The 48,241-nt window shown below is 39.3% G+C and carries 54 protein-coding genes and 4 tRNA genes (1 of these 58 cut by a window edge); 41 read left to right on the forward strand and 17 right to left on the reverse strand.

Features of this window, described 5'->3' with window-relative positions; translation table 11 throughout:
- The 15 genes from rpsN to AC1M9D_RS04065 all read left to right on the forward strand — a co-directional run.
- Positions 1-209, forward strand: the 3' portion of a protein-coding gene (gene rpsN, locus AC1M9D_RS03995; protein ID WP_067731180.1) for a 30S ribosomal protein S14. 97 nt of this gene lie to the left of the window's left edge; the window shows 209 of its 306 coding nt (coding positions 98-306); its start codon lies off the left edge, out of view; its stop codon occupies positions 207-209.
- 12 nt (positions 210-221) lie between these two features.
- A complete protein-coding gene (rpsH, locus tag AC1M9D_RS04000; RefSeq protein ID WP_035265132.1) occupies positions 222-617 on the forward strand; it encodes a 30S ribosomal protein S8 in 396 nt (131 codons plus the stop codon).
- 13 nt (positions 618-630) lie between these two features.
- Positions 631-1,164 carry a 50S ribosomal protein L6 gene (gene rplF, locus AC1M9D_RS04005; protein WP_035265135.1) on the forward strand — a complete coding sequence of 178 codons (534 nt, stop codon included), beginning with the start codon at positions 631-633 and terminating at the stop codon, positions 1,162-1,164.
- 14 nt (positions 1,165-1,178) lie between these two features.
- Entirely contained in the window at positions 1,179-1,529 is a 351-nt protein-coding gene (gene rplR / locus AC1M9D_RS04010) for a 50S ribosomal protein L18 (RefSeq protein WP_035265138.1), read from the forward strand.
- Between the two features lie 2 nt (positions 1,530-1,531).
- Positions 1,532-2,029 carry a 30S ribosomal protein S5 gene (rpsE, locus tag AC1M9D_RS04015; protein WP_035265141.1) on the forward strand — a complete coding sequence of 166 codons (498 nt, stop codon included), beginning with the start codon at positions 1,532-1,534 and terminating at the stop codon, positions 2,027-2,029.
- Positions 2,030-2,035: 6 nt separating this feature from the next.
- The gene (rpmD, locus tag AC1M9D_RS04020) at positions 2,036-2,212 is read left to right on the forward strand and encodes a 50S ribosomal protein L30 (RefSeq protein WP_004786899.1); all 177 of its coding nucleotides are present in this window, start codon (positions 2,036-2,038) and stop codon (positions 2,210-2,212) included.
- 3 nt (positions 2,213-2,215) lie between these two features.
- Positions 2,216-2,656 carry a 50S ribosomal protein L15 gene (gene rplO, locus AC1M9D_RS04025; protein WP_179999269.1) on the forward strand — a complete coding sequence of 147 codons (441 nt, stop codon included), beginning with the start codon at positions 2,216-2,218 and terminating at the stop codon, positions 2,654-2,656.
- A 45-nt stretch (positions 2,657-2,701) separates the two neighbouring features.
- Positions 2,702-4,021, forward strand: coding sequence for a preprotein translocase subunit SecY (secY, locus tag AC1M9D_RS04030; RefSeq protein WP_171076742.1), 1,320 nt, complete (start codon positions 2,702-2,704; stop codon positions 4,019-4,021).
- A 20-nt stretch (positions 4,022-4,041) separates the two neighbouring features.
- Complete coding sequence (rpmJ, locus tag AC1M9D_RS04035) at positions 4,042-4,158, forward strand: 50S ribosomal protein L36 (RefSeq protein WP_000867907.1); 117 nt, start codon at positions 4,042-4,044, stop codon at positions 4,156-4,158.
- A gap of 106 nt (positions 4,159-4,264) precedes the next feature.
- Positions 4,265-4,621, forward strand: coding sequence for a 30S ribosomal protein S13 (gene rpsM, locus AC1M9D_RS04040; protein WP_035265156.1), 357 nt, complete (start codon positions 4,265-4,267; stop codon positions 4,619-4,621).
- 19 nt (positions 4,622-4,640) lie between these two features.
- Entirely contained in the window at positions 4,641-5,027 is a 387-nt protein-coding gene (gene rpsK / locus AC1M9D_RS04045) for a 30S ribosomal protein S11 (RefSeq protein ID WP_001040166.1), read from the forward strand.
- Positions 5,028-5,039: 12 nt separating this feature from the next.
- The gene (gene rpsD / locus AC1M9D_RS04050; protein ID WP_035265160.1) at positions 5,040-5,666 is read left to right on the forward strand and encodes a 30S ribosomal protein S4; all 627 of its coding nucleotides are present in this window, start codon (positions 5,040-5,042) and stop codon (positions 5,664-5,666) included.
- 17 nt (positions 5,667-5,683) lie between these two features.
- Complete coding sequence (locus AC1M9D_RS04055) at positions 5,684-6,691, forward strand: DNA-directed RNA polymerase subunit alpha (protein WP_035265161.1); 1,008 nt, start codon at positions 5,684-5,686, stop codon at positions 6,689-6,691.
- Between the two features lie 18 nt (positions 6,692-6,709).
- Entirely contained in the window at positions 6,710-7,075 is a 366-nt protein-coding gene (gene rplQ, locus AC1M9D_RS04060) for a 50S ribosomal protein L17 (RefSeq protein ID WP_034587447.1), read from the forward strand.
- Positions 7,076-7,254: 179 nt separating this feature from the next.
- A complete protein-coding gene (locus AC1M9D_RS04065; protein ID WP_481594922.1) occupies positions 7,255-8,754 on the forward strand; it encodes a flavin-containing monooxygenase in 1,500 nt (499 codons plus the stop codon).
- A 48-nt stretch (positions 8,755-8,802) separates the two neighbouring features.
- Here the strand turns inward: AC1M9D_RS04065 and AC1M9D_RS04070 are convergent, their stop codons facing one another.
- Positions 8,803-9,975: an acyl-CoA dehydrogenase family protein gene (locus AC1M9D_RS04070; protein ID WP_035265167.1), complete on the reverse strand. Its 1,173-nt coding sequence runs from the start codon at positions 9,973-9,975 to the stop codon at positions 8,803-8,805.
- Positions 9,976-10,154: 179 nt separating this feature from the next.
- Here AC1M9D_RS04070 and AC1M9D_RS04075 point away from each other — a divergent pair, with 179 nt between their 5' ends.
- The 5 genes from AC1M9D_RS04075 to AC1M9D_RS04095 all read left to right on the forward strand — a co-directional run bounded on the left by AC1M9D_RS04075 (position 10,155) and on the right by AC1M9D_RS04095 (position 15,602).
- A complete protein-coding gene (locus AC1M9D_RS04075; protein WP_481611555.1) occupies positions 10,155-10,415 on the forward strand; it encodes an FAD assembly factor SdhE in 261 nt (86 codons plus the stop codon).
- A gap of 205 nt (positions 10,416-10,620) precedes the next feature.
- Positions 10,621-10,791: a hypothetical protein gene (locus AC1M9D_RS04080; protein WP_481611556.1), complete on the forward strand. Its 171-nt coding sequence runs from the start codon at positions 10,621-10,623 to the stop codon at positions 10,789-10,791.
- A 537-nt stretch (positions 10,792-11,328) separates the two neighbouring features.
- Positions 11,329-12,372: a hypothetical protein gene (locus AC1M9D_RS04085; RefSeq protein WP_035265182.1), complete on the forward strand. Its 1,044-nt coding sequence runs from the start codon at positions 11,329-11,331 to the stop codon at positions 12,370-12,372.
- 84 nt (positions 12,373-12,456) lie between these two features.
- Positions 12,457-13,044 (forward strand): rhombosortase, encoded by a 588-nt coding sequence (gene rrtA, locus AC1M9D_RS04090; RefSeq protein WP_481589428.1) that lies wholly within the window; start codon positions 12,457-12,459, stop codon positions 13,042-13,044.
- 1,172 nt (positions 13,045-14,216) lie between these two features.
- On the forward strand, positions 14,217-15,602 hold the full coding sequence (locus tag AC1M9D_RS04095) for a TRAP transporter large permease subunit (protein ID WP_373683318.1): 1,386 nt from the start codon (positions 14,217-14,219) through the stop codon (positions 15,600-15,602).
- Between the two features lie 92 nt (positions 15,603-15,694).
- Here the strand turns inward: AC1M9D_RS04095 and AC1M9D_RS04100 are convergent, their stop codons facing one another.
- The 3 genes from AC1M9D_RS04100 to rnr form a co-directional block, all read right to left on the reverse strand.
- The gene (locus tag AC1M9D_RS04100; RefSeq protein WP_481586819.1) at positions 15,695-15,904 is read right to left on the reverse strand and encodes a YheV family putative zinc ribbon protein; all 210 of its coding nucleotides are present in this window, start codon (positions 15,902-15,904) and stop codon (positions 15,695-15,697) included.
- Between the two features lie 40 nt (positions 15,905-15,944).
- Positions 15,945-17,984, reverse strand: a complete 2,040-nt coding sequence (locus tag AC1M9D_RS04105; protein ID WP_481611557.1) for a M3 family metallopeptidase — start codon at positions 17,982-17,984, stop codon at positions 15,945-15,947.
- Positions 17,985-18,154: 170 nt separating this feature from the next.
- Positions 18,155-20,593 (reverse strand): ribonuclease R, encoded by a 2,439-nt coding sequence (rnr, locus tag AC1M9D_RS04110; RefSeq protein WP_481611567.1) that lies wholly within the window; start codon positions 20,591-20,593, stop codon positions 18,155-18,157.
- Positions 20,594-20,855: 262 nt separating this feature from the next.
- Between rnr and AC1M9D_RS04115 the strand changes: the two genes are divergently transcribed.
- The 4 genes from AC1M9D_RS04115 to AC1M9D_RS04130 all read left to right on the forward strand — a co-directional run bounded on the left by AC1M9D_RS04115 (position 20,856) and on the right by AC1M9D_RS04130 (position 21,596).
- Positions 20,856-20,946 (forward strand) — tRNA-Ser (locus tag AC1M9D_RS04115).
- A 16-nt stretch (positions 20,947-20,962) separates the two neighbouring features.
- Positions 20,963-21,039 (forward strand) — tRNA-Arg (locus AC1M9D_RS04120).
- 43 nt (positions 21,040-21,082) lie between these two features.
- Positions 21,083-21,159, forward strand: a tRNA-Arg gene (locus tag AC1M9D_RS04125).
- Between the two features lie 360 nt (positions 21,160-21,519).
- Positions 21,520-21,596 (forward strand) — tRNA-Arg (locus AC1M9D_RS04130).
- Positions 21,597-21,670: 74 nt separating this feature from the next.
- Here the strand turns inward: AC1M9D_RS04130 and AC1M9D_RS04135 are convergent.
- Complete coding sequence (locus AC1M9D_RS04135; RefSeq protein ID WP_481611558.1) at positions 21,671-22,978, reverse strand: SRPBCC family protein; 1,308 nt, start codon at positions 22,976-22,978, stop codon at positions 21,671-21,673.
- 171 nt (positions 22,979-23,149) lie between these two features.
- Here AC1M9D_RS04135 and AC1M9D_RS04140 point away from each other — a divergent pair, with 171 nt between their 5' ends.
- Positions 23,150-23,653 carry a YcxB family protein gene (locus AC1M9D_RS04140; RefSeq protein ID WP_035265193.1) on the forward strand — a complete coding sequence of 168 codons (504 nt, stop codon included), beginning with the start codon at positions 23,150-23,152 and terminating at the stop codon, positions 23,651-23,653.
- 45 nt (positions 23,654-23,698) lie between these two features.
- Complete coding sequence (locus AC1M9D_RS04145) at positions 23,699-24,337, forward strand: fumarylacetoacetate hydrolase family protein (protein WP_481611559.1); 639 nt, start codon at positions 23,699-23,701, stop codon at positions 24,335-24,337.
- Between the two features lie 51 nt (positions 24,338-24,388).
- On the opposite strand, the gene AC1M9D_RS04150 is transcribed toward AC1M9D_RS04145, so the two are convergent.
- Positions 24,389-25,192, reverse strand: coding sequence for an AraC family transcriptional regulator (locus AC1M9D_RS04150; protein WP_481611560.1), 804 nt, complete (start codon positions 25,190-25,192; stop codon positions 24,389-24,391).
- Positions 25,193-25,294: 102 nt separating this feature from the next.
- Here AC1M9D_RS04150 and AC1M9D_RS04155 point away from each other — a divergent pair, with 102 nt between their 5' ends.
- Together AC1M9D_RS04155 and yddG are read left to right on the forward strand one after the other, a co-directional pair.
- Complete coding sequence (locus AC1M9D_RS04155; protein WP_481593791.1) at positions 25,295-26,236, forward strand: DMT family transporter; 942 nt, start codon at positions 25,295-25,297, stop codon at positions 26,234-26,236.
- Positions 26,233-27,120 (forward strand): aromatic amino acid DMT transporter YddG, encoded by an 888-nt coding sequence (gene yddG / locus AC1M9D_RS04160; RefSeq protein WP_481611561.1) that lies wholly within the window; start codon positions 26,233-26,235, stop codon positions 27,118-27,120. The genes AC1M9D_RS04155 and yddG overlap by 4 nt, the downstream gene beginning before the upstream one ends.
- Positions 27,121-27,157: 37 nt before the next feature.
- On the opposite strand, the gene AC1M9D_RS04165 is transcribed toward yddG, so the two are convergent.
- A complete protein-coding gene (locus AC1M9D_RS04165; RefSeq protein ID WP_481586800.1) occupies positions 27,158-28,402 on the reverse strand; it encodes a YihY family inner membrane protein in 1,245 nt (414 codons plus the stop codon).
- Between the two features lie 114 nt (positions 28,403-28,516).
- Here AC1M9D_RS04165 and wrbA point away from each other — a divergent pair, with 114 nt between their 5' ends.
- Positions 28,517-29,113 (forward strand): NAD(P)H:quinone oxidoreductase, encoded by a 597-nt coding sequence (gene wrbA, locus AC1M9D_RS04170; RefSeq protein ID WP_481610323.1) that lies wholly within the window; start codon positions 28,517-28,519, stop codon positions 29,111-29,113.
- Between the two features lie 50 nt (positions 29,114-29,163).
- Here the strand turns inward: wrbA and AC1M9D_RS04175 are convergent, their stop codons facing one another.
- Positions 29,164-29,538: a hypothetical protein gene (locus AC1M9D_RS04175; protein ID WP_035265212.1), complete on the reverse strand. Its 375-nt coding sequence runs from the start codon at positions 29,536-29,538 to the stop codon at positions 29,164-29,166.
- 271 nt (positions 29,539-29,809) lie between these two features.
- Here AC1M9D_RS04175 and AC1M9D_RS04180 point away from each other — a divergent pair, with 271 nt between their 5' ends.
- The 4 genes from AC1M9D_RS04180 to AC1M9D_RS04195 all read left to right on the forward strand — a co-directional run bounded on the left by AC1M9D_RS04180 (position 29,810) and on the right by AC1M9D_RS04195 (position 32,805).
- Positions 29,810-30,790: an aliphatic sulfonate ABC transporter substrate-binding protein gene (locus tag AC1M9D_RS04180; RefSeq protein WP_481611562.1), complete on the forward strand. Its 981-nt coding sequence runs from the start codon at positions 29,810-29,812 to the stop codon at positions 30,788-30,790.
- A gap of 115 nt (positions 30,791-30,905) precedes the next feature.
- A complete protein-coding gene (locus AC1M9D_RS04185) occupies positions 30,906-31,040 on the forward strand; it encodes a hypothetical protein (RefSeq protein WP_481593788.1) in 135 nt (44 codons plus the stop codon).
- Complete coding sequence (locus AC1M9D_RS04190) at positions 31,037-31,954, forward strand: isopenicillin N synthase family dioxygenase (protein ID WP_481611563.1); 918 nt, start codon at positions 31,037-31,039, stop codon at positions 31,952-31,954. Before AC1M9D_RS04185 ends, AC1M9D_RS04190 begins: the two co-directional genes overlap by 4 nt.
- Positions 31,951-32,805, forward strand: a complete 855-nt coding sequence (locus AC1M9D_RS04195; protein WP_481611564.1) for a MetQ/NlpA family ABC transporter substrate-binding protein — start codon at positions 31,951-31,953, stop codon at positions 32,803-32,805. The genes AC1M9D_RS04190 and AC1M9D_RS04195 overlap by 4 nt, the downstream gene beginning before the upstream one ends.
- Positions 32,806-32,843: 38 nt before the next feature.
- Here the strand turns inward: AC1M9D_RS04195 and AC1M9D_RS04200 are convergent, their stop codons facing one another.
- From AC1M9D_RS04200 to miaB, 7 genes are all read right to left on the reverse strand, one after another.
- A complete protein-coding gene (locus AC1M9D_RS04200) occupies positions 32,844-33,419 on the reverse strand; it encodes a xanthine phosphoribosyltransferase (protein ID WP_035265221.1) in 576 nt (191 codons plus the stop codon).
- 82 nt (positions 33,420-33,501) lie between these two features.
- Positions 33,502-34,215 (reverse strand): DUF3108 domain-containing protein, encoded by a 714-nt coding sequence (locus AC1M9D_RS04205; RefSeq protein ID WP_035265223.1) that lies wholly within the window; start codon positions 34,213-34,215, stop codon positions 33,502-33,504.
- Positions 34,216-34,359: 144 nt separating this feature from the next.
- The gene (locus tag AC1M9D_RS04210; RefSeq protein ID WP_179999309.1) at positions 34,360-35,040 is read right to left on the reverse strand and encodes a hypothetical protein; all 681 of its coding nucleotides are present in this window, start codon (positions 35,038-35,040) and stop codon (positions 34,360-34,362) included.
- A 258-nt stretch (positions 35,041-35,298) separates the two neighbouring features.
- Positions 35,299-35,592: an antibiotic biosynthesis monooxygenase family protein gene (locus tag AC1M9D_RS04215; RefSeq protein ID WP_481593785.1), complete on the reverse strand. Its 294-nt coding sequence runs from the start codon at positions 35,590-35,592 to the stop codon at positions 35,299-35,301.
- Positions 35,593-35,666: 74 nt separating this feature from the next.
- Positions 35,667-36,155: an rRNA maturation RNase YbeY gene (ybeY, locus tag AC1M9D_RS04220; RefSeq protein ID WP_179999313.1), complete on the reverse strand. Its 489-nt coding sequence runs from the start codon at positions 36,153-36,155 to the stop codon at positions 35,667-35,669.
- Positions 36,156-36,185: 30 nt separating this feature from the next.
- Positions 36,186-37,271, reverse strand: coding sequence for a PhoH family protein (locus tag AC1M9D_RS04225; RefSeq protein ID WP_092768044.1), 1,086 nt, complete (start codon positions 37,269-37,271; stop codon positions 36,186-36,188).
- 38 nt (positions 37,272-37,309) lie between these two features.
- Positions 37,310-38,767 (reverse strand): tRNA (N6-isopentenyl adenosine(37)-C2)-methylthiotransferase MiaB, encoded by a 1,458-nt coding sequence (gene miaB, locus AC1M9D_RS04230; RefSeq protein ID WP_179999317.1) that lies wholly within the window; start codon positions 38,765-38,767, stop codon positions 37,310-37,312.
- Between the two features lie 360 nt (positions 38,768-39,127).
- On the opposite strand from miaB, the gene AC1M9D_RS04235 reads away from it, so the two are divergent.
- The 5 genes from AC1M9D_RS04235 (at position 39,128) to AC1M9D_RS04255 (ending at position 43,649) form a co-directional block, all read left to right on the forward strand.
- Positions 39,128-41,041, forward strand: a complete 1,914-nt coding sequence (locus AC1M9D_RS04235; protein ID WP_481594921.1) for a lytic transglycosylase domain-containing protein — start codon at positions 39,128-39,130, stop codon at positions 41,039-41,041.
- A gap of 26 nt (positions 41,042-41,067) precedes the next feature.
- Complete coding sequence (locus AC1M9D_RS04240) at positions 41,068-41,730, forward strand: ribonuclease T2 family protein (protein WP_481593784.1); 663 nt, start codon at positions 41,068-41,070, stop codon at positions 41,728-41,730.
- Between the two features lie 173 nt (positions 41,731-41,903).
- On the forward strand, positions 41,904-42,890 hold the full coding sequence (locus AC1M9D_RS04245) for a malate dehydrogenase (RefSeq protein WP_035269892.1): 987 nt from the start codon (positions 41,904-41,906) through the stop codon (positions 42,888-42,890).
- Between the two features lie 148 nt (positions 42,891-43,038).
- Positions 43,039-43,278 carry a DUF2789 family protein gene (locus tag AC1M9D_RS04250; protein ID WP_179999322.1) on the forward strand — a complete coding sequence of 80 codons (240 nt, stop codon included), beginning with the start codon at positions 43,039-43,041 and terminating at the stop codon, positions 43,276-43,278.
- Between the two features lie 119 nt (positions 43,279-43,397).
- Positions 43,398-43,649 (forward strand): DUF2789 family protein, encoded by a 252-nt coding sequence (locus AC1M9D_RS04255; RefSeq protein WP_035269894.1) that lies wholly within the window; start codon positions 43,398-43,400, stop codon positions 43,647-43,649.
- A 25-nt stretch (positions 43,650-43,674) separates the two neighbouring features.
- Here the strand turns inward: AC1M9D_RS04255 and AC1M9D_RS04260 are convergent, their stop codons facing one another.
- Entirely contained in the window at positions 43,675-44,202 is a 528-nt protein-coding gene (locus AC1M9D_RS04260) for a hypothetical protein (RefSeq protein WP_035269895.1), read from the reverse strand.
- Between the two features lie 58 nt (positions 44,203-44,260).
- Complete coding sequence (locus tag AC1M9D_RS04265; RefSeq protein WP_481611565.1) at positions 44,261-44,863, reverse strand: 2OG-Fe(II) oxygenase; 603 nt, start codon at positions 44,861-44,863, stop codon at positions 44,261-44,263.
- 117 nt (positions 44,864-44,980) lie between these two features.
- On the opposite strand from AC1M9D_RS04265, the gene AC1M9D_RS04270 reads away from it, so the two are divergent.
- The 3 genes from AC1M9D_RS04270 to AC1M9D_RS04280 are packed head-to-tail and all read left to right on the forward strand — an operon-like array spanning position 44,981 to position 47,789.
- Complete coding sequence (locus AC1M9D_RS04270; protein WP_035269897.1) at positions 44,981-45,838, forward strand: 23S rRNA (adenine(2030)-N(6))-methyltransferase RlmJ; 858 nt, start codon at positions 44,981-44,983, stop codon at positions 45,836-45,838.
- Positions 45,839-45,877: 39 nt separating this feature from the next.
- Positions 45,878-46,702, forward strand: a complete 825-nt coding sequence (gene pssA, locus AC1M9D_RS04275; RefSeq protein WP_035269898.1) for a CDP-diacylglycerol--serine O-phosphatidyltransferase — start codon at positions 45,878-45,880, stop codon at positions 46,700-46,702.
- A gap of 19 nt (positions 46,703-46,721) precedes the next feature.
- Positions 46,722-47,789, forward strand: coding sequence for a DUF6670 family protein (locus tag AC1M9D_RS04280; RefSeq protein WP_481611566.1), 1,068 nt, complete (start codon positions 46,722-46,724; stop codon positions 47,787-47,789).
- The last annotated feature ends 452 nt before the right edge of the window (positions 47,790-48,241 follow it).

Raw genomic sequence — 48,241 nt, forward strand, 5'->3', positions numbered from 1 at the left:
ACGTAAATGCAAGCGACGAAGAGCGTTTCGAAGCGATGATGAAGTTACAAGCATTACCACGTAATGCATCTCCAGTACGTCTTCGTAACCGTTGTGGTTTAACTGGTCGTCCTCATGGTTACTTCCGTAAGTTCGGTTTAAGCCGTAACAAATTACGTGACACAGTAATGCAAGGTGATGTACCGGGCGTTGTTAAGGCAAGCTGGTAAGGAGCACTATAAATGAGTATGCAAGATACCGTTGCCGACATGTTAACACGTGTTCGTAACGCACAAATGGCGAAGAAACAAACTGTTTCTATGCCAAACTCAAAGTTAAAAGTTGCGATTGCTAACGTTCTTCAACAAGAAGGTTATATCGCTGACGTAGCTGTTGCGGATGCTGAAGGCAAACCAACACTTACTTTGACTTTAAAATATTTCGAAGGCAAACCAGTTATTGAAACTGTGAAGCGCGTTAGCCGTCCAGGTTTACGTCAATATCGCGGTAAAGATAACCTTCCAAGCGTTAAGCAAGGTTTAGGTATTGCAATTGTTTCTACAAGCAAAGGCATCATGACTGATCGCGCTGCACGTGCTGCAGGTATCGGTGGTGAAGTTATTGCTTTTGTTTCTTAATAGGTGATTCCTCATGTCTCGTGTGGCTAAAGCCCCAGTAACTGTACCTAACGGTGTAACAGTTACTCAGAACGGCCGGCAGGTCGAAGTGAAAGGCAGCAAAGGTACTTTGTCTTTCAACCTGCATGCGCTGGTCGAGCTAAAACAGGAAGACGGTATTCTAGCTGTTGCTCCTAAAGCTGAATCTAAAGATGCTTGGATGCAAGCTGGTACTGCTCGCGCTGTGCTTAACAACCTTGTTAAAGGTGTTAGCGAAGGTTTCGAACGTAAGTTACAACTTATCGGTGTTGGTTATAAAGCTGCGGTTAAAGGGAACACAGTTCACCTTAACCTAGGTTTCTCTCACCCGATCGATTACAACCTTCCTGAAGGTGTAACTGCTGAAACTCCTACAGCTACTGAAATCGTGCTTAAATCTGCTGATAAAGCAGCTTTAGGTCAAGTTGCTGCAGATATCCGTGGTTACCGTCCGCCAGAGCCATATAAAGGTAAAGGTGTTCGTTATTCTGATGAAGTTGTACTTCGTAAAGAAGCTAAGAAGAAATAAGGCGCGAGGTTCTTATGAACGAAAAGAAACAAACCCGTTTGCGTCGTGCGAAAAGCACACGCTTGCACATCCGTGCATTGGGTGCGACTCGTTTGTGTGTAAACCGCACTCCGCGTCACATCTATGCTCAAGTAATCTCAGCAGATGGTGGCAAAGTATTAGCGCAAGCTTCTACTTTAGATGCTACGTTACGTAGTGGTACTACAGGTAACGTTGAAGCAGCTACTAAAGTTGGTGCTTTAATCGCTGAACGTGCTAAAGCAGCTGGCGTAACTAAAGTTGCATTTGACCGTTCTGGTTTCAAATATCATGGTCGTATCAAAGCCTTGGCTGATGCTGCTCGTGAAAACGGCTTGGAGTTCTAATCATGGCTAAAGTTGAACAAAACGAAGGTCTTGTTGAAAAGCTGGTTGCCGTTGATCGTGTAGCCAAAGTTGTTAAGGGTGGTCGTATCTTCTCTTTCACAGCATTAACTGTTGTGGGTGATGGTAATGGTCGCGTAGGTTTTGGTCGTGGTAAAGCTCGTGAAGTTCCAGCTGCTATTTCTAAAGCACTTGAAGCTGCTCGTCGCAACATGATTACTGTTGAACTTGTTGATGGTACTGTTCAGCACCCTATCAACGCTCGTCACGGTGCTAGCCGTGTTTACATGCAACCTGCTTCTGAAGGTACTGGTGTAATTGCTGGTGGCGCTATGCGTGCTGTTTTAGAAGCTGTTGGTGTACGTAACGTATTAACTAAATGTTATGGTTCTACTAACGCTGCGAACGTAGTAAACGCGACTTTCAATGGTCTGCGTGATATGACTTCTCCTGAGAAAGTTGCTGCGAAACGTGGTCTTTCAGTAGCACAAATTCAAGGGTAATCAATCATGAAAACGATTAAAGTTACCCAGACTAAATCTGCATCGCATCGCTTGAAAAATCACAAGCTTAGCCTTAAAGGTTTAGGTCTGCGTCGTATTGGTCACACTGTAGAAGTTCAAGATACTCCTTCTAACCGTGGTATGATCAATCAAGTTTACTATATGGTTAGTGTAGAGGAATAAGCCATGACTCTGCGTTTAAATACAATTGCACCTGCAGAAGGTGCTAAACGTGATAACCTTCGTTTAGGCCGTGGTATTGGTTCTGGCGTTGGTAAGACTGGTGGCCGTGGTGTCAAAGGTCAAAACTCACGTAAGAGCGGTGGTACTCGTCCAGGTTTTGAGGGTGGTCAAACTGCATTATATCGTCGTCTACCTAAGTTCGGTTTCACTAGCCAATTGGCTTTGAAAACTGCTGAAGTACGTTTGTCTGAACTTAACAAAGTTGAAGGCGATATCGTGTCTCTTGAAACTTTAAAAGCAGCGAACGTTGTACGTAAAGATATGATTCGTGCTCGTATCGTTCTTTCTGGTGAAATCACTCGTGCATTCACTGTTCAAGGTGTTGCATTGACTAAAGGCGCTAAAGCTGCTGTTGAAGCTGCTGGCGGTAAAGTCGAGGAGTAATCGCGAGTGTCTATGTCTCCTAGTTCTACAGGTCATGTTCACATGATGAAAGGTCAACCATTTCACGTTAAATATCGTGAAATTATACGCCGATTAATGTTTTTAATTGGTGCTTTGGTGGTCTTTCGACTAGGAGCGCATATTCCGCTGCCAGGTATTGATAATGTCGCTTTAGAACGTTTCTTTAATGCAAACCAGGGTACTTTCCTTGGTTTGTTTAATATGTTCTCAGGCGGGGCATTGGAACGAATGTCCATTCTTGCGTTGGGGATCATGCCGTATATTTCTGCATCGATTATTGTGCAGTTAATGTCAACGGTTGTTCCTTCGCTGGAAGCATTGAAAAAAGAAGGCGAGCAGGGCAAGCGTAAGATTAACCAATATACGCGTTACGGCACATTATTCCTTGCAATTGTACAAGGTATTGGTATGTGTGCGGGTCTGATCAGTCAAGGGATTACCTTTACTTCAGGTTTAGCATTCTATATTCCTGCATTAACGTCTTTAGTTGCAGGTACCATGTTCTTAATGTGGTTGGGAGAGCAAATTACCGAACGTGGTGTTGGTAATGGGATCTCTATGATCATCTTTGCAGGTATTGTTGCTGGTTTACCAAGTATGGTTGTGCAATCATTTACCCTTGTGGAAAATGGTCAATCAAGTTTAATTGGTATTGCTATATTTGGCTTATTATCTTTAGCTGTTTTAGCTGCGATTGTGTTTATTGAAAAAGCGCAACGTCGTATACCTGTTAACTATGCTCAAAAGCAGCAAGGTCGCCGAGTATTTACTGCACAGCAGACTCACTTACCATTAAAAATAAATATGGCGGGTGTAATTCCAGCAATTTTCGCAAGTTCGTTATTGCTGTTTCCTGCAAGTTTAGGTCAATGGTTAGGTAGTTCTGATCCTAATGCAGGGATCGTTAAGCGTACACTACAAGATTTGGCATTAGTTTTATCGCCTGGACAACCATTATATTTGGTGCTATTCGGTGCGCTTATTATTTTCTTCTGTTATTTTTATACGGCACTAGTTTTCAGTCCTAAAGAAGTATCAGAAAACTTAAAGCGTAGTGGAGCTTATGTACCTGGTATCCGCCCAGGTGAGCAAACTGCTCGTTATTTAGATCATATTCTTAGTCGTTTAACATTTATCGGTTCGATTTATATCACTGTTGTATGTTTAATGCCGATGGTGCTTCAAAGTTCTTTTGGTATTCCATTCCATTTGGGTGGTACATCGCTGTTGATCGTGGTTGTTGTAGTTATGGACTTTATGGCTCAGCTACAGGCACACCTCACATCGCGCCAATATGATAATCAAACACTAATGAGTAAAACGACTGCTCATCCTAAGGGATAAGCGCACTTAGAGGTTTCATCATGAAAGTTCAAGCTTCTGTAAAGAAAATTTGTGGTAGCTGTAAAGTTATCCGTCGTAATGGGGTAATCCGCGTGATTTGTAGCGCTGAACCTCGTCATAAGCAGCGTCAAGGTTAATCTGATCAAGACCTGTTGATTTCAGTAGGCTAATTAGGTTATTATCCGCCCCTCAAAGATTTTGTGGGGCGGTTGATTATCTCTACTGCCTTTTTGGAGAAAGTGAATGGCTCGTATTGCCGGTGTAAACATTCCGGATAACAAGCATGCTGTTATCTCTCTTACGTATATCTTTGGTATTGGCCGCCATACTGCTAAGCAAATCTTAGCTGCAACTGGTATTGCACCAACTACTAAGATCCGTGAATTAGATGACGCTCAGCTTGATGCGATTCGTGCAGAAGTTGCTAAGGTTCCGACCGAAGGTGACTTACGTCGCGAAATTTCCATGAACATTAAACGTTTAATGGATTTAGGCTGCTACCGCGGTCTTCGTCATCGTCGCAGCTTGCCTGTCCGCGGACAACGCACCAAAACTAACGCACGTACCCGTAAAGGTCCGCGCAAACCTATTAAGAAATAAGATTTCTGGAAGCTAAAAGATGGCTAAAGATACTCGCACACGCAAGAAGGTCACTCGTACCGTCTCTGAAGGTGTTGCACACATTCACGCTTCTTTTAATAACACCATTGTGACTATTACCGATCGTCAAGGTAATGCACTGGCTTGGGCCACTTCAGGTGGACAAGGCTTCCGTGGATCACGTAAATCAACTCCGTTTGCTGCTCAGGTAGCTGCTGAAGTTGCTGGTAAAGCTGCTTTAGATTACGGTTTGAAAAACTTGGACGTCCTTGTTAAAGGTCCTGGTCCAGGTCGTGAATCTGCGGTTCGTGCTTTAGGTGCAGTGGGTTATAAAATTAATAGCATTACCGATGTGACTCCAATTCCTCACAACGGTTGCCGTCCACCTAAAAAACGTCGCGTGTAAGGAGAAACATTCATGGCTCGTTATATTGGTCCAAAATGCAAACTCTCTCGCCGCGAAGGGACAGACCTGCAACTTAAATCAGGCGTTAAACCGTTTGATGTTAAGACAAAAAAACATGCTAAAGCTCCTGGCCAACATGGTGGAGCTCGTGGTGGTAAACAATCAGAGTACTCACTACAATTACGTGAAAAACAAAAAGTACGTCGTATGTACGGTGTTTTAGAACGTCAATTTAGTAACTACTATAAAGAAGCTGCTCGTGTTAAAGGCGCAACAGGTGAAAACTTGTTGAAATTGCTTGAAAGCCGTTTAGATAACGTTGTTTATCGTATGGGCTTTGGTTCTACACGTGCAGAAGCTCGTCAGCTTGTATCTCACCGTTCAATCACTTTAAATGGTCGTCGTGTTAACATCGCGTCAATCCAAGTTAAAGCTGGTGACGTGATTGCAGTACACGAAGGCGCTAAACAACAATTACGTATTAAAAACGCAATTGAATTGGCTGCTCAACGTGGAACTCCTTCTTGGATGGAAGTTGACCATTCTAAATTAGAAGGTACATTCAAATCTGCACCTGATCGTTCTGATTTACCTGCTGAAATCAACGAAAGCTTGATTGTTGAATTGTATTCTAAATAATCCTTGAGGTAGCAATAATGACGCGTACTGCAAACGAGTTTCTAACTCCGCAAGCGATCAAGGTCGAAGCGGCAAGCGGGACCTCGGCAAAAGTGATTCTAGAACCTTTAGAGCGTGGCTTTGGTCATACTCTAGGTAATGCTTTACGTCGCATTCTTTTATCATCTTTACCTGGCGCTGCTGTGGTTGAAGTTGAGATTGAAGGCGTCGAGCACGAGTACAGTACTTTAGAAGGCTTGCAGCAGGACATCGTCGAGCTCTTGCTGAACCTTAAAGGATTGTCTATTAAGCTGTTCGATCAAAATGAAGCATATTTGACATTAGAGAAACAAGGTCCTGGCGATGTAACTGCTGCTGATCTTCGTTTACCTCACAATGTTGAAGTGGTTAACCCTGAACATTTGATCGGCACGTTAAGTGCTTCAGGCTCATTGAAAATGCGCTTGAAAGTTGTTCAAGGTCGTGGTTATGAGACTTCTGATTCTCGCTTCCCAGAAGGTGAAACTCGCCCAGTGGGACGTTTACAATTAGATGCGTCTTATAGCCCGATTAAACGTGTTTCTTACACAGTTGAAAATGCTCGTGTAGAACAACGTACAGACCTTGACAAGTTGGTCATTGATCTTGAAACAAACGGGACTGTTGACCCTGAAGAAGCGATCCGCAAAGCGGCAACAATCTTGCAACAACAAATTGCAATCTTTGTTGATCTTCAGAAAGATCAAGCTCCAGTTGCTCAAGAACCTCGTGAAGAAGTTGACCCAATCTTGCTTCGTCCAGTAGATGATCTAGAGCTTACTGTTCGTTCTGCTAACTGTTTGAAAGCAGAAAATATTTACTACATTGGTGATCTTGTTCAACGTACTGAAGTTGAGTTGTTAAAAACTCCTAACTTAGGTAAAAAATCGTTGACTGAGATCAAAGATGTTCTGGCTTCAAAAGGCTTACAACTCGGCATGCGTTTAGAAAACTGGCCACCAGCTAGTTTACGTATGGACGATCGTTTTGCCTATCGTAGTCGTTAATTAAGTAGGACTATCACCATGCGTCATCGTAATAGTGGTGTGAAATTAGGCCGTACAAGCAGTCATCGTAAAGCGATGTTCCAAAACATGGCTAATTCTTTGTTTGAACACGAGTTGATCAAAACAACTGTGCCTAAAGCAAAAGAGTTACGTCGTGTAGCTGAGCCTTTAATCACTTTAGCTAAAGTCGATACAGTAGCAAACCGTCGTTTAGCGTTTGCTCGTACTCGTTCAGCAGCAACTGTTGGTAAATTATTTACCGTTCTTGGCCCTCGTTACAAAGAACGTAACGGCGGTTATCTACGTGTTCTTAAAGCGGGCTTCCGTGCAGGTGATGCTGCACCGATGGCTTACGTTGAGCTAGTAGATCGCGAAGTTAAATAATTTCGTGTAGAACATCGCAAGTTGTTCAAAAAAGGTCGGTTGAATAAACCGGCCTTTTTTTGTCTAACAATTGGCATTATTTGACCTGAATTGACATGTTTTTTGCAACTTTTAGTCAAACTTGACATTGTGTATTGTCAAAAATATGTTTTAATAAAAATGTTCTTATAAAAAGGTTAATAAAAGAAATGGATAAGCAAGTCGATATTCTTATTGTTGGTGCTGGTATCTCTGGAATTGGAATTGCAGCACATTTAATTAAAAATAATCCGAACCGTAAATTTGAAATACTCGAACGTCGTAAAAGTTTCGGTGGAACGTGGGATTTGTTTAAATACCCAGGTATTCGCTCCGACTCAGATATGTCTACTTTTGGCTACAATTTTAAGCCATGGCGTAAAGCGAATGTGCTTGCAGATGGCGCTTCGATTAAAGGTTACTTGGGTGAAGTTGTTAGTGAGTACAATATTAAAGAAAAAATTCATTTTGAGCATCGTGTACTTTCTGCGAATTACGATACTTCAATAAAAAAATGGATTGTAGAAATCGAAGATCAAAATCAAAAGAAACAAACTTGGCAAGCTAATTTCGTCTTAGGCTGCACAGGTTATTATAACTATGACCAAGGTTTCCAACCTGATTTTCCAAATCAAGATAAATTTAAAGGTCAATTGATTCATCCACAATTTTGGCCTGAAAATTTAGATTATACCGGCAAGAAAGTAGTTATCATTGGTAGTGGAGCAACTGCAATCACTTTAGTACCAGCAATGGCAAAAGGTGGGGCTGGGCATGTAACAATGTTACAACGTTCACCAACTTATATTGCTTCAATTCCTTCGATTGATTTTGTTTATGACAAAACGCGTAAATTTATGACAGAGGACATGGCATATAAGTTCACGCGTGCTCGTAATATCGGAATGCAACGTGCAATTTTTGCTTTGTCAAAAAAACAACCTCAACTGGTTCGCAAGTTACTTCTTAAATCTATTGAAATGCAGTTGAAAGGTAAAGTGGATATGAAACACTTTACCCCAAGTTACAATCCTTGGGATCAACGTTTATGTGTAGTGCCAGACGGTGATTTATTCAAAATTTTACGTAGTGGTAAAGCAAGTGTTGAAACAGATCATATTGAATCATTCACTGAAAATGGTATTCAATTGAAATCTGGTAAACACTTAGATGCAGATATCATTGTTTCTGCGACTGGTCTAGAAATTCAAATTATGGGCGGTATCAAAGCGACTGTTGATGGTCAGCCGATCAAGACTAGCGAACATATGCTTTATAATGGTGTGATGGTAAGTGATGTACCAAATATGGCGATGGTCATTGGTTATGTGAACGCATCATGGACATTAAAAGTAGATGTCATTGCTGATTATATTTGCCGTCTATTCAAATTTATGGATCAGAACGGTTATGATGAAGTTGTCGCACCAACTGACCATTCTGCAATGCTCGATGAAACAGTTATGGGTGAAATGTCATCAGGTTATATTGCGCGTGCGGCTGATCAACTTCCAAAACAAGGTACTAAGGCACCTTGGATGGCAACGCATAACTATTTAGCTGATCGTAAAGATCTCAAAAATGCGACTTTTAATGATGGTATTTTAAAATTTGCGAAGGCTCCGGCACAGTCTGTAAAAAAGCCTAAATTAGTGTCTTAATGAATAGCTATTAAAATAAAAAAGGAAGCGAAAGCTTCCTTTTTCTATCTACAAAGAACGTGATATGAGTTCTTTCATGATTTCATTGGTACCTGCATAAATACGATTTGCACGGTTGTCGATATATGCGCGTGCAATAGGGTATTCAAGCATGAAGCCATAGCCACCGTGTAACTGCAAGCATTCATCGACGACTTTAGAGAACATATCAGAAATTTTATATTTTGCAGCTGCAGCCGCATCTACACCTAACGTACCCTCAAGTTGTAATTCCATACAACGATCTAAATAAGAACGACAAAAGTCTATTTCAGTTCGAAGTTCTGCTAGCTTAAAACGTGTATTTTGAAATGCGCCAATTGGCTTGCCAAATGCTTTACGATCTTTTGTATATTGTACTGTGTGTGCAAAGGCAGCTTCTGCACCAGCTTGGCAGATAATCGCTACAAGCATACGTTCCCAAGCGAGTTCTTTCATAAGCATGATGAAGCCCATGCCTTCCATACCAATCAAATTTTCCTTTGGTACACGAACATTATCAAAGAACAATTCGCAAGTATCTTGTCCTTTCATACCAATTTTATTGAGTGGTTTACCTTTGGTGAATCCTGCTCGATCAGCTTCGACAATAATAAGCGATAAGTTAGCTGAACCTTTATCACTATTACCTGTTTTGCACACAACAATCGCCATGTCACATAGATAACCATTGGTAATAAAAATTTTAGAACCATTGATGACATATTCATCGCCATCTAAAACTGCAGAAGTTCGTACAGCTTGTAAGTCTGAACCTGTACCAGGCTCAGTCATCGCAATGGCAGTGACAACTTCGCCAGAAGCCATTTTAGGGAGCCATTTTTTCTTCTGCTCTTCGTTGGCAAAATTATTCAGGTAGTTCGCAACAATATCCGAATGCAATGAAAAACCAGTTGATGAATCCATTGCATAAGCTTGTTCTTCAATGAGGATCATACTGTAGAGTCGATCTACACCATATCCACCATATTCTTCAGGCATTGTGGTGCACAATAGACCCATTTCACCCGCTTTATTCCATAAGTCACGATCTACATGCTGTTGTTCTTCGTATTTGGCAATATTTGGAACGACTTCTTTTTCATAGAATTTTCGAACAGTATCACGAAAGGCTTCATGCTCTGCATTGAATAATTTTCGAGGCAACATATTAGGAATTGGTCGAATTGCGCCTGATTGCATATTTATATTTCCATAAGTGTTATTAGAATAGCCACAACATAAGAGAGCCTGAACATTGGTGCAATGTGTTGAATGCTCAAAACGCAAGAATTGCTGATGAATTTGGTCAATTGATATTTTTAAAACACAAAGCTCATGGCTTCAGTTAAAATAGAATGAACACAGATTAGGGGATAAAAATGTACGATGAATTAACGCTTGAAGAGCGTAAAGTTATCTATCGAGCACGTCGTGGTTTAAAAGAAATTGACGTGTATTTTGATCCTTATGTAAAGCAATACTATTTGCAAGCTGAACCTGAAGAGAAAGTAATGTTTGCTGAATTGGTTGAGCAAGAAGATCCTGATTTATTGGATTGGTTTATGGAGGTTTCTGAACCACCTCGACCTGAATTGCGCCATTTTATTCAAAAATTAAAAGATTATGTCCATAATCCATGAGCGCTATTCACTGAAACACAGCTTTTATTCAGCTGTGTTTCATGTTTTCTTTATTTTCATCATGAGTATTACTTTATTAATCAGTATTGAGCTCATTTATGCTTTGGGTAGTATTATATTTATACTGCTTATCTGGTGGAATTTTAGAAAAAAACCACAATTAAAAGAATTACAAAAAATAGACAAAGATTTATGGTCGATTCAAATGACTTCAAATCCAAAAATATACCAAGCAAAACTGAATCGAGTTTTTCATTTTCATTACTTGGTGGTACTCAGTTTTAACGAAAATAAATTCGACTCTTTGGTGATTTGGAGAGATCAAATAGATGAAAAACAATGGAAAAGCTTGATTACCCATGCAAATTTTGGCTAATTGTTAGACAATAAGTCTTTTATTTTTAAATTTAAAACATGATAAAAAACAATTATTTAAAAAAATATAATATGTATAAAAAATGAATTGTTTGACGAAAATGAAAGAAAATCAAATTGTTAGACAAAAACACGATGAAATCTTAATTTCTAAAGTACATTAAATATACCAACAGCTAAAGAGGAATTTCAAAATGAGCGAAATTCATATGTGGTTGTTTCTAGTGGTTGCTGCTGTTATGGCAATTATAATTGGAAGACTAGGAACTGTGCTGAAGGAACGAATTGAACACCACAACAACGAACAAAATAAACTCTCTTGAGTTTACCGTTTAATAAGTAGCATGTGCCGAACCGTCGCTATGCTACTTTTTTTTGCCCAAAATTTTAACAATTCAAAAAATAAGTCAATTATTTCAATTCAGATCAATGACAGACTAATTGTTAATGAAGTGCATTGCTGCACTTTTATTCAGCGATTGCATCTGATATTTTAAATCGCAAGGATGACAAAATTATAAAATTGAGGACAGGAAGTATGTCTAAATTAAAGACTCAAGGTCTTTTCACGGCAATTGCGGTTGTAGCAGCTACAACTTTATCTGGATGTTCATACGTAATCAAAACTGGTGCGAATGCATCACTTGCTTTTAGTGAAAAACACATCTTACCACCAGTACTCTCAATGGGTGATGTGGATATGGTGTGTAATCAGGGCACAGCTTTGACTCCTGTGATTATGGCGACTAAAGATATGGGTGCTGATCCGACCCGTATGGCAGTTCTTTTATATTCAGCTTCAGGGATGTGCGCAGAAAATCGTGCCTTAGATGCAGAATTAAGATACCTAAGAGCATCAAAAGCAGGTCAAGTGACAGAAGCACAAGATGCGCGTATTGAACAAAAGCGCTGGGCTGCTGTTGCTGCCGAACGTCAATATACGGGTTATCAATTGTTTGCGGAACGTTGGCAGTCTAAATATAAATATAATTTAGGTGACTCATGTCCAACTATGCGTCGTAATCTTGACCAAACAGTATATCTGTTAGGGATGTTAAGTGGCTTACAAGCAATGACCAATGATATTGCTTCTGGTGGTCAAGTGCATGTTCCTAAAGATATCGCAGCAATTGTTGAACGTGGCATGGTCTGCCTTGATAACAACAAGTTTTGGGGTGTACCGAATGCTACTCGAGCAGTGATTTGGACATTATTACCTGGAGCTGATGCAGGCAAACCAGATCCATACCAAACGCTTAAACAATCTATGCAAATTGGTGAGCAAAAAGGAGTACGCTTATCGCATGCCTTGTATGCTGTTGCAGCACAAGCCAGTGGTGACGATGCAAAAATACGTGATGCATTACGTTCTTATGCTGCTTCACGTGCAGAAGAAGTTCCTGTAAATCCAGAGTTTAAGTTATTGGATAATATGGCAGGACAAATGATTCAAGCGATCTCAGACCGTTATTGGACGGAGAATACAGGTGTTCGAACTGAAGCAGATGGAATGTCGAGCTTCTGGGATGATCAAGCGACCAATGAAGCCGATGATCTTTTCGAGAACACATTAGGCGAATAAGATTTTTTAATTTTGTTCAAAATTAAAAATGGAGTTATTCAAGAAAAAGAGCTTAAAGCTCTTTTTCTTTTAGGAATACGAAAGATGAAAGATACTATCCTGATTCGAAAAATACTGTTTATTGCATGCTGTATCAGTATTGCTGCTAGTTTGCAGATTTTTCAGGAGTATTTTTTCTATTGGCGTCCTGTATTGGATGAAGAAATTTGGCGAGTATGGACAGCCCACTATGTACATGTGGGCTGGATACACTATGCATTGAATATGGTGGGTTTAGCCTGTCTGCCATTCATCTTCCCATATGTCAAAATTAGGTATATGTTGTACTTGTTAATCGCACTCCCGCCATTAATTAGTTTAAGTTTTTTTTATGTTTATCCTCACCTTGAAGCTTATGCAGGTCTATCAGGGGTACTACATGGTATGTATATGGCTTTGGCAGTTTATTTTTTTAAATTTGAAAAAGAACGTAAATTCTCGCTGCTTGTATTAGCTTTAATCACGGGCAAAATTTTGTGGGAAAATATCTTTGGTTCTCTCGATACTGCGCAAATGATTGGTAGCCCAGTATTGGTTGAAGCACATTTAACAGGTGCAATATGGGGGGCATTACTCAGCATGCTCTTTTTAATTTATCAGCACATCTCCGTGAAGGACACACACATCTCTTAATTACTCTGATACTTAATTATCACTTATTTTAATGTGTGATCAGATTCAAATCTTTTGCATTTATTTTTTTAAGGTCATATTTGTTTAAAAAAGAAATACAGTATGGTATAGCCTACTGATTTAGTTGGTTTTCATCTCGCTCTTAAGAGGTGAATTGATGAAAATTGGCATAAATTAAAAAAAAATGGAAAAGTCAGTCATTCTTTTTTAAAAAAAAATCAGTCAGATTCATGTGATAAAAGTGGTAAGGAAATTAGGTAAAGGATTTTGCCTAAGCCCGAATTAGAAAAGATGAGCTGTACAGGCAATGTATAGCAGTATTAAATAATGGAATAACAATGCAAGAGCCTTCTAAAAAGAGATCTGGGTTAGGTCTACTTAGTTATATATGGACTGAGTGGATATCTGCGTTTACGATTTTGCTTCTACTGTTACTGACGCTCATCATCGGGACAGGAGAAATGATTCACGGGCAGATGTTACGTATAGGTGAAAGTCTATACGGTGACGAAAAAATTGGTATGCAGTATTCATTCTTGCGTGCCGAACCTGAAAAGCCAGTCTGTGATCGAAATCCAAATATTGACCTTCTGGTTCAAAACCAAATGCAAGCCAATGCAAAAGATGAATTTGCAGATATTTTTGGCACAACATCTGAAGAAGATGTTCGTGCCTCTGTGTTGGCTGGTCAACAGTTATGTGAAGAAAAATATGCCTTCTACGATAAGTCAATTCAGTATTTAGAAGATAATCCTTCAATACGAACTTACCGAACCATGGAAACAACTTTCTTTGGTATTTTCCAATTTGGTACGGAAAATAAGGCAGTTCTATTGATTATCATGGTGGTACTTGCAGCGATCACTGCAACACTTAAAATCCACCACATTGGTCTACGCGGTCCAAGTTCTGTTTTAGATTATAGGGTTTACGCTGTCGCAATGATACTTGCGAACAGTTTCTTAACCAGTTCAGCGATCAGTCAGTATAGATCTGTATTGAACTCTGGTGTTCCGCCAACCAGTGAGATGACAATCATCTATTGGTTATGGATAATCTTGTTCAGTACACTGACATTAATTAGTTTGTACCAATTGTTCCGTGTACCAGAAAATGCGAAGCCAGGTGGTACGATTGGCATGGCATTATTGTCAGTCCCACTTTATGCCTATATGGCGATCACAACAGGATTTAACTTTACCTTTGTGATGGACTATCCAATGGGTCAAGGGATTTATTTAGGGCAGCTGGTTGAGTTCTCTACCATTTTCCTTAATTTATCACTGTTCATTTGGGCAGGTATGCTGTTAAAGCAGACATTAATTGTTGATAAATTCCTAAATATTTTACGTCCATGGAATCTAGCGCCTGAAACGCTTACCTGGTTAATCTTACTTGCTGCTGCATTACCTACAGCCTATACAGGTGCATCAGGTATTTTTGTAATCGCTGCAGGTGCGATCATTTATAAAGAAGTTTGGAATGCGGGCGGACGCCGTCAATTCGCTTTGGCTACAGCAGCGATGTCGGGTTCGCTTGGTGTGGTACTCCGTCCATGTCTATTGATTGTTGTTGTTGCATCACTGAACAAAGAAGTAACAACTGACTTATTATACCAATATGGTATTGGTGTTTTCCTCATCACTTCGACACTGTTCCTACTAATTTCACTGTTCTTTGCTGAGCAAAAATTCCGTATTGCAGCGCCATCAGTTGCATTCCCGAATTCAGCTAAGGCATTAGTGGCAGTGGTTCCTTATGTGATCGTGTTCCTGATTGTGTGGTCATTCTACAAGTATGCATTAAATACCAATTTGAATGAGTTCACTGCACCAGTCATGATGCCAATCATCTTACTTGTCATGGTGCTTTATGAAAAATTACGTCATGAACCAGCACCGCTCGCACCAGTAGGACATTGGGATACGACATTAAGCCATACTTCGGTTGAACAAGAAGCAGCTAAGGCGCGAGTGTCAGCATCTGAAATTGCAGCGCAAGATAGTCCAGACAATCCTGCGCGTAAAGTGAGTTTCTGGAAGTCAATTCATGTATCTGCAAGTGAAACAGTCGGACATATCGGGGCGCTTGTGATCTTAATGGCATTGTCTGTCAGCGTTGGTGGATACTTAGAGCGTATCGAGTTGATGGAACACTTCCCAACGGATATTGAAAATATCTATATCGTGATCACCTTGATCGTATGTCTCATGGTATTTGTCGGTATGATTATGGATCCGTTTGGTGCTGTCATCTTAATTTCAGCAACAGTTGCACCTGTCGCCTACGCTTATGGTATAGATCCTGTTCACTTCTGGATGATTGCTTTAATTGGTTTCGAATTGGGTTATGTATCACCTCCAGTTGCACTCAATCACTTGCTCGCAAGGCAGTCGATTGGTGATGAAGAGGTGGCTGCTGCCGATGCAGAAGTGAAAGATAAAACGTTCTACTACAAATACGAACGTTGGATTCTTCCTCTGATTGTGATGATTCCAGCTATGTTAATTATCGCCTATGTACCTTATATCTTTAAGTTATTTGGTTGGTATCAATAATTAAATAAAATAAGCACCTTCGGGTGCTTATTTTTTAATGAATTTACAATAAAGCCAGCTCTATAGAGCTGGCTTTATTGACTTTAAACATCTTAATTTCTTGGACTAGGTTTAAATTGAATAACACCAATTTCGTCTGCAACCTCAGGCATTTGAGGTTCGTCAATATGTGTCGGACGATTTTCAGAATAGTTGCATTCAATACATTCGATCCATTCTGAATCACCTGAAGTGAGCATGACAATACGATCCATAGCTTCACATTTCGGACATTTTGCACCTGCAATGAAACGACGTTTGATCGACATAATGACTCTCACCTTCAAAAATTAGTAGCGTAGTTTAAGCAGTTTTAGTGTCATTCGTCCAACCTTGATGGCGTAATAATGCATCAATTTTAGGCTCACGACCTCTAAATTTAACAAAGGCATCAAGCGCTGTATCTTTACCGCCTACAGCCAGCACTGCCTTGCGGAAAGCAAGTCCAGTCTCTTGGTTGAAGATCCCTTCTTGTTCAAAGCGATCGAATGCATCACTTGCTAAAACTTCAGCCCATTTGTAAGAGTAGTAGCCTGCGGCATAACCCCCTGCGAAAATATGGCTAAAACTATTTTGGAATCGGTTGTATGGTGCTGTAGGGAGAACAGCATATTGTTCACGAATTTCGTTTAAGGATTGTTGAATACCTGTTGCATCTAAAGCAGGAGATTGTTTATGTATGTTCAAATCAAACATTGCAAACTCAAGCTGTCGAAGGGTTTGCATGCCTGATTGGAAAAATCTCGCATCCAAAAGCGACTTAAGGAGTTCTTCAGGTAAGGGTGTTTTGGTCTCAATGTGTTGGCTGATTAAAGCCAAGCTTTCATTATCCCAAGTCCAGAATTCCATAAATTGACTTGGCAGCTCGACGGCATCCCAAGCGACACCATGTGTGCCTGCTACAGAGATATGATCTACTTCTGTGAGCATATGATGCAGACCATGTCCAAACTCATGGAAAAGAGTAACGACTTCATCATGTGTCAAAAGCGCAGGTTGTTGACCAATCGGTGGTGTAAAATTACCGACCATGTAACAAATCGGTTTCTGCATGCCATTGTTGGTTTGCATACGTGAGCGGAATCCGCTCATCCATGCTCCACCACGTTTCCCACTTCTAGCGTACAAGTCAAAATAGAATCCACCTATGACACTGCCTTGATCTTCAAGCTCATAATATCGTGCATCTAGATGCCATACAGGTGCTTCACGTTCAATGACTTGAATACCATATAATCGCTCCACAATTTTAAATAAACCTTGAACGACGACAGGGGTAGGGAAGTATGGCTTAAGTGCTTCCTGAGAAAGGTTAAACTGTTGAACTTTGAGTTTTTCCGAGAAATACGTCGTGTCCCAAGGTTGTAGTTCATCTACACCATGAGATTGAGCAATTGCTTTTAATGCCTCAATTTCTTGTAGGGCAGGTTTACGAGCATGTTCTGCCAACTCAATCAGGAATTGATCTACAGCTTCAACACTTGGAGCCATCTTACTTGCCAGTGAATATGCTGCATAATGATCAAAACCTAAAAGTTGAGCCATTTCTTGGCGCAATTTGAGAATTTCTTCCATCACCGCAGTATTGTCATATTCAGGGTGATCTGACTGATCCGACGCACGTGTGGTATATGCTTTATATAAGGCTTCGCGAAGCTCTCGATTATCTGCGTAAGTCATGATTGCAAGATAAGAAGGGAAATCCAATGTCGCCACGGCTTGATCGAGTTCGCGTTGTTGACCGTATTGCTTTAGCAGTTCGATACTGCTCGCAGGTAAACCAGCAAGTTCATCTTCAGTTAATGGTTTGAAATATGATTGTGTGGCATCAAGAACGTGGTTAGAAAAATCTGAAGAAAGCTGCGATAGACGAGCTGATATTTCTGCGTAGCGTTTTTTGGCATCACCTTCTAGTGCAACGCCTGAAAGTTTAAAGTCTCTAAGAGCAAGTTTAATCGCACTCTGTTGAGCTTCTGGTAAATCCGAAAAAATAGGTGCATCATGCACATGTTGGTAGGTTTGATAGAGCGCAGTATGTTGCCCTAATTGTGTGTAGTATTCACTTAAGCTAGGTAAAAGAGACTGATAAATCTCGCGGGTTTCAGGATTGTTCATCACAGCATTTAAGTGAGACAAAATACCCCAAGATTCGCTCATTTGGTTTTCTAACTCATCGATTTGATCGAGCACATTTAATTGTAATTGTACCGTGTCTGGGACTTTCTCGAGTTGGTTTATAAAGTGTTGACCATTTTGAATCGCTTGTTCAATCTGTGATTTAAGCTGATCAAGCGTAATTTGAGAAAAATCGGGTACAGGCAAAGTTGCCTTTTCTAAAGTCATTCAAGGACCTAATTGATTCATTTACTTCATTTAGATGTAGGGGTTTATGGACTTTAAATCAAGTGATACATTCAATTATTTACTTAAGTGCTAAACAAAGAATCGGTGCACTTGATTATAGATTAAAAAATAAAGCTTAAAAAAAGAGCGCCGTAGCGCTCTTTAAAGATTTAGTCTAATTTAGCTTTCGCATTCGACTTTTTCTTTTTCACTTTAGCTTTCTTTTTCGCTTTATCTTTTACTTTTCCATCAGATTTTTTGTCTGATTTTTTAGAATAAGAGCTTGGTTTTGCCTTGGACTTTTTCTTACGAACAGGGCGTTCACCGCTTTCATCTTTATCTTTTAGGAGTTCGACAGGCTCATTCAACATGCGATTTAACGCTTCTTGCTTGGTGACCGGTTTTTCCTTCACGACACGCGGTGCTCGACTACGAATAGCGCGACCTGCATGGCTGAGTTGTTGAATCAATTCAAAATCAATCTTACGTTCTTCTAAATTGACACCTGCAACCTTGATGCGTACCTCATCACCCAAACCGAAGGTCTGACCACGATTTTGCCCAACTAAACTTTGACTTGCTTGATCGAAGACAAAGAAGTCATCGCCAAGCTGGCTTACATGGACCATACCATCGACATATAAATCTTTTAAAGTGACAAATAGACCAAACTCAGCCGTGGCACTAATGACGCCAACAAACTCTTCACCAAGATGCTGTTGCATATAATGGCATTTTAACCAAGTGGTCACTGAGCGAGAAGCTTCATCAGCTCGACGTTCTGTTGCTGAGAAATGATTACCGGCTTCTTCTAGTGCGCCACCTGAGACTGGTGCAGGTTTATTTTTCAGGTGTGCTTTGATAGCACGATGTAATAATAAATCTGGGTAACGACGAATTGGAGAGGTGAAATGAGTGTATGCCTCATACGCCAAACCATAGTGACCAGCGTTATTTGGCCCATAATAAGCTTGCATCATGGAGCGAAGAAGCACAGCATGAATACTTGGCGCATCAATACGGTCTTTAGTGGCTTCAATGACCGCTTGGTAGTCCGCTTGCGTAGGTTGATCAGGGAATTTCAAACCTAATAACTTAACAAAGTCGCGAACTTTTTGAATGCGTGAGAATTCAGGTGGCTCATGCACACGATACAACATTGGAATTTCATGTTTTAAAGCAAATTCAGCAGCAGCGACATTGGCTAACAACATACATTCTTCGATGAGTTTATGAGCATCGTTGCGTGATCTTGGTAGAATTTCTTTAATTCCACCAAGTTCATCAAAGGTCATGTACGTTTCAACGGTTTCAAATTCCATTGCATGGCGTTCTGCACGTAAACCTTTTAATACTTGGTAAAGTTGGAATAATGTATTCAGTGATTTACGCACTGTACGATCTTCAGGTACAGCTTGACTATCACCTTCAAAATATTTTGCAACTTGGTCATAGGTGAGTCGTGCTTTAGAGTGCATCACCGACGGATAGAATTCAAATTTTGTTACTTTACCTGCGCGACTTAAATTCAAATCACAGACCATACAGAGACGATCGACATTTGGATTGAGTGAGCATAAGCCATTTGAAAGTGCTTCAGGCAACATCGGTAAGACAAAGTGAGGGAAGTACACAGACGTACCGCGTTCTTGTGCTTCATCATCTAAAGGTTTACCAATACGAACATAATGACTGACATCTGCAATCGCGACCACGACACGATAGCCGCCACCAGGACGTTTTTCTGCATAGACAGCATCGTCGAAGTCACGCGCATCTTCACCGTCAATTGTGACTAAGGGTAAATCTCTTAAATCAATGCGTCCTTGACGATCTCGTGCTGTCGGTTCTTTAAAACTTTCAGCTTCTTGAACTACTTCTTCTGGAAATTCGTAAGGTAAACCATATTCTAAAATGGTTTGAGGAATAATAATTTCAGTATCAGATTTGTCGGCCATAGATTGAATAATATGGCCTGTAGCAAACTCTTCACGATTTGGAAAATCATCAATTTCAACTCGAAGAGAATCACCAACTTTAGCTTTCGCATGCGCAATGAGTTCTTTTTCTAAGGTAATCGGTTGATGCGCGTTTGGATTTGCTGGCTGAATGAAGTATTCACCTTCATATTCTGCGAGTTTCCCAATGATTTGTTTGACGCGTCGTTGGGTAATTTCAGTAATGAAACCCCATGGTTTACCTTTGCGGTCAACAGAGGTCTGTTGAACTTTAACTCGGTCACCATGGAAGACTTGACGTAATTCACGCTCAGGTAACAAATATTCTTCTTTCTTACCATCTATACTCGCAACCCCTAAACCTTTGCTATTGATATAGATGGTCGCATCATGAACAGGTTGATCTGCCATAAGCTGGAACTTATAACCTTCTTTGGTCAATTGACCATCGCGAACCATCGCACTTAAACGGTGACTAAGTGCTTCAATACTTTTTTGATCCGCAATTTCGAAGTGTTCCACAAGGTCTGCATGAGACAATGCTTTTTTCTTATTCTCAATCGTTTCTAGAATCAGAACACGGCTTGGAATAGGATTATCGTAACGTTCAGCTTCCGCTTTGGCTTCAGGGTCGACCCAATTTTTCATAATGTCTTTGGCTTCATATCAGAAGATATGTTTAGCATAAGACATGATGAGAAATACTGCACGTAAATGATTGCAATAAAGTGTTTTTAGTTCATAAATTATAAAAGAGATGCAGAATAGACAGCATTAAAGTGAAATTAATGCAGATTAAAGGTAAAAAACCTGAAAATTGTTTAAAAAATATATGATTGAACAAAAAACATAGAATTTTTTAAATTCTCACTTGAAGAGTAGGGACGAAGTTTGTATTATGGCGTCTCGTTACGGTGAGGTGGATGAGTGGCTGAAATCACTTCCCTGCTAAGGAAGCATACCTATTACTGGTATCGAGGGTTCGAATCCCTCTCTCACCGCCAACGATAAACTTGAAATGCGCTCATAGCTCAGCTGGATAGAGCACTTGGCTACGAACTAAGGGGTCGGGAGTTCGAATCTCTCTGAGCGCACCAATCAAGTTAATCGATGTAACGAAGTCGTAAGACACTCAAGTACGCGCTCATAGCTCAGCTGGATAGAGCACTTGGCTACGAACTAAGGGGTCGGGAGTTCGAATCTCTCTGAGCGCACCAACTTGATCATCTCTAAGATGTAAAAAAGAGAAGAAACCGCTTAATTGCGGTTTTTTTGTGTCTAGAATGAAGTGGTGCTATAAATCAACATATTTTACTAGCTACCTAAGAAAGAAATAAATTTTAAAATTTCTACAAATATTATTTTTAATTAATAGATATTAGCTCTTATAAAAACATCCTCAATCCAACTCATGATTGTTTGGAATTTGGATTGATCTTGTTGACCATCTCTTAAATTGTTGATTATCTAGGCATAATTTACATTTACGTATAAATACTGTTCGCTTGATTTAAATTTTATTAAAAAGTACTTAACAAATAATAATATTCATATATAATGCACTCCATCAAGACGTCGCGCTCATAGCTCAGCTGGATAGAGCACTTGGCTACGAACTAAGGGGTCGGGAGTTCGAATCTCTCTGAGCGCACCAACTTGATCATCTATAAGATGTAAAAAAAAAGAAGAAACCGCTTAATTGCGGTTTTTTTGTGTCTATTTTTTATCTTATTTCTTCTGCTCTTCGTTTTTGACTTTCAATGCAAAGACGACATTCGCCCCAACTGTAGGGAGCACATCATGATAAGGCAAGCTCCGTGCTGCACGAATCAGGAACGGTGCTTTTTCATCTATTTTTCCTGCATTCGTCATTTTCAATAAAGTACCTTGTTGAAACTTATCAAATTGCATTTTTCCTTTAATGTATTTCAGATCACCGCCTTGAGCATAAAAACTATTCTGATTCGACTGAGGAAAGCTAAAATTCAGTTTAAATCGGAATGGAATTTGAATAACTCCTAACCCGAGTTCAACTTTAAAATCTGCCAATTGTGTTTGGTCTTTTAGAGTTTCGATATCAATAGATTTGAGTTGGCGGGGAAACAGCTTTTTATAATGTACAGGCTGTGTCCATTTTTGTAATTGTTGCACTGGTTGTGAATAATACTGATACGTCGTCACAAAACGCATTGATTCGGCACCGTGTTGATAAGGCACAGTTGTCGGTGTATGGACAAAACTTACAGGGTGTTCGGTGATACGACTGATTTGTGCGATTTTGGCCAACTGATTTGTCGTTAATTGGTCGGATGGAAATTGCCCTGGTTTGAGCGCACTCGAAGAAGGCGCTGTTAATTTTTTTCGAATTGATTCAAGTAAAAATGCATGTGTACCACTTGGAATTCCCATTTTTGCTTCAGGCACTGCATTCAGAACTTTGCTAAATAGAAAACCTTTAGGTTGGTTTAAATCTCCCCATTGCGTTAGGGTTAGAAGGGTATGATTCTGATCCAATTTGAACCATTCAAATTTGCCTAGACCATAAGGAACAGGTGCATCCACAATCAAGCTCGAAATATTATTGGCTTCAATATGATGCTGAAACACTATGGTCTCATTAAAGTTGAGCACTGGTATCGGTGTTGGAATGGAAATTTTATATTGAACCTGAGTGATATTTTTTTCTTGATCTAATATTTTAGCTGATTTCAATGTCGGGAATAATCCAACAAAATTTTCAAACTGTGAAAGCGTTTTGGCGACCTTTTCTTCATTAACAGGCAATACGATGGCAGATGATGTGAACTTCACATTTGGATTGGGTTGTTTTTTGCGTGTCGGAATAGATGTTTGGGTATTTGGGTGCGCATAGATAAGAATCTGATCTTTGGCGATGCTGGCGAGTTCGGTACTATTATTTTGAAATGGTTTTAACGCACTGGGTATATTTTCTTTCCATTCAATAATCGCGCTGTACGACAAGCTAGGTATAAAAATAAGGCTTAAGCACAATGCTCGATAGTTAAAGTATTTCATTTTCATCCTGAACTATGAATTTGGACTTTTTATTTTGTGTCATTGTAAATCGTGTGATGCTTTCATCAATAGTACGATGATGTAATCAACAGTATTCATTAAAACGACAATTCGCTTTCAGGTAAAGTGGTGTAATATCTTTGCTTAAGAAAATCGATTGTTGAATCCCCTATGTCTGATACTCAACCAGTTTTATCTGTCCGTTACTTCTTAAATTTACAAGAGTCTCAGGATGGTTTTGCATTAGCTACTTTTGGCAAAAAACAATTTACGCGTTTTTTAACGCCACTTGTCAGTATTGCGATCGTGATTTGGGGGCTTTATCTTGGATTAGAGGGTGTAGGACGCTATTACGTGGCTTTAGGCACGTTCTTTATCTTTTTACAAATCGTTATGCGTTACTGGTTCTTACCTATGATGTTCAAGCGTCAGTTTGAAAAATATCAATTTGGTAAGACTGAACAAGGTATCGATTTGTTTCAAAACTCTGCCGAGCTTTTTTCAAGTGGTCGTCCTAAACAAGCATTTGCCTACAGTGAAGTACAAAAATTTGTAGTGGGTAAATTGACCTATATGCTTGAACTCAAAAATCATACAGTGGTCATTATTCCAAAACGTGCATTTGAGTCTGATGTAGACAGAACACTGTTTGAAAATACATTCCAAAAACGTTAAGTTTTGATGAGTTCATTACTCAAATTATAAATAAGAGAGGTTTTCATGAGTGCAGTTCCATCAAAAATTGTATGTGTCGGTCGCAGTTATGCTGCGCATGCTCAAGAATTAGGTAATGCGATTCCTGATCAACCTGTCTTATTTATCAAGCCGCCGAGTAGCTTGGTGTCCTTAGCAGAAGGGATTGATTGGAATCGTGCAATGGGACAGTGTCATCATGAATGTGAACTTTCATTGCGAATAGATCGACCGCTCAAAAATGTTACGGATCCTCAAGAGGCATTAGCAGCAGTAGGTGCAGTCACTCTTGGTTTGGATTTGACTTTAAGAGATCAACAAGATCAGCTTAAAAAGAAAGGACAACCTTGGGAACGTGCGAAAGCATTTGATGGATCTTGTATTTTGGCAGATTGGATTTCGCTTGATCAGGTTCCAGCATTAGATCAAGTCCAGTTTAAGCTCGAAATTAATGATGAACTTAGACAACATGGCGATACGGGTTTACTGATTTTTAAATTAGGAGCGCTTTTGGCAGAAATCAGTCAAAACTTCAGCTTAATGCCTGGTGATGTTGTCATGACGGGTACGCCTGCAGGTGTAGGACCATTAGAATCGGGTGATCAGCTCAAAATGACTTTGACTGGCTTAAAACAAGATTTTGTGTGGACTACGCAAGTGCATTAATGATGCATCAAGCTCAATTAAAAAGGATGATGGTTCATCCTTTTTTTATGGCTAGAGATTGTCTGAATTGATGTTTTTACGAAACTGTTGGGGCGTGATGTGCATCCAGCGTTTAAACATATTGATAAAGGCTGAGGCGTTGGCATAGCCCAAATCTAGAGCAATATGTTCAACAGTTTTATTTTCAGACAATAAGCTTAATGCTCGTGTAATTTTAAAGCGTTGACGCCATTCATTGAGCGACATCGAAATTTCAGCTTCACATAGGCGCGATAAAGTGCGCTCACTCATATTCACCATTTGAGCATAATCTCTCAGTGGGCGCTGATCACTGAGATGCTCATGGATGTAGGTAAATATCGTTTGTAATGCAGGATGATCAGAATGGGGTAAGTAGCTTTTGAGCAGGGGTGAACTTTTTAATTGATCCAGCAAAACCATTAAGAGTCGTTGATATTCGGGTTGATCATGTTTGAAATAAGTTTTTCTGAGTTCATTGAGTAGCGCCGTCACTAAGGGGGAGCTTAGTAAAATACCTGATTGTTTGGGCAGTGCATCACACAGGCTTTCATGCACGTATAAGGTGGCATGAGAAACAGCTGTGAGATTAATACTGCTGTGATGCAGATGCGGCGGTAGCCAAATTCCGTAGGGTGGAGGTGTTAAATATTGATTTTGATCAATATGAACTTCCATTACACCATCAAATGCATAGATAAATTCGCCCCATGCATGACCGTGTTTAGGATATTCCGAATGGGCTGGATCATTACGGAATGTTAGCCAAAGATTCTCTTGGATATGATCATAATTATCTAACTGAACGAATGGTTCATGTGGATGGCGTTTTGGCATATTAAATTGCCTGAATAAATGTATTTGTTGTCTATTTTGAATTATATATTCTAATTCAGTCAGCAGTATAGTGACGACTTGTTTGTGTGAAGAGTGCCACTCATGGGTGAGCGAAGAGGTCTTGACCTTCAGGCGTCAAGCTTAATGATCGTATTGTGTTTAGTCTGGGGTTTACAGCAAATTGTCTTGAAACTTGCAGCTACTGATATTAGTCCTCTGATGCAAATCGCATTGCGCTGTGGTTTGGCAACCTTGCTTGTCGTTCCATTATTGTATCGACAACGAGTGCAACAACTGTTCAATTACCGTTATGTTGTTCCTGGAATTTGGTTAGCCTTTTTATTTTCTGCAGAATTTTATTTGGTTGCTGAGGCACTCAGGTACACCAGTGCTGCGCACACTGTTGTTCTGCTCTATACCGCGCCTATTTTTGTGGCTTTAGGCTTACATTGGAAAGTCAAAGCTGAAAAATTGAATAATCTGCAGTGGTTTGGTATTTGTTTCGCATTTCTTGGCATCGCTTATACTTTTTTAGTGCGTGATCAAGCTCAGAGCCAACTCAGCCTTATTTTATGGGGAGATTTTCTTGCTCTAATGGCGGGGATGATGTGGGCATTGACTACGATTTCTTTAAAATTTTCAACGCTTTCAGAGGCACCGCCTACTCAAACATTATTTTATCAATTGCTTGGGGGCTTTATTTTTTTATTACCCTTAGCTTTTTGGACTGGACAAGCAGATGTGCGCTGGTCACAACTGACGTTTCTGAGCTTAACATTTCATGCGGTTGTCATGTCTTTTTTAAGTTTACTGTTATGGTTTTGGTTGTTACGAACTTATTTAGCAAATGGCTTAGGTGTGTTTTCGTTTTTGACCCCCATGTTCGGCATGTTGTTTGGTGTCTGGCTATTAGATGAGGAGATCGAAACGAGTTTCTTGGTCGGTTCTTGTATGGTTCTTGCAGGGATTATGATTGTATCTTTGCACCGTTATTTGAGAATTTATTTTGATCGAATCAGCGCAAGAATTGGAGCATTCCATTGAATCAGTATACATGGCTGGGATTAAGTTCGATTTTGATTTGGGCCTCGTTGGTTGCGGTGGTGAAACTTGTAACTGAATCATTAAGCCCGGTACAGGCGGTGGCACTGATCTATAGTTTTAGTGCATTGTTCATGTTATGGAAAAATGGTTTTCCCAAGCTTTCACTCATGCCTAAAAAATACTTATGGGGCTGTGGTGCTCTTTTTGTTGGCTATGAGATCCTGTTTTTAATTTCGATTGCACTTTCAACGCATCGAGAACAGGTATTAATCATTGCAATGATTAATTATCTTTGGCCTCCTTTGCTGATTGTATTTTCGATTCTTGCACGGCAATTGAGCTCGAATATTTGGGTGATTGCTGGCTTTGCATGTGCCATTCTTGGGTTAATGATGGTTGTTAATCCTGATATTCTCGAGCCGAAACGGATATTTGTGGCTGTGCTTGAAAATCCATTAGCATATTCATTTGCTTTCATCGGCGCCGTGCTATGGGCTTTGTACAGTATATTTACCAAGAAATATGCAGAAGGTCATAATGCTGTTCCATTTCTTTTTCTAATGACTGCAGTTGGATTGTGGGCTGTACATTTTGTGATGCGAGAACCGTTTATTGAGCTGAATTTGATGACATGGCTGATGGTGGTAGTCATTGGCAGCTTAATTGGTTTAGCTTACAGCAATTGGAACCAAAGCATGCAATATGGACATCTCAAAATTTTAATTTTGGCAACGTATTTTATGCCCATTTTTTCAAGTCTGATGTCGATGCTGATTCTAGATGTGCAACCTCTAATAAGCTTTTGGATCGGTTGTGTCTTAGTGACCTTAGGCGCACTTATTTGTTGGCAATCTACACGTCCATATAATCCATCTATGAAATAAGAAAAGACCTATAGAGGTCTTTTCTTATTGCAAGAGTTTATTTTTCTTCAAGTATGGTCGATAGCGGTACGGAGAGCTTTGCAGCCAGATAATCATCAGCTTCAATTAGTGCAGGACCAATACGGTTCATCCATACGTCATCTTCATGGATTTGTCCGATATCATTTTTATCAGGCAGCGTATAAGGTAATGATTTATAAAATGACCAAAAATCCAGATGATCTAAATTTCTAACCAAAACATATTCATTATTATCAGTACGTTTAATAATATTCTGCTGTTCTAATAGATTGACATATTTAGGCCAGCGGCCAATTTCACCGCGTCCTAAAATATCAAGTGCCTCCAGATCGGTTACGGTTTTACCTTGTTTTTGTTTTTTATAGAATAACTCAAGCATATCTAGAAGCATGAGAATTGGATGGCGCGTTTCGGTCTTACCTGTATGAAATGCTGTGAGGGCATAACTTATCTCAACACCAAGCAGTACGATGTTCCAAGAGAGATAAATCCACAACAGGAAAATTGGAACTGCTGCAAAAGCACCGTAAACCAACTGATAACTGGTAAAGTTAGTCATCACGAAGCCGAATAAATTTTTCAGTAACTCGAAGGTAACAGCACTAAAAATCGCAGCAATCATGGCTGCTTTTATTGGAACAGAGCGGTTTGGAATCGTCCAATACAAGGCAAAAAAACCAAATGCGGTGAGTGCAAATGAGATGACCCATAAAATAAACGTGCCATTCAATTCATAACCTGCAAAATTATTGCTTAGGATGTTCATAGACGCTAAAGTCGATGAAATCACAAAAGCCGAACCCAGCAGGATTGGTCCCAGTGAAATGATGGTCCAATAGCGCATAAAACCAATAATGCCATTACGCGTTTCTGTCACACGCCAAATACGATTGAATGCTGTCTCAATGCTAGTGAGCATCATTACTGTGGTAAAGAATAAAAACAGCACACCAATAATGGTTAAGTTGCTCGAATTGTCAGTAAATGCATTCAATGCTTTGTCAAACGCGATACTGGTTTTAGGCAGAAAATTACTGTAGATCAATTGTTGTAATTGTTGCCGAGCAGGTTCTAATGCTTTAATCGATGAAATGATAACCAAGAATACGGTCAACATCGGCACGACAGCGAAAAGTGTGGTGTAAGTTAAAGAGCCTGCTTGCTCACGACAATTGTTAGCTTCAAAGCGTCGTAGTACAAACAAAATAAACTGAAACCATGTTTTATTGTAGAAAGGTAACTTTTTTAAGATTTCCGCCATAAATAATGAGTCTCGAGTATTTTTTAGTTAAAATTCTGTACGTTCGTTGCACAGCTTAACCAAATTTTAAAAAAAATACCGTATAGTTTTCTTTTTTCATTGGATGATCTTTTTATGCAAGCATATGTTCTAGTTTTGTATTACAGCAAATATGGTTCAACCAAGGAAATGGCACATTTAATTGCTCAAGGAATTGAATCTACTGGAATGCTTGCGAAAATTAGAACAGTTCCACAGTTGGCAACAGTAGTGACTAAAGCAGCACCAAGTATTCCAGAGGAGGGCGATATTTATGCGACTTTGGATGATCTTCAACATTGTTCGGGACTTGCATTAGGATCACCAACTCGATTTGGCAATATGGCATCAGAAATGAAATATTTTTGGGATCAAACAACGAGTTTATGGCTCAATGGTGCATTGCATAATAAACCTGCTTGTGTGTTTGGTTCATCGGGCTCTATGCACGGCGGGCAGGAAAGTACATTACTGACTATGTTGCCACCTTTGTTTCATCATGGAATGTTGATTTTGGGTTTAACCAATGCCAACCCAGCTTTATCGAATACAAAATCAGGGGGGACACCCTATGGTGCTACACATGTCAGTGGACCTAGACACGATCAATCTCTAAGCCAAGATGAAAAATCACTGTGTATCGAGCAAGGGAAACGATTAGGTGAAGTGGCGTTGCAAATGTTAAAGAAATAATGTTAAAGATTATTTTATCAGGCATAAAAAAGTGAGCTTCTCGCTCACTTTTATTTTGAAATATGTTTCTGTTCAAATCGGTGTTTGCACTTTTTGCATTGGTAATCGAGGAAAACATTCTTATCGACAATTTCTCCCGCTTTTTTTCCAAAACGATGACCTAAAAAGCCACCAGTCACACCCACACTGATTGCACCAACAAAAGTGCCAATTGTGCCACCCATGATTACACCTAAAGGGCCCGCAACAGCACCAATGGAAGCACCAATAGAAGCACCTGATGCAGCACCACCCACAGTACCCGCAGTTGTACCCGCTGCGGAAAGAAGAACACCACCTGTTTTTTGCAGTAATTGTTCATGGTTGCGTTTTTCAATATCAGTTGAACCGCATTTTGGGCAGTGTATTTCTAAGTTTTCAGTCATTTAGGATTGCTCTAATCTATACATCCATTTATTTAAAAGATTCTAGCATTGCGCTTAAAGTTGCAACATGGCCGAATGTAGAAAAACTGTAATGCCAGATAAAATAAAAAATTGATTTGAAAATAGATTAATTTAATTTTTAAGGATAAAACCATATTTTATGAGCAGGATGGCTTAGATCTTGAACTGAATAACTAAGCGCAAATAGTGATTTAATTTTTTTCGAAGTTTGGCTTATTTTTTTATTCCAATCAAAAAAATTACCAAGACAATGAAAAAATTATTTGTACTAAGCACCATTGTGACATTGAGTTTTAGCCTCATTGCATGCTCAAAGGAAAAGCCTACTGAGCTTAAGGGTCAAGATGAATCAAAAGAAAAGTTAACAACCTTGAATATTGGTTATCAAAAAGCGGCGCTTAAATTCATCGTTGCAAAACAAAATAAAACTTTTGAGCAGGCATTCCCTGGTGTGAAAATTCAATGGAAAGAATTCCCGGCAGGTCCTCAAACACTAGAAGCATTAAATGTCGGTGCTATAGATGTGGGGTATACAGGGGATACACCTGTAATTTTCGCACTTTCGGCAGGTAAACCAATTCAATATTTAGCTTATGAAAATGGATCTAAAAACTCACATAGCTTGCTCTTACCCAAAGACAGTACGATTCAAAGCTTAAAGGATCTAAAAGGTAAGCGCATTGGTGTTACACAAGGTTCAAGTGCGCATTACTTTCTCTCACAAATATTAGATCAAGCTCAATTGAGCTGGTCTGATATTCAACCCGTCTGGTTAACGCCTGCAGATGCACGAGCTGCTATTGATAAAAAATCACTCGATGCTTGGGCGATTTGGGATCCTTATGCAAGTGCTGCTTCGCTTAAAGGTGATACACGTGTTCTTATTGATTCAAAAGCTTTGCCATTGGCATATAGCTTCTATTTGTCTTCACCAAAATTTTTAAAACAACATGCGGTTGAAGCCCAAAAAATTGTGCAAACATTAAATCAAGTAGATGATTGGATCAATCAACACCCAGATCAAGCCGCAAAAATTTTGGCGCAAAGTACAAGCTTGGACGAAAATATTACCAAACTGGTTTTAGAAAAAAGAAATATTCCTGCTTATGCCAAACTGGTCGATACAGATACAGTCACGGCGCAACAAAAAATTGCAGATTTGTTTTATCAACTTAAACTCATTCCGAATGCCGTGTCTTTAAAAGATCATGTGTGGACTGGGCAAGACTAAGTGATTGAACGTGAATCATATTTTTATAGACGCATAAGTATCCAATTTAAATGATTTCAAAAGCATTCATCTTTCAGTCATTAATACAATGAAGTATTAGAAAGATGAGTGCATCATGACTCAACCATTAAAACAAAGCTTAAACGCATTTCCTATTCTGAATTTAAGTCAATTTGATCAATCATCAACTCAAGCAGATTTTCTGCAACGACTTGCACATATCGCCAAGGATATTGGTTTTTTTATTTGACGGGTCATGGCATTCCAACTGAAAAAATTTCAGAGATTCAGCGTATTACTCGGCAGTTTTTTTCGCTGCCACAAGAACAAAAAGATGAAATCGCTATGATTCATTCCCCGCATTTTCGAGGGTATAGTCGAGTAAATGCCGAAGTTACACGTCTGCACCCTGATTTTAGAGAACAAATAGACATTGGTTTTGAACTGGCAGCATTAGAACCTGAAACTGGACCGACATGGAGACGTTTACAGGGACCAAATCAGTGGCCTTCGAATTGGCCTGAGTTTCAACGCGTAGTCACCGCATGGCAACGAGATCTCAGACAAGTTGCAATTAAATTATTAAAAGCCTTGTTGCTTTCATTGGGGCAGCAGGACACAGCACTTGATCAATTGATTACAGGCAGTCCACATGAACTACTCAAGCTGATTCATTATCCCCCAATTGATCAAATGAATCATCAGGGTGTAGGGCCTCATAAAGACTCCAATATTTTAACTTTACTTTTACAAGACCAGATCGGAGGACTTCAGGTCTTAAATCAAGGTAAATGGATTGAAGTACCATTTGTTGAACACGCATTTGTCGTCAATATCGGTGAGGTTTTAGAGCTTGCCACAAATGGATATTTGATTGCGAATCAACATCGAGTCATATCTCCAACGAATGCAGATCGGTATTCGGTTGCTTATTTTCTTTCTCCCAATTTATTTGCTGGTGAAATTCCGCTTTTAAATCTTGCAGATAATTTAAAAGCGCTTACACAAGGACCAGAGACAGATCCGCTGAATCCTTTACTGAGAAATGTGGGAGAAAACTGTATCAAAGGTCGACTTAGATCTCATCTAGACGTTACTGAAAAATATTATCCAGCGCAATTTAAACAACTCAAACAATCAACAACAATATCGAGTAAATCATGAAGTCAAAATACGCCCAATTTTTATTTATTATTTTTGCAATTCTCATTATCAGTGCATGTAGTGCTCAACCTGAACCTCAAAAAACAAAGCAAACACAACAAACAATCGTGATCGGATCACATGGATCGGATGTTGATATTTGGAGACATATCGCGGATTCTGATCAGACCAAAACAGCAAAAGTTGACATTGAAGTGAAAGAAATTAATGACGGTGTGGCTTTGAATCAAGCTTTGCTCGATGGTGAAATTGATGTAAATGCATTTCAATCTTGGGCGTATTTCAAAGAATTTAATGACTTGAATCATCATAAGCTTGCTGTCTTGGCGACCACTTATTTAGAGCCTATGGGGTTATATTCTCAAAACTACAAGTCACTAACTGCTTTGCCTGATCGGGCCTTAATTGCAATTCCAAATGATGTGGCGAATACAGCACGTGCATTAAGATTATTAGAGCGTGCTCAGCTAATTACACTTAAGCCTGATTTTAATACGATTTCTGGAACTCTTGAAAGTATCCAGTCAAATCCGAAATCACTTCAATTTAAATTGGTCAAAGGTGCACAACTACCACGTGTATTGTCTGAGGTGGATTTAGCCGCAATTGGAAATACTATTGCTCTGGAAAGTGGACTAAATGTAATAACAAATGCGATATTTAAAGAAGAGGTCACTGATAAAGCTTTAGAAAATGTCAATATACTTGCAGTGCGTAAAGATCGATTGAATGATCCACAATTTCAAAAACTTTCAAATCTTTACCATCAGCCTTACGTTGAAGATTATATTCAAAAACATTTTGGTGGTACAAAATTGGGCATTCAACTTGATCCTGCCACATTAAAATAAAAAAAAGCGCCGTTAGGCGCTTTTTTTAATGTTCAAAATTATTCTTGAACAAAAGTCACAGTCCCATTTGCAAGTGATTCAACACGAGCAAGTGATTCAACTCGGTAACCTTTTTCAAGTAAAAGATCACGGCCAGGTTGGAACGACTTTTCAATCACGATACCAATCCCGACAACCTCAGCTTCAGCTTGGTGAATCAAATCAGCTAAACCTAAAGCTGCTTGTCCATTCGCAAGAAAGTCATCGATCACAAGAACCTTATCTGTTGCTGCAATGTGCTTCTTAGAAATAGCAATTGTGCTTTCTACTTGCTTTGTAAAAGAGAATACTTTTGAACGATATAAATCATCTTTTAAAGTTAAAGATTGATACTTACGTGCAAAAATTACCGGTACACCAAGTTCCAAGCCAGCCATCACAGCAGGTGCGATACCTGAAGCTTCAATTGTGATGATTTTGGTGATGCCTGCATCTTTGAATAGACGAGCAAATTCTTGACCAATTTGTTGCATCATCACTGGGTCGATTTGGTGGTTTAGAAAAGAATCAACTTTTAAAACCTGATCAGATAGAACGATACCTTCGTTTAAGATTTTCTGTTCTAGTGCGTACACGGGAGAATCCTCTAGGGCAGGTGCCTTTTTAAGCAAAGACGTATTTTAAAAAGCATCTGCAAAAAAGCAAGTAAAAAATGCCTTAATTTTGTGGACCGTTATACCCTGTCAGTAAGAGCCCGTATGAAGATTTCTTATCTTGGTGTGTGACTTTCACTGGTAAATAGTCCAATTTCGGAGACAGCCAAAAAATCGTTTCACGACCTGGTTTATCATGCTTCATCACTACTTTGATGGTATCAAACGTACCGTACTTGGTTTCTACTTTTTCAGTGCCTTGTTTGACGAAACGACGTGATTCAACTTCTTTAGCATCTGCAATCCAATATTGCGATTTTAAACCGTTATTTTTTAAGTCTTCACGAATTTGCAATTCTGCATTTAACTCATCCAGTACACCAGATTTCCAAGCAAATGAACGTTGCTCTTTATCTTTAGTGGTGTTAATGGTTTTGGCACTTGGATTAAATTTAATGCTCATTGTATTGTTATGAACCAAAATTTTACTGGTGCGACTGAAATTGGATGATTGAATCTGATTATTGTTGAATGTGAAGTTACTGGTTTCAGTCGCTGAAGCAATACCACCTGCTTTAGCTGCAAAAACGTAATTCCATGTGTTACCTGATTTTTTCAAGGTTCGTGTTGCTGACCCCAAGTTTTTACCATTGTATGCAAACTGATAAGAGGCTTGGAAGGGCGTCATGGCAAGCGCTTGACTTGAATAGCCTGTGAAAAGCACGGCTGTACCTACACTTGCAATCACACTCAAAGTTTTAAACGATTTAAATGCCATAAATATTTTCTTCCTTTACCTTCGTATCGAAGGATCACTTGAAGTTTTATTATCTCTGATAAATAAGGAGAAATAATCAATAATCACAGTGAAAATGTATTTTTCTGTAGCTTAAGCTTTATGACGACATCAAAACGCTGCGCTCTAGTCGTCCTTTTGTTTAATTGGTGTAATGTGATCACTTTCCACTTCATCAGATTTAGATTTGAATCGATCAGTATTCATTTTGCTGAATAAAGCCATCAAATTTACATTACCAATCACCACCAATTCTGTTTCACGAAGTTCTGCATGGTTGACGTGTACTTTGCCCAATGTTTCAATGATCGAGCGATTTTTTCCGAGCCACTGATTTAGATCGAGATGTAAGAGATCGTCTTTGACTTTAATGACATTAAACCGCTCTAAAATCATACCAAGTGGATCTTTACGAAGAATTTTTTGATAGAAAAATAGGGCAGAGCGGAATGCAATTTTCATCCAAAAGGTTTGAAATTTTGCTTCAATGACTTCGGTTTCACTAATTTGTTCAAATACAATCAGTTGTACATCTTTATTCAATTCCATTTGAATCAGCTTTAAATCTACAGAGAGAATGGTATAAAGCCCTTTCACATTCAAAGTGGCATAGAGTCGAAGCCAATCATCATGTAAATCTGCATGTAAGTCTTCAAGGATGCTGACATTGTCGGTCACAAAGCGCTTGAAAGTCGCATTTAAAAAAACTTGAGAGACAGGAAATTCACGTTCTTCTTCAATAAACCCTTCAGCCTTTTGATAGACTTTACGAAATTTGTTCGCGATATTTGAAATAATCGTTGGCATAAGTGAAGTTCCATTACCTCTAAATCTTGTGAGATGTCAGCTAGTATATATCTTGTAGGTGATTACTGCCGAAGGATAACAGCTTATCCAATTGCGATGTAATGTTTACAAAGACGTTTATTATGGTTTTGATGGTCAGGCGTTATTTAAGTTTAATCTATTGGTTTCGCATGACTTTATCTTATTTTATCTGAAGAACTTGCTCAATATTTAACTCATTTGTCTAAAATATGTCATCAATATAAAGATCAACTCGATTTATTCAGATTGATAAGCGCGCTGAATCTGACAGACCTCAATCGAATACGTGTCATACCATGATAGGCGACCTTTTTGTTGCGCATAAAGATGCTCAGTGTCCTGACGCCAAGCTTGAATATCTTCTAACCGACTCCAATAAGAAAGACTGACATCATTATCTTTCTCTTGATAGCTTTCAAACTTTGTACAATGATAATCATGCATCGCTTTATGCCGCATTTGGCTAGCCAATATTACATATTCATCATCAATATTTTTTATTTTAGCTTTGAAGATGACAACGAAGTTCATTTTTGAATACTCATTTATTATTTTAATTTGCTTCCCGAATAACGGGAAGCATAGACCGAAGTCATTGAGGAATGTTATTCGTCATCCAAAAGCAGGTAAGGATTTTCAAAACCTAGTTTTTGTAAAATCTCAATCTCAATAGCTTCCATTTCCTCAGCATCTTGTTCAGAAGTTTCATGATCATAGCCCATCAGATGTAAAGTACCGTGAACCAACATATGAGTGAAATGTGTTAATGGTGCTTTAGATTGTTCTTCTGCTTCACGAAGCACAACGGGAATACAAATCACCAGATCTCCGATAGGGAAACTGTCTAGAATTTCAGCCATTTCATCTGGTAAGTCGCTTGGAAAAGATAAAACATTGGTTGGCTTATCTTTACCACGATATTCAAGGTTAAGTTTGTGACTTTCTTCGACATCTACGCAAGCTATACCAATTTCACAATCGCTTTGTGTATCAATATGACGAAGTGTGGTTTCAATAATTTTTTTAACATACGCACGTTTGAGCACCAAGCTTGATGCTTCAAACGATTGTTGTAATGAGAGACTGAGTTTCAAAATCTTGCCTTGAGCGTGATTAGATTTAAATTACTCTGCATCTTGATGCTGAGCATCAGCAGCAGAATCATTTTCTGATATGAGTGCTTCTTGACGCGCTTTACGTTCCGCACGTGCTTCAGCGGTTAAACGATGTTGTTCACTGTCCCAACCTTCGTATGCTTCTACAATTTTTTGTACAAGCTGATGTCTTACAACATCACGTGAGTGAAAACGTGTGATATGGATTTCTTTAATCTTTTCAAGCACACGTAATGAATGTGCCAAACCAGACTGTTGTCCACGTGGTAAATCTACTTGGGTAATGTCACCTGTAATGACTGCACGCGAACCAAAACCAAGACGAGTTAAGAACATTTTCATCTGTTCTGGCGTTGTATTTTGAGCTTCATCTAAAATGACAAAGGAGTGATTGAGTGTACGACCACGCATATATGCAAGTGGCGCTACTTCAATAATTTGACGCTCAATTAATTTTGCCACTTTTTCAAAGCCAAGCATTTCATACAGGGCATCATAGAGTGGGCGTAAATAAGGATCAATTTTCTGTGATAAGTCACCTGGCAAGAAGCCAAGTTTTTCACCAGCTTCCACAGCAGGGCGAACTAAAAGAATACGTTGAATTTCATTGCGTTCAAGCATATCAACGGCAGCAGCTACAGCCAAATACGTCTTACCTGTACCCGCTGGACCAATCCCGAAAGAAATATCACTTTGAAGAATACGTTGTACATAGCGTTTTTGGTTGGCCCCCCGCGGATTAATACGGCCCTTGCGAGTTTGGAGCCAGACCTCGTCAAGTCCTGTGTGTTCTTGATTAGGATCCAATTGTAATTCATGATCAGTCTGGCTGCCTTGAATCATTAAATGAATCAAATCAGAGCTGATTTGTTGAGAAACTTCAGCTTCGGCGTATAAGCGCTGAAGTAAGCTTTCAACTCTCTCGACTTCATCAATTCCACCGTCAATAAAAAAACTATCACCACGCTGACTGATTTTTACATCTAAACGTTGTTCAATTTGTTTCATATGACCGTTGTACGCGCCAAGCATGGTTTGTAAACGGTCCATTGAAACACCGGGAAAAGCCACTGTACGTCGAATCGCTGCAGTCAAGAGATTTCCTTTAGAGTCTATTAATCTATACCTCTACATTACGCCACGTCAGGTTCAAGATTCAAGAGTTCACCGTAAACTAAATTCAAGGTTTTAATCTCTGTAATCTCAATCTCTGCAAAGCGTCCAAGCCAAGAGGCATCACCAATAAATGTTACTAAACGTGTATTGTCTGCGGTTCCTACCAATAAGTTTGGATCGTGCTTTGAAACGCTCTCAATGAGCACACGTTGGACAGTACCAAGCATAGCATCAGTTTTTTGGATACTTGACTGCTTAATCCATTGTTGAACTTTAGCCAAGCGCTCTTTTTTAACATCTTCAGGTGTTAAATCTTCCAGCTCTGATGCTGGTGTACCAGGACGTTTCGAGTAGATGAAACTATAAGAATGATCAAAATCTAAGTCTTGAATAAATTGATATGTCTCTTCAAAGTTAGCATCAGTTTCACCAGGGAAGCCAATAATAAAGTCTGAAGACAAATGCATATCAGGGCGTACCTGGCGTAATTTAGCAATCTTATCGATATAAACGTCAATCGTGTGGTTACGCTTCATCGCCTTCAATACATCATTTGAACCACTTTGAACTGGTAAATGAAGGTGAGAAACCATCTGTGGTAGGTCACGATAGCATTGGATAAGGTCATCATTGAATTCTAATGGATGAGATGTCGTATAGCGAATACGACCAATGCCTGGAATTTCCGCCACTAGACGAAGAAGATCAGCAAACGTACAGATTTCACCTTCGAATGTTTCTCCGCGGTAACCATTTACGTTTTGACCGAGTAAAGAAACCTCACGTACGCCCTTTTCCGCAAGACCAGCAATTTCAGCAAGTACATCATCTAGGGGACGAGAGACTTCCTCACCACGAGTGTATGGCACCACGCAGAATGAACAGTATTTTGAACAACCTTCCATAATCGATACGAAAGCTTTATAACCTTCAACGCGAGGTTCAGGTAAGAAGTCGAACTTTTCGATATCTGGAAATGAGATGTCTACCAGTTTGATTTTCTCTTTTTTCGGCTTTTCAATTTGATCCGTATGCTGATCAAGCATTTGTGGCAAACGGTGAAGTGTTTGTGGACCAAATACCATGTCGACATAAGGTGCACGTTTTTGGATATTGTCACCTTCTTGAGATGCAACACATCCACCTACACCAATCACCAAATCAGGATTTTTTTCTTTCAGCTTGCGCCAGCGACCTAATTCTGAAAATACTTTTTCTTGCGCTTTTTCACGAATTGAACAGGTATTCATTAAAAGAATATCTGCATCAGCAGGGTCTGTTGTTAATACATAACCGTGTGAATCACCTAGCAAGTCGGCCATACGATGACTGTCATACTCATTCATCTGACACCCTTGCGTTTCGATATACAGTTTTTTGACTGCACCATCGATGGCTGGGGTGTGCTGTGGCTGGGTAACAGTGTTTTCTGAGGCAGCTGGGGCACTATTCGGAATGAAGGTTTGAACCGTCATGAAGGCTCCTATCCTATAAAAAGGGATAAATATGTTCCGGTGAAGTATGGGGGAATCCCACACTCGATAAAAGCGAGCTATTTTACAGTATTTGTACTACGGGTTGAACAAATATATAAATCAGATCAAGTTTATGGATTTACAGTAAAAATACTTTAAAATAATAGTGGTTAATCAGCGCTTTACATAACAGAACAGTACTTGATCATTAGAGTATTTAAAATACATTTTAAAATTGCCAAGCGCTGCAAAAGAGTTGATCATGAAAAAAAGCATGTCCAAATGTAGCGACGAGTTAAAGTTGAGAAGAGAAGCGTGTTAAAAAAAGCAGTGAAGCAAAAACAGTTAAAACAATATTTAATGGGGCTGATAACACTAGGTTGTTTGCCCGTTGCTCATGCGGCTGAAGAGCAATTTAATGAGGCGATTAAATTTGCGAACTCGGGTAATACAGCTCAGCTCGAATATTATCGTTCTGCAATGCAAAATGATGCGCTTGGATATTATCCAGAATATTGGATGTTGAATAATAATTTAGGCTTCCAACCTGCAACGAATATTATCAGCTTTGCACAGCGCTATCCTCAATCTGCAATGGCTGAAAAATTAGCTGCTGATTATGTCGAAGAAAAGGTAAAACAAGCAGATTTCAAGACAGCTCAACCTGTTTTACCTTATGTCACCAATCCTGATCAAGCTGAAAGCTGTGCGGTTGCGCAAGTAAGAGCAAAAAATGGCGATACACTGGTATACGCTGAATATAAAGATGTCTGGCTTAAAACAGAATCACAGCCGGAATCGTGTAATGGTTTAGGTCGCTTAATGCTAAGTAGTCCCTTACTCACGACTACGGATCGTCAACAGCGCTTGTATGCGCAACTTAGAGCGGGGCAGTCTGGTCCAGCAATCGCAACAGCACAAACTCTGGGTTTAAACTTGTCATTAGCACAATTAAATCAAATTCAGGCAGATCCTTTGAATTATTTATGGTCTGCGACCAAAGGAACAACAGTAGATTATGCTTATTTGGTGTTTGCTTTAGGTCGTGCTGCAGATGCTGACTTGAACACGGCGCTTCAAAATCTTCCTCGTGTCGTGCAAGGTGTTCCTGCAGATGTTCAAAAGTATATGTACCGCACGGTGGCGTATATTGGAGGTACGACAGTGATGAAAAATAATTTTAATCCTGAAGTGCTGAAGAACTTTGATTACAGTTATGGCGTGCCTTTTACACCAGAAGAGGCTGAAATTTACGCGCGTCAAGCGATTCGTTTTGGTGATTGGGAAAGTGTGTTGCGCGCCATAGATAGTATGAGCGTTACGCAAAAACAAGAAGATCGCTGGCAATATTGGATGGCGAGAGCATATGAAAATCGTAAAGACCAAACTTCCAAGCAAGCTGCAAAAAGTATTTATCAACGATTAGCTGCCGCTGGCGATGATTATCACAATCTGTTGGCAAAAGACCATTTAGGTATTCGTTATAATGAAGCACATGATCGTGCTCAACCAAGCGCACAGGATATTCAACGTTTAGATCAAGATATTCACTTTAGACGTGCTTTTGCATTACGCAATATCAATGCTTCAGCAACTTACACAAATCGTGAATGGAATTGGGCTGTCCGCCAAGCTTATCTTAAGCAAGATGATGGTCTATTACTGGCTGCGGCAAAACGTGCCACAGAAATGGGGTGGTATGACCGTGCTATTTATGCGGCGGAAAGAACACTTAAACGTCATAACTATGCATATCGTTATGCGACACCACATCAAAATCTAGTGGTGACGCATAGTAAAAATGCAGGGATTGATCCTTCGTGGGCTTATGGTTTAATGCGTCAAGAAAGTCGCTTTGTAACCACGGCCCGTTCACATGTAGGTGCTGGTGGATTGATGCAAATTATGCCTGCTACAGCAAAAGATGTGGCACGAAAAATGGGTGAAACGTATAATCCTGCTGCATTATCAGATCCGAATACCAATATTCGTTATGGGACATATTACCTGTCAATGATTCAAGGTATGCTGAGTAACAGTCCAGTTCTAGCTACGGCTGGCTATAATGCAGGGCTGACTAGAGCACGTCGTTGGCAACCAGAGTTTAAAAGCATTGCGGCGGATCAATACACAGAGTCAATACCACTTCATGAAACACGTGACTATGTGAAGAAAGTTATGACCAATGCTGCTCATTATGGTGTTTTGCTTGGACAGGGGCCGCAAGCGATCGAAAGTCGTATGCCGCCTATTCCAGTAAGAAATACGCAATAGCATTTCAACTATTTTTGTGAGCTTTGATGAATCACACAAAACTGCTGTTTAGTCGTCAACACACTTACCTCCTCAGTAGTTTGAGCGTAGGGGCTTTGTTGTGTTCAGCAGATGTGATGGCATCAGGGAAAGGTTTACAAGGATATGTGCTTCAAGTACAGATGACACCTGCCATTTGTGCATTAGATCGAACAAAAGCGAAACACCGTAAATGCCTAGAAGGATATTCACTGACGATAAAGGGTCTTATCCCAGAAACCAGTCGTCATGATTGCCAAACGAGTTCATCTGCCACCTTGGCACCGCTACAGAAGAAGGTTGTTGCTAGGGTGATGCCTGATGAGCAGGCTAGAATTAGGCTGTGGGCCAACTATGGTGGTTGCGTTCCAATGAATGCCAGTCAGTATTTTCGTACCATTATTAATCATGCAGACCAATTAAAAGTTCCTGATTACTTAACAGGAGTGGATCGTAAAACAGTCTCTATCGCGACATTACGATCGCAATTCATCAAACTCAACCCAAAATTACCCAGCCAAGGTATTGAATTTCAATGCCAAAGTTTAAATGGTCGCCCGGTGTTAACGGGGGTTGAAATCTGTTATCGCACGAATGGTCAATTCAAGTCATGTGCGTCTGATATTGTCTCGACCTGCCCAAATACATTTGACATAGAGGGCGCCTACTAATTTATTTCCGCGAAGTTAATTTATATTTCCTATCAGACTTTTGTTGAAATTCATTCTCTTTTCAATGCATCTGTCAAAGTATTGGAGTACAATCTTCGCCGTTTATGATTATTAAGATTAGATAGAACAGCTATTTAATCGCATTGACTATCCTCTCAACTGGAGATAATTACATGAAGCAACCTGTTCGCGTTGCCGTTACTGGCGCTGCTGGTCAAATTGGTTACAGCCTTTTATTCCGTATCGCTAGCGGTGAAATGTTGGGTAAAGACCAACCAGTTATTCTTCAATTATTAGAAATTCCTGTTGAGAAAGCTCAACAAGCGCTTAAAGGCGTGATGATGGAACTTGACGACTGTGCTTTCCCATTGTTGGCTGGCATGATCGGTACTGATGATCCTAAAGTTGCATTCAAAGATGCTGACTACGCGCTTCTTGTTGGTTCACGTCCACGTGGTCCTGGTATGGAACGTGCTGACCTTCTTAAAGTCAACGGTGAAATCTTCATCGGTCAAGGTCAAGCGCTTAACGAAGTTGCTAGCCGTGACGTTAAAGTTCTTGTTGTAGGTAACCCTGCTAACACGAATGCTTATATCGCAATGAAATCTGCTCCAGATCTTCCAGCGAAAAACTTCACAGCAATGTTACGTCTTGACCACAACCGTGCGTTAACTCAACTTGCTCAAAAAGCAGGTGTTGCAGTTTCTGACATCAAAAACATGACAGTTTGGGGTAACCACTCTCCAACAATGTATGCTGACTACCGTTTTGCTAACGTAAACGGCGAAAGCTTAAAAGACAAAATCAACGATGCTGCATGGAATAAAGACGTATTCCTTCCAACTGTTGGTAAGCGTGGTGCTGCGATCATCGAAGCGCGTGGTCTTTCTTCTGCTGCTTCTGCTGCAAACGCTGCAATCGACCATATGCGCGATTGGGCTCTTGGCACAAACGGCGAATGGGTAACTATGGGTATTCCTTCTGATGGTTCTTACGGTATCCCTGAAGGCGTAATGTTCGGTTTCCCTGTAACTTGTGAAAATGGCGAGTACAAAATCGTTCAAGGTCTTGAAATTGACGAATTCAGCCGTGAGCGTATCAACTTCACGCTTAATGAGTTAGAAGAAGAACGTGCAGCGATTGCTGACATGGTTAAATAATTTAGTTTTCAACTAAATTAAAAAAGCACTCCGAATGGAGTGCTTTTTTAATGCACAAAACTTAACAATGCTTAAGAAATCCTTCTACATAGAACTGTGTATTGACATGTTATCTTGAACAAAATCATGAAAATTCAAGGAGCAATCCATGTTGGATATGGAAGTAAATCAAGAATTACTTTTTGAGCAATTGGGCTTAGATAGCTCACCTGAAGGGATTGATCAATTTATACAAACACATCGGCTTGATCCCAATACGCCGATGCATGAAGCTGATTTTTGGAACCCATCGCAACGCGATTTTATTATTAGTCATTGGAAAAAAGATAATGAATGGGCCATTGTCATTGACCAATTGAGTGAGCAGCTCACAAACGATACAAAGTGATGAAAATATAATCACAAATTGAAACAATAAACCCAGACCAAAAGCTGGGTTTTTTCATGGATTTCTTATAAGTTATTTAAATAATAATTTTATTAAAATCTGATAAGGGGAGTCTCTTGATGGAACATAAACCTTCCTTAGCGTTATTGTTTTCTCAATTGGGGTTGGCAAATAGTCCAGCGGCAATTGAACTCTATATCCGTACACATCAGCTTTCCGCTCAACAAAATTTACATGATGCACCATTTTGGAATAAAGGTCAGCGCGACTTCTTAATTAGTCATTTAGTACAAGATGATGATTGGGCAATATGGATAGATGAACTTAATCAACAGTTACATATGGATGCATATAAATTAAAAATGGCCTAAAAAAGCCCCTTTAATGGGGCTTTTTTTAATGCATCTTAGGTTTGGTTAACTGGATAAACCACTCTTGGTCATGAAATTGTTTGAAAGCAGGGTGAGTTCTTATCACCTCTAAATCATGATCAATAGTTTTAAAATATTTATTTAGCCAATGGCGTGTAAGTGCTGACTCTTTACGAGAAGCGCAAGCATAAGCCAGATTAAAATAAACATCACTATGATTGGTCGATGTTAATGATTTTAAAATTTGCTGAGTGATGATCGCAAATTTTTCATCTTGAGTAATCTCAAAATACATCATGTAGGCTCTAGCTAACATCAGGGTAAGATTAATATACAAACGCATTGGCATTTCTTCGAAATCTACTCGACCTTGTTCAAGAAGAACAATCGCTTCTTGAAGAAAATGAATTTGTTCCTGACGAAGCTTACTCATACTGACCAGCTCTAAACGCAATTCGGCACGTTCAAAGGCAAGCTCAGGCGTATTTTTTTGTAAGTAAAGTTGGTCTGTTTCACCAATGCGTTGAATAATTAGTTTGGTATTTGATTGCATGGATGAGTCCTCATCAGGTTTAAAACCTATATGGAGGCAACTTCGAAAAAATAAAGCGCTAAATTAAAGTTCGTGCGGTCCTTAACCAAGCTGTAATCGAAAGACGTTGTTGGTGTGCAACAAGAACTTCATGTAATAAATCGCTTTGAAATAGAGCGATGCGATTAGGTTTGGGTTCAATAATATGCCACTGATTATTCTTATCTTGTAGCTTTAGTTGACCACCCCAATGCTGATGCCATTCCTCATGCAGATAAAAAACTGTCGACATCACACGACCATTTTTGCCTTGAGGGTTGTCTCGATGTAAAGCATAGAAATCACCAGGATTATAACAAGCGAAGTGGGCTTCGACTTCTTGAATGCCTAAATAAAATGCACGATTTAATTCCTGAGAGAGTAAATCTAAGGTTTTTATGTGTTGATGGGAAATTGATAGTTTTGGATCTAACCACAAAATGTGATCGCTGCGGATTGTGCTGACAATGCCATTTTGAATTGCTGCATTTCGAAAATCATCAAGATGGATTTGGCATTCATTTACAACGTTTTTTAAATAGCTTGGTGGGTATGCATGATCGATGATACTGAAGCCATGTTGATCTAAATCATCAAGGATTTGATCAACATTCCAATCCCCTGGGATGACAACTGCTTCCATATTTATCTCGCTATTTACTGTATAAAAAAAAGGTCAGCTATTTTAGAGTAATAATCGATTCTGAATGAAACACTTTTTCATGTTAAAATGATTGTTGATCTTAGGAATAATTGAAACATGAATTACCGTCACCATTTCCATGCTGGAAACTTTGCCGATGTCATGAAGCATGTATTGTTGCTTCAGATTTTGTCACGTCTTAATCAAAAAGATAAGCCGTATCGTTACATTGATACACATGGTGGTGCAGGTAAATACGATTTATCAACGTCTGCAGCACAGAAGTCGGGAGAGTTTTTAAATGGTATTCACCGTTTAGTTAAACTCGATGACTCAATTAAGCGTAATGCCCCTGAAGGTGTTAAGCAATATCTTAAAGTTGTAGAAGATATGCGTGCAGGTGCCGGAAAAGGCGCTTATCCGGGTTCGCCATGGTTCGCTTTGGAAGGAATGCGCGAAACAGATAAAGCAACAATTTTTGAGATGCAACGAGATGTATTTCAGCAACTTTATATGAATGTGCGTGATCGTCGTGCAGGTTTGCATGAGCGTGATGCTTATGAAGGTTTGCTCGGTGTGATTCCTCCTAAAGAAAAACGTGGATTGGTCATGATTGATCCACCATATGAGGTGGAGCGAAAGGATTTTCCGCAGTTAGTTGAACTCATCGCTACGGCATATAAGAAATGGCCTACAGGCATATTTGCAATTTGGTACCCAATTAAAGACCGCGCAATGATTGATCGTTTTGAGAAAAAAATGATTAAGACTGGTATTCGCCGTCAATTGGTTTGTGAAGTATGTGTATGGCCAGACGATACACCTGTAGGATTAAACGGTTGTGGTTTATTGGTGATTAATCCACCTTGGAAGTTTTCTGAAGATGCAGATGAAGCATTGCAATGGCTTTTCCCGCACTTAAGAATGAGTGAAAATGGTGGTCATGCTGCCGTTCGTTGGTTGGTCGGCGAATAAGAATATTGAGAGATAAGGCTACAGTTAGGACGAATGACAATGACAAATATAAATAAACCTGAAACTGAATCTTCTCCAAGAAATGTTCCGGGCTTTGATGGTATTACTTTCGAAGTTGAAGAAGAGGAACATACACAAGAAGGGCAAAAGGTTAAGCGTCGTGGGATTTATCTGTGGCCAAATCTGATTACTACTGCGGCATTGTTGTCAGGGTTTTACTCAATTATTGCAAGTATGAATGGCGAATTCACACAAGCCATTTATGCCATTTTTATCGCTGCTTTATTTGATGGTTTAGATGGTCGGGTCGCACGAGCAATTGGAGCGCAAAGCCCTTTTGGTGAGCAGTTTGATTCATTATCAGATATGTTAGCATTTGGTGTTGCGCCTGCAATTTTGATGTATAGCTGGAGCCTCCATGATCTCGGTCGAATCGGTTTGGCTGCATGTTTTGTCTATACTGCTTGTGCTGCATTCCGATTGGCACGTTTCAATGTGCAAATAGGTGTGGTTGATAAACGCTATTTTATTGGTGTAGCTAGTCCTCTAGCCGCAGTAATGATCATTTCTTTGGTTTGGGTGGGGCGTGATTTCCCTGAAATTTTTGTCCTATCTGATCCAATGATTCAGACGATAAATGCAGTCATTATTATTGCAGTTGGCTTGCTGATGATTTCGAATATTAAATACTATTCGTTTAAAACCGTAGATCGTAAACGTGTGCCGTTCGCAGTCTTGCCTATTGTTGTGTTTATCTTTGCTGCGATTACATACAATATTCCTGTCGGTATTTTAGTGCTCTCGATAATTTATGCACTTTCAGGTTTCGTCACTACATTTTTGGCTCGAGAAAAAACAATATAAATAAAAAAAGGAGTTTGGTATGCAGTTGTTGATGAGTTTAGCGGACGATTCAAAACAGCTGAATCAGGCTCCTTTTCCTCTTCGGTTGGATTATCACGGTCCACGAGGAATCTATAAAATTATTCATCAAGGATTGATGATTCCAGGATTACCATCTCCACTTCATTATTTTAATTTTTTAACCATTATCGGACAGCCGAATGTTCCAATGCTGCGTAATGATTATGCAATTAAAACAAAAGCCTTGGATACTGTTTCACTCATTACGAGCATTAGTCCACATATGGTTGGACATTTTAATGGCTATTCAATCATCAATGATTGCGAGATTAAAGAGAATAAATTTGTATTTGGACAAAGAGAACAACTAGAAGGCTCAATTCCAAACTTCAAATTAATAAGAAAGGACAATGAACTTTCCGTTGATCTGAATATTCAAACTCAACCAATTATTTCGCACTTTACCAAACTAAAATTAGGTTTATTTGATCACTGGTCATTAGTGTGTCAATGCAAAGGAACAGTAACCTATAAAGAACAAACATATAAAATTGACCAGTTAGGATCATTTGAATTTGCCAGAGCGATCAATATTCCTTATCTACCGCTTCATTTTTTTACCTATCAAATAATTAACTTAATCGACCAAAGACAGTTACTTCTTGCTCATATACGCAATGGTTTAAATCAAATTGTACAATCAAGAATGTATTTAAGAGATTTAAAAACTCAGACATCTGAAATGTTTGATGATGTTTATTTCAAAGTTCATCGTGTATACCCAAAAGTAAAAACCCCTAATGGGCATGAGATGTATTTAGCGCGCGTATTTGAATGGTCATTTGAAAATAAAAAAAGAAAAATAATCGTGAAAGGTGAAAGTCGTGGAGATTTTAAATTCGGTGTTGCCGCAGGTTATGTCGGTAGTTTTAGTTATGAGGTGCAGATTGACGGAATTCAAGAAGAGGGGCAATCTGGGTATTGTGAATATATAGATTGCCGTAGTTTAAAGTGGCAAGAAATTAATAAAGATGAAAAATTAATGGATAATTTTGCAAGTATTGTGCCATGTACGCTTAAAAAATAGCTAAAAAGCATAAAAATCACGTAAATTGAACAATAAATATCCAGTTAATCATATTTTATTTAAATATTTAAAAAAACATGGTTGCATTGGGGGAGGAATGCTGTAGAATGCACATCCATCGGCGGTGATGTTAATTAAAACTTGTTGAAAAACAAGGATTTAGCTGAATAGGTTGGATCTAAGTTTTGAGAATGAGTTAGAAAATAAATTAACATTGCTAGTTGACTTTCTGAAAAGAAAGGGTAATATAGCCGACCTAGCTTGATGCTGACGAAGCATTAAGAAGATCATTAAGAGATTATGAAGAACAACTTGTGTGGATTTTTACTGGTTGATTGATCGATATATATTATCATTGATGATTGGTAGAAATTTCTCGAAGTTTATTTGAGCAAATTTTTTGTCAGTAATTGATGAGCCAAGATTGGTACCCTTTAGGTACTATTGATTTT

It is taken from the genome of Acinetobacter sp. ANC_7682 (genome assembly GCF_056779795.1).

What these genes read in the sequence shown, in the direction of transcription:
- rpsH (WP_035265132.1), top strand. Translation starts at nt 222, where the DNA reads ATGAGTATGCAAGATACCGTTGCCGACATGTTAACACGTGTTCGTAAC.
- rplF (WP_035265135.1), top strand. Translation starts at nt 631, where the DNA reads ATGTCTCGTGTGGCTAAAGCCCCAGTAACTGTACCTAACGGTGTAACA.
- rplR (WP_035265138.1), top strand. Translation starts at nt 1,179, where the DNA reads ATGAACGAAAAGAAACAAACCCGTTTGCGTCGTGCGAAAAGCACACGC.
- rpsE (WP_035265141.1), top strand. Translation starts at nt 1,532, where the DNA reads ATGGCTAAAGTTGAACAAAACGAAGGTCTTGTTGAAAAGCTGGTTGCC.
- rpmD (WP_004786899.1), top strand. Translation starts at nt 2,036, where the DNA reads ATGAAAACGATTAAAGTTACCCAGACTAAATCTGCATCGCATCGCTTG.
- rplO (WP_179999269.1), top strand. Translation starts at nt 2,216, where the DNA reads ATGACTCTGCGTTTAAATACAATTGCACCTGCAGAAGGTGCTAAACGT.
- secY (WP_171076742.1), top strand. Translation starts at nt 2,702, where the DNA reads ATGAAAGGTCAACCATTTCACGTTAAATATCGTGAAATTATACGCCGA.
- rpmJ (WP_000867907.1), top strand. Translation starts at nt 4,042, where the DNA reads ATGAAAGTTCAAGCTTCTGTAAAGAAAATTTGTGGTAGCTGTAAAGTT.
- rpsM (WP_035265156.1), top strand. Translation starts at nt 4,265, where the DNA reads ATGGCTCGTATTGCCGGTGTAAACATTCCGGATAACAAGCATGCTGTT.
- rpsK (WP_001040166.1), top strand. Translation starts at nt 4,641, where the DNA reads ATGGCTAAAGATACTCGCACACGCAAGAAGGTCACTCGTACCGTCTCT.
- rpsD (WP_035265160.1), top strand. Translation starts at nt 5,040, where the DNA reads ATGGCTCGTTATATTGGTCCAAAATGCAAACTCTCTCGCCGCGAAGGG.
- AC1M9D_RS04055 (WP_035265161.1), top strand. Translation starts at nt 5,684, where the DNA reads ATGACGCGTACTGCAAACGAGTTTCTAACTCCGCAAGCGATCAAGGTC.
- rplQ (WP_034587447.1), top strand. Translation starts at nt 6,710, where the DNA reads ATGCGTCATCGTAATAGTGGTGTGAAATTAGGCCGTACAAGCAGTCAT.
- AC1M9D_RS04070 (WP_035265167.1), bottom strand. Translation starts at nt 9,975, where the DNA reads ATGCAATCAGGCGCAATTCGACCAATTCCTAATATGTTGCCTCGAAAA.
- AC1M9D_RS04075 (WP_481611555.1), top strand. Translation starts at nt 10,155, where the DNA reads ATGTACGATGAATTAACGCTTGAAGAGCGTAAAGTTATCTATCGAGCA.
- AC1M9D_RS04080 (WP_481611556.1), top strand. Translation starts at nt 10,621, where the DNA reads ATGACTTCAAATCCAAAAATATACCAAGCAAAACTGAATCGAGTTTTT.
- AC1M9D_RS04085 (WP_035265182.1), top strand. Translation starts at nt 11,329, where the DNA reads ATGTCTAAATTAAAGACTCAAGGTCTTTTCACGGCAATTGCGGTTGTA.
- rrtA (WP_481589428.1), top strand. Translation starts at nt 12,457, where the DNA reads ATGAAAGATACTATCCTGATTCGAAAAATACTGTTTATTGCATGCTGT.
- AC1M9D_RS04095 (WP_373683318.1), top strand. Translation starts at nt 14,217, where the DNA reads ATGGCGATCACAACAGGATTTAACTTTACCTTTGTGATGGACTATCCA.
- AC1M9D_RS04105 (WP_481611557.1), bottom strand. Translation starts at nt 17,984, where the DNA reads ATGACTTTAGAAAAGGCAACTTTGCCTGTACCCGATTTTTCTCAAATT.
- AC1M9D_RS04135 (WP_481611558.1), bottom strand. Translation starts at nt 22,978, where the DNA reads ATGAAATACTTTAACTATCGAGCATTGTGCTTAAGCCTTATTTTTATA.
- AC1M9D_RS04140 (WP_035265193.1), top strand. Translation starts at nt 23,150, where the DNA reads ATGTCTGATACTCAACCAGTTTTATCTGTCCGTTACTTCTTAAATTTA.
- AC1M9D_RS04145 (WP_481611559.1), top strand. Translation starts at nt 23,699, where the DNA reads ATGAGTGCAGTTCCATCAAAAATTGTATGTGTCGGTCGCAGTTATGCT.
- AC1M9D_RS04150 (WP_481611560.1), bottom strand. Translation starts at nt 25,192, where the DNA reads ATGCCAAAACGCCATCCACATGAACCATTCGTTCAGTTAGATAATTAT.
- AC1M9D_RS04155 (WP_481593791.1), top strand. Translation starts at nt 25,295, where the DNA reads ATGGGTGAGCGAAGAGGTCTTGACCTTCAGGCGTCAAGCTTAATGATC.
- AC1M9D_RS04165 (WP_481586800.1), bottom strand. Translation starts at nt 28,402, where the DNA reads ATGGCGGAAATCTTAAAAAAGTTACCTTTCTACAATAAAACATGGTTT.
- wrbA (WP_481610323.1), top strand. Translation starts at nt 28,517, where the DNA reads ATGCAAGCATATGTTCTAGTTTTGTATTACAGCAAATATGGTTCAACC.
- AC1M9D_RS04175 (WP_035265212.1), bottom strand. Translation starts at nt 29,538, where the DNA reads ATGACTGAAAACTTAGAAATACACTGCCCAAAATGCGGTTCAACTGAT.
- AC1M9D_RS04180 (WP_481611562.1), top strand. Translation starts at nt 29,810, where the DNA reads ATGAAAAAATTATTTGTACTAAGCACCATTGTGACATTGAGTTTTAGC.
- AC1M9D_RS04185 (WP_481593788.1), top strand. Translation starts at nt 30,906, where the DNA reads ATGACTCAACCATTAAAACAAAGCTTAAACGCATTTCCTATTCTGAAT.
- AC1M9D_RS04195 (WP_481611564.1), top strand. Translation starts at nt 31,951, where the DNA reads ATGAAGTCAAAATACGCCCAATTTTTATTTATTATTTTTGCAATTCTC.
- AC1M9D_RS04205 (WP_035265223.1), bottom strand. Translation starts at nt 34,215, where the DNA reads ATGGCATTTAAATCGTTTAAAACTTTGAGTGTGATTGCAAGTGTAGGT.
- AC1M9D_RS04210 (WP_179999309.1), bottom strand. Translation starts at nt 35,040, where the DNA reads ATGCCAACGATTATTTCAAATATCGCGAACAAATTTCGTAAAGTCTAT.
- AC1M9D_RS04215 (WP_481593785.1), bottom strand. Translation starts at nt 35,592, where the DNA reads ATGAACTTCGTTGTCATCTTCAAAGCTAAAATAAAAAATATTGATGAT.
- miaB (WP_179999317.1), bottom strand. Translation starts at nt 38,767, where the DNA reads ATGACGGTTCAAACCTTCATTCCGAATAGTGCCCCAGCTGCCTCAGAA.
- AC1M9D_RS04235 (WP_481594921.1), top strand. Translation starts at nt 39,128, where the DNA reads ATGGGGCTGATAACACTAGGTTGTTTGCCCGTTGCTCATGCGGCTGAA.
- AC1M9D_RS04240 (WP_481593784.1), top strand. Translation starts at nt 41,068, where the DNA reads ATGAATCACACAAAACTGCTGTTTAGTCGTCAACACACTTACCTCCTC.
- AC1M9D_RS04245 (WP_035269892.1), top strand. Translation starts at nt 41,904, where the DNA reads ATGAAGCAACCTGTTCGCGTTGCCGTTACTGGCGCTGCTGGTCAAATT.
- AC1M9D_RS04250 (WP_179999322.1), top strand. Translation starts at nt 43,039, where the DNA reads ATGTTGGATATGGAAGTAAATCAAGAATTACTTTTTGAGCAATTGGGC.
- AC1M9D_RS04255 (WP_035269894.1), top strand. Translation starts at nt 43,398, where the DNA reads ATGGAACATAAACCTTCCTTAGCGTTATTGTTTTCTCAATTGGGGTTG.
- AC1M9D_RS04260 (WP_035269895.1), bottom strand. Translation starts at nt 44,202, where the DNA reads ATGCAATCAAATACCAAACTAATTATTCAACGCATTGGTGAAACAGAC.
- AC1M9D_RS04265 (WP_481611565.1), bottom strand. Translation starts at nt 44,863, where the DNA reads ATGGAAGCAGTTGTCATCCCAGGGGATTGGAATGTTGATCAAATCCTT.
- AC1M9D_RS04270 (WP_035269897.1), top strand. Translation starts at nt 44,981, where the DNA reads ATGAATTACCGTCACCATTTCCATGCTGGAAACTTTGCCGATGTCATG.
- pssA (WP_035269898.1), top strand. Translation starts at nt 45,878, where the DNA reads ATGACAAATATAAATAAACCTGAAACTGAATCTTCTCCAAGAAATGTT.
- AC1M9D_RS04280 (WP_481611566.1), top strand. Translation starts at nt 46,722, where the DNA reads ATGCAGTTGTTGATGAGTTTAGCGGACGATTCAAAACAGCTGAATCAG.